Source organism: Rhizobium sp. J15 (assembly GCF_002531825.1).
Classification (GTDB): Bacteria; Pseudomonadota; Alphaproteobacteria; order Rhizobiales; family Rhizobiaceae; genus Rhizobium.
This window is the reverse complement of the sequence record NZ_NWSX01000005.1, coordinates 57672-115342: the sequence shown is the minus strand read 5'-3', so window position 1 is coordinate 115342 and position 57671 is coordinate 57672. Positions and strand designations below refer to the sequence as shown.

The window sequence follows — 57671 nt, the reverse complement described above, 5'->3', positions numbered from 1 at the left end:
CTCTTGCCGACCTCAGATTTGCGCTTCGCCAGTTCATGGACTTCAGTGCGTCAGCCGCCCAATCGGAAGGCCTGCCTCCGCAGCAGCATCAGGCTCTGTTGGCGATCAAGGGACAACGCGGCGGCGAGGCGATGACGATCGGCATGCTGGCCGAGCGGCTGATCATCGCGCCCCATACGGCGACCGAGCTTGTCGGACGGCTGTCGGATGCCGGGCTGGTCGAACGCCATGCCGATCCGGTCGACAGGCGCCGCCAGACGATCCTCCTGACCGAGAAGGCGGACGAGCTTCTGACGAGGCTGAGCGCCGTCCATCTCTCGGAAATCAGGGTGATGGCGCCGAAGCTGATCGAGCTTCTTCTCGAGCTCCAGAAGACGGCGCTCAAGGACGAATGAAGACGCCGTCGCGGCGGAGGACTACAAACTCTCGGCGACCAGCGGCTGAATGACGGGCTGGCCACGCCGGTCGCGCAGCACCTCGACATCCACGCCGTAAGTCTGCGCGATGAGGCCCGGCGTGACGATCGATTGCGGATGGCCGCTCGCCTTCATCGTGCCGTTTGCGATCACCAGCAGATTATCGGCATATTGGCAGGCCAGATTGAGATCATGAAGCACGACCATGGTGATCCAGCCATTGGCGCGCGTTTCCCGGCGCACCAGATCGAGCAGGGCAAGCTGATGCTTCAAATCAAGCGCGCTGACCGGCTCGTCCAGCAGCATGACTTTCGGCTCGCGCATCAGCACCTGGGCAAACAGCGCCATCTGCCTTTGTCCGCCGCTCAGCGAAGCGATGTCGCGGCCGGCGAGATGAGCGAGACCGGTCTGTGAAAGCCGTGTCATCGCCATGTCGAGCGTCTCGTCGTCGATATGCAGCGAGAGGCGGCCAAGCCGGCCGAGAACCACGACTTCGAGAACGGTGAGCGCAATATCCGTAGCGGTGTCCTGCGGCATATAGGCGAAGCTCTCGCGCCACGATTTCAGCGCCCGCGCGCCTGTGCGTCCGGCGGCTAGGCTGTCCCCGCCGAGCGTCAACCTGCCTTCGGCGAGCGGCAGGTCGCCGAAGAGGGCGCGCAGAAGCGTGGTCTTGCCCGTGCCGTTGGGGCCGATGACGGCATGGATCTTTCCGGCTTCCAGGACAGTGTCGACGCCGGAAACAATTCTCTGCCCGCCGCGCTCGATGGCGATGTTTTCGAGGCGGATCATGCGCCGTTCCTTTTCGGCGCGAAGATCAACCACAGCAGGAACGGCACGCCGACAATGGCGGTGACGATGCCGACGGGAAACAGCGCGCCGGGGATGATCGACTTCGACACGACGGAGGCGGCCGACAGCATCAGCGCACCGCTGACGACGGACATCGGCAGGAAGAAGCGCTGATCCTCGCCCACCGTCATCCGGGCGATGTGCGGGGCGACGAGGCCGATGAAGCCGATCACGCCGACGAAACTCGTGGCGGTCGCCGTCATGACCGCGACGATGACAAGGACTTTCATGCGCAAGAGCCGAACATTGACGCCGAGGCTTGCTGCCCGCATCTCGCCCATGCGCAGGGCCGCCAGTTTCCAGGAACCCGCCATTAGCATGGCGCAACAGACGAGGGTGACAGCCGCGGTGAGGGCCAGCGTCGGCCATGTCGCTTTCGTCAGGCTGCCGAACAGCCAGAACAATATCTGCTGCGACAACTCAGGCGAGGAGAGGAACTGGATGAGCGACAGCAGCGACTGGAACAGGAAGAGAAGGGCGATGCCGCCGAGAATGATGGTTTCCGCCGTCATGCGGCGCATCGAAGCCAGCGTGAAGAGAAAGAGCGCCGCCAGCATGGAAAAGACGAAAGCGCCGAGCGGCACGGCCACCATCGCGTCGAGGCCAAGGCCGCCGAGCGCCAGAACCAGTGCCGCCCCGAACCCGGCGGCAGCCGCCATGCCGAGCGTATAGGGGCTCGCCATCGGATTGTTGAGAAGCGTCTGCATCTGCGCGCCGCCGGCCCCGAGCGCTGCACCGACGGCAAGCGCCATCAGCGCCATAGGCAGGCGCAGGCCCCGGACGATGGCGTCAGTCATCGCCGCCCGCTCGCCGAGACCCGTGAGCGAACGTACCACTTCCGCCGGCGACAGCAGCGACGGGCCTGTCGCGATATCGAGAACGAGACAGATCGCCGTCAGGGCCACGAAAATCAGAAGGCTGCGCCAGCGCCTGCGTTCACGCAGCCTGTGCGCGCCGATCGCTTCGGCATTGCGGGCGGTCACTGTCATCCAAAAACCCATTTCAACGGAAAACGAGCGCCATGAACCATGGCGCTCGCAGAGCTAGGTCCGTCAGGATCAACCCTTGACGGCGATGGCGAACGTGCCTTCGGGAACCACCGGCAGATACTTCTTGTAATAGCCGAGGTAGTTGGCAACGGGATCGACGTCCTTGAACTGCTCGGGATAGAGCTGCTTGGCGATATACTGCACCATTGCAAAATCCGAGAGCGTGCGGGAGGCGCCCTGATAGACGCCGAAGAGGTGGGCGTCCTTGACGGCAGGCAGTTCGCTCCAGCCTTGGCGGGTTTCGAAAGCCTTCAGCTTCTCGCGGGCTTCGTCGGCCTTCACACCCTGGCCCATCGGCAAGGCGGTCTCGCTCTTGTTGTTCTCGCGGCCGGAAATGAAGATGGCATCGGGCTTGGACGCCAGGACCTGCTCCGGATTGATCGGACCCCACCATTCGACGAAGGGCGCTGCGATATTGTCGCCGCCGGCGGCCGTCGACATGGCGCCCCACATGTTCTTGCCGTAGGTGAAGGAATATTCGGCCGGTCCCTTGTTGCCGAATTCGACATAGACCTTCGGCTTCGGCTTGCCCGATGCGGCAACGCGATCGGCAATGTCCTTCAGCGCGCCGGCGTAGAAATCGGCGATCTCCTTGCCGCGGGCGTCCTCACCGGTCAGTTCCCCGAACAGCACGGTCGAGGCGACATGGCGCTCGACGGTCTGGGCATTGTAGTCGACGACGACGACAGGAATTCCCTGTTCTTCGAGCCGATGGGCGTCCTGGCCGAGCGCCTGGTACTGCCAGTCAGCAAGAATGACCAGGTCAGGATTGAGGCTCAGCACCTTCTCGATGGAAAAGGTCTGCGCTTCCACTTCGCCGACATCGGCGATGTCGCCGAGCGAGGGGCGGTGGGCAAGGTGCATCTTCCAGTTCGCGGGAACCCAGCCTTCCCATGCCTCGCGGGAAATGCCGACGACGGAATCATAGGCCTTCTCGCCGCCGACGGCCATGTAGTCTTCGAAATAGAAGCCAAGCACTACGCGCTTGGCCGGAAGATCGACCTTCACCTGGCGGCCGATCACATCGGTGATCGTCTTTTGCTCTGCCATGGCGGACGGGGCGAGGAAAATAGCGGAAACAGAAATAAGCGAGCCAGCCAGCCAGCTGGCCACGGATCTAGAATTCATGACGACCTTCCATGCGTTAAATACAGCGCCGGGTTATAAAAGATGACGAAATAAATCAAGTTATTTATTAGCTGTCTCTCTCACCGGGAAAACATCGTTTTCTCCAGCGCTTCAGCCTGAAAGCGTATTCCTGAGGCGATGGATATGGGCAGCGCCGATGCCGCAGCAGCCGCCGATGATCGTCGCACCCGCTTCGGCCCAGGAGCAGGCAAAGCGGGAATAGACATCGCCGTTCAGATCGTCGCGGGTTTCGTGCAGACCTTCATTGGCCGCCGATGCGCCCTGTTCCCCTTCGAAGGCATTGGCATAGACGCCGATTTCGATCTGAGCGTCCGCCTTGCGGAACACGCGCGCTGCCGTCTCCACGGCGCCCCGCATGACCTCGGGCTTGCTGCAATTGAACAGGAAGGCTTCCGCACCTGACGAAACCGCCCAGGACGCCGCGTCCTCGACACTTTCGCCGGAGCGAAGCCTCAGCTCGCCGCTTTTTATGTCGGCCTCGTCATCCGCCAGGGTGAACGAGATCCAGAACGGCTTGCCGGATGCCGCCACCGCCTTGCGCACGGCTTCACCCTCGGCGATCAGGCTCAAGGTCTCGCCGAGCCATATGTCGACGAAGGGCGCAAGGTTTTCGACCAGCACCTTGAGATAATCCTGCACCCGCGCAGGCTGGAAGTTCTGCGGTTCGTAGGAGCCGAAGATCGGCGGCAGCGAACCGGCAACCAGCACCTTGCGGTCCGTGACGGCATCGGCCGCCTCGCGCGCCAAGCGGCCGGCGAGACGGATCAGCGCAGCTCCCTCCTGCCGAAAACGGTCTTCGCCGATATGGAAGGGCACGAGCGCGTAGCTGTTCGTCGTGATGACCTCCGAGCCGGCGGCGATGAATTCCTTATGCACCTCGCGCACGATGTCAGGCGAATTCATCAGCGCCAGCGCCGACCATTCCGGCTGCTTCAATTCGGCGCCCAGCCGCAGCAGCTCGCGGCTCATGCCGCCATCGAGAATTCGCGTTGTGCTCATGAGGTAATCTCCATTCATGCTGCCGCGCCGTGACCGGCGGCGGGCTTTAAAAACAAAGTGGGAAGCTTCCGTCCGCCTAGCGGCGAACCGGCACCTGCGCTTCAAGACCTCGAAAGACGCGGGCGATCACCGCGGTCAGGGCGAGATAAAAGAAAGTGACGACGAGCAGGGGTTCGTAGACGAGCAGCGTGTCCTGGCGAACCTTGTTCGCCACGGCATAGAGATCCATCACGGTCACCGTGAAGGCGAGCGGCGTCGCCTTCAGCTGCATGACGATCTCTCCGGCAATGGTCGGCAGGGCGATGCGGATGGCGCGCGGCAGCCAGATGCGGCGGGTCAGCTTCCAGGGCGACAGGCCGAAGGCCCGGCCGGCTTCGAGCTCGCCCTTGGGAACGGCGAGCAGCGCGCCGCGCAGCACTTCCGCCTCATAGGCCGCATAGTTCAGCGTGAAGCTGACGGCGGCGAAGAAGAAGCCCTCGCGCAGGATCGGCCAGAACAGGCTCTGGCGAATGCCGGGAACCATGGGCAGCAGCGAGCCGACGCCGTAATAGAGAAGCCACAGCTGGATCAGCAGCGGCGTGCCGCGAAAGAAGGTGCAATAGCTCCGCGCAAGAAGCCGCGTCAGCCTGCCGCCGCTGACCTGCGCGAAGGCGAGGCCGATGGCGATCATGAAGCCGAACACCACTGAGATGACCAGCAGCGAAACGGTCTGCCAGGCGCCGGTCAGAAGAAGCGGCCAGTAGGAAGAAATCCAGGTGAAGCTCATGGGGCGCTTTCTTCAGGCAAGACGCGGCTGCCCCCGCCGCACCCGTCCTTCGATCAGCTTGAAGACGACGTTGGAAGCGAGCGTGATCGCGAGATAGAGAAGGGCCGAAGCGAGGAAAAAGACGAAATAATGTTTGGTGCTTGCGCCGGCTAGGCGGGTGGCGAGCGCCAGTTCCTGATAGCCGACGACCGCGACCAGCGCGCTGTCCTTGGTGACCGACATCCACAGATTGGCAAGCCCGGGCAGCGCGTTCGGCAACAGCGCCGGCAGCAGGACGCGGCGGAACCTCAGCACCGGCCCCATGCCGAAAGCCTTGGCCGCCTCGATCTGGCCCGAGGGAATGGCGAGGATCGCGCCGCGGAGCACTTCCGTCATATAGGCGCCCTGCACGAAGCCCAGCACGGCGACGGCCGCGACGAAGCCGTTCACTTCGACCGGCGGCAGCTCCATCGCAGCCAAGAGCCGGTTGAGGCCATCGGTGCCGGCATAATAGAGCCCCACGATCAGGATCAGCTCGGGAACAGCGCGGATCACAGTGGTATAGAGATCGAGCAGCAGGCGGAGCACGCGATTGCCCGAAAGCTTCCCGAGCGCGCCGCCGGTGCCGAGCAAAATTCCGACCGCGAAAGCGCAGGCCGAGATGGCGACCGTGGAGACCGCACCTGCCAAAAGAACACCGCCCCATCCCGGAGGATAGGGGGCTAGCAGGTCGAGAATGCCTTGTTGCGCGGTCGCCATCGCCGGGATTGCTTACTTCGCGCCGTAGATGTCGAAGTCGAAGTATTTCTTGGTGATGGCGTCATACTGGCCGTTGGCGCGAACTGCAGCGATTGCCGCATTCAGCTTGGCTTTCAGCTCCGTATCTTCCTTGCGCAGGCCGCCAGAAACGCCGGCGCCGAGAATCTCCTTGTCGTCGGCGACATCGCCCATCTTGGCGCAGCAATCCTTGCCGCCGTCGCTTTTCAGGAAAGCGTCGAGCGCCAGCGAATCGCCGAACACGTAGTCGATGCGGCCGGAGGCCAGATCCTGGAAAGCCTCGTCGAGCGTCTGATAGGTCTTTTCGTCAGCAGCCTCGGCGAAGTATTTCTTGTAATATTCGGACTGGATCGTCGACACCTGGATGCCGATGGTCTTGCCCTTCACATCTTCGGCGGTGGCGCCCGGCTTCTGGTCCTTGGGGCCGATCAGGGTGCTCGGCGTGTTGTAATACTTGTCGGTGAAATCGATGACTTTCGAGCGTTCCGCCGTGTTCGACATCGACGACCAGATCACGTCGAACTTCTTGCTCTGGAGAGCCGGAATGAGACCGTCCCAGGAAATGTCGACGATCGAGCACTTTTCCTTCATCTCTGCGCAGACGGCGTTCATCAGGTCGATTTCCCAGCCGTGCCACTCGCCCGAGGCATCCTTGGCGAAGAAGGGCGGATAGGATTCGTTCATGACGCCGAAGCGGACCTCGGCCTGAGCCGTGACGGCGGAAAGCGCAAGGGCGGCGCCGGCAAAAAGCATGGGGAGCAGTTTCATTCGCAGGATTCTCCTGGTTCGTGTGTATCGATGATATTCATCAGTGGGCGCTGAGACCGGTGAACTCCCGGCAGCGGGCGCTGAGCGGCGCCCCGAAGACTTGCTCGGGCGGGCCTTCCTCCTCGATCCGGCCCTGATGCAGGAAGAGGACGCGGCTGGAGACATCCCGGGCGAAGCGCATTTCATGCGTGACGATCAGCATAGTCCGGCCCTCCTCCGCGAGATCGCGGATGACTTTGAGGACCTCGCCGACCAGCTCCGGATCGAGCGCCGATGTCGGCTCGTCGAACAGCATGACGGCAGGATCGATGCAGAGCGCCCGTGCGATCGCCGCGCGCTGCTGCTGGCCGCCGGAGAGGAAGGCTGGATAGGCATCGCGCTTGTCGAAGAGCCCGACCTTGTGGAGCAGGGCTTCCGCCTTTTCGATCGCCTCGCGGCGAGGAACGCCCATGACATGCACCGGCGCCTCGATGACGTTTTCCAGCACGGTCCGATGAGCCCAGAGATTGAAGCTCTGAAAAACCATCCCAAGCCCCGTCCGCAGCCGCTCGATCTGCCGCCAGCTCTGCGGCTGCAGCCGCCCGCCGCGGCCGGGCTTCAGCGCGACCTCCTCGCCATTGACGGCAATACGTCCGCGATCGGGCGTTTCCAAAAAATTGATGCATCTGAGGAAGGTGCTCTTGCCAGAACCCGACGAGCCGATAATGGAGATGACATCGGACTTGTGAGCCTCGGTCGAGATGCCCTTGAGAACCTGTTGCGAGCCGAAGCTTTTATGGAGATCTTCGACGCGAAGAGCAGGAAAGGGTTGATCCGACATGCGTGGTTCCGGCTGGACTTGAGCTGCGAAGGATAATGATAAATTGCGCGGTTTTTTCGCGCAATTTCCATCTCTTTTGCATTTTCTATGCAAAATAATCTTTCTCACGCGGCGAATACGGCAGAATACAGCCGCGCGGGAGAACTCGAAATGGACAGGGCAATGGAACAACTGGATCGTTTTGACCGCGACATTCTCGATATCGTTCAGCGCGACTGCCAGCTGAAGGCCGAAGCGATTGCCGAGCGGATCGGCCTGTCGGTCTCGGCCGTGCAGCGACGGTTGAAGCGGCTGCGCGAGGAGGGGATCATCAAGGCCGAGGTCGCCGTCGTCGATCGGAAGGCGACGGGAACATCGATGGTGTTCATCGTCGGCATGGAGATCGAGCGGGACAATTACGACGCGCTGGCGAAGTTTCGCATCTGGGCGGAGAAACAGGATCATATCCAGCAGGTCTATTACGTGACCGGCGCGGTCGATCTGATCGCGATCGTCACCGCCCGCGACGTCGAGCATTATGACGACATCGCCGCCCTGATTATGGCGGAAAATCCGCAGATCCGCCGCATGCACACGAATGTCGTGCTGCGCGACGTCAAGCTCGGCCTGTTCGTGCCGCTGGAATAGCGCCGGCCGGCCGGCACCGACAAGCCGCTGGACTCGCATTCGGCAAAGCGCATAATTCCGGCACGCATCCCGGGGAGGACCGATCGTTGACGCTACGACACCAGATCATCGCATTGGCGATCGTCCCGCTCGTCATCTCGATCCTCGCGATCACCACCTTCATCACCTGGCAATCGGCAAACCTCGCCAAGAACAGCATCGATACGTTCGAGCAGAACATGCTGAAGACGAGGGAAGCCGAAATCCTCAACCTGACCAATCTTGCGCTCTCGGCCATCCAGACGATCTATGACAAGGCCGGTCCCAACGACGAAGCCGCCAAGCGGCAGGTGGCTGACATTCTGACCTCGCTCGACTACGGCAAGGACGGCTATTTCTTCGTCTACGATTATGACGGCAACAATATCGTCCATCCCCGCCAGAGCTTCCGGCATGGGCAGAATTGGCTCGACCTTACGGATCCCGACGGCGACAAGGTGATTGCCGAGCTGATCGCCACGGCAAAGGCGGGCGGCGGCCTGCACCAGTACAAATGGCAGAAGCCTTCAACCGGACAGATCGCCGACAAGCTCTCCTTCGTCGTCAGCCTCGACAAATGGCACTGGGTGGTGGGAACAGGCGTCTATCTGGACGACGTCTTTGCCCAGAGTGCCGCCGCCAATGCGGTGATGCGCGCCAACATCAGACGGACCTTCGTCATCGTCGCGCTGATCGCCGTGCCCGCGGTGCTCGTCGTTTTCACGACCTGCATGCTGCTGACCTTCCATGAACGCCGCATGGCCGACAGCCGGCTCAAGGAGCTGACGCAGCGGGTGATCGACACCCAGGAAGAGGAGCGCACGCGGCTGGCGCGCGAGCTGCATGACGGCATCTCCCAGACCCTTCTCGGCGTGCGTTATGCGATGGACCTCGCCGGCCGCAAGGTCAGGACCAATGCCGACGAAGCGGCGCTGACCATCGAGCGCGGCGTCGAAGCGCTGAACGGCGCCATCAAGGAAATAAGACTGCTCTCGCACGATCTGCGACCCCGCGTGCTCGACGATCTCGGCCTGACGGCTGCACTGGAGGCGCTCTGCCATCACTTTGCCGAACGGACGGGGATCGAGACGAAGATCGACGCCTCGGGCTTTACGGGCATGCTGAAGGCGGAAGCCAGCACTGCCCTTTATCGCGTCGCCCAGGAGGCCTTCAACAATGTCGAGCGGCACGCTGGCGCCTCGAAGCTCTCGGTAAAGCTCTGGAGCGACGGCGGCCGCGCCCGCATGACCATCTCCGACAACGGCACCGGCTTCGACGGCGCCGGGGCTGGCGCATCCGGCAGCTCGGGTCTCGGCCTGCGCAACATGCAGGAGCGGATGGCGCACTTCCGGGGCCTGCTGCTCATCGACAGCAGCGAGGCCGGCACGACGCTGACGGCGATGATGCCGAGATCGGCCAATCTGCCCGCCGGCAAGCAGGCGGAAGCCGCATGAACGAACGCGCCAAAATCAGCGTCCTCCTGATCGACAACCATCCGCTGGTCTTGGACGGACTGAAGGCCGTGCTCGAAACATTCGATCATATCGAGGTCGCGGGCACCGCCGGGCTTGCGCAAACCGGCCTCGACATCGCACGGCAGATCCGGCCGCAGGTGGTGCTGATGGACATCAACATGCCGAAGCTCAGCGGCATCGATGCGATCGAGCTGTTCCGCAACGAACTTCCGCAAACCCGCGTCGTGATGCTCTCCATGCATGACAGCCGCGAGTATATTTCCTCCTCGGTCATGCATGGCGCCGCCGGCTACGTCCTCAAGGACGTCTCGACGGATGAAATCGTCTGCGCCATCGAAACCGTCGCGAACGGAGGCACCTATTTCTCCTCCGGCGTCTTCGACGCGCTGATGGGCGACCGCGCGGGGGAGGGGAGCGATCCGCTGACGCCGCGCGAACGCGATATCCTCGGGCAGATCGTTGCCGGCAGGAGCAACCGCGAGATCGGCGAGGCGCTCGGCATAAGCTCCGCCACGGCGGAAACCCATCGCAAGAACCTCAAGAAGAAGCTCGGCATCGCGACGACGGCGGGCCTCATCCGCTATGCGCTCGATCACGGCGTCGTCTCGAAAGTCGGCTAATTCAAGCCTACCCACTTCTGGGTAGGCCCCGGCATTTCCGCCCCGCGCCCATCTTGTGAGGGCAAAACCGACGCCCTAGGACTCCGCTTACGGCTGGCCGAACGCCAAGCCGTTGGGAGGAATTCACATGCGTTACATCAGCTTCCGACCGGTCGGAAAACCTCGAGTGACACGAACCGGCCTGCCGCGCCCGCGGGCTGACAGACCTGCCTTCCACGCCGACAACTGGAACATGGCGACCGCCGCCCGCGGCGCCTGAAAGGTATCCGACATGGAAAAACCACGTAGCAAGGCAGCGCTTTGGCTGCTGATCATTCCCTACATCGGTCTGCTCTGGCCGCCATTCTACAATCTTCGCGAGCCGGCGCTTTTCGGCTTTCCCTTCTTCTACTGGTATCAGCTTCTCTGGGTGCCGATCACGGCGACGCTGACCTGGATCGCCTATCGGAGCGTTCGCCATGACGACTGACATCAACGGAACGGCGCTTGCCGTCTTCATCTTCTTCTTCGTCCTCGTCACCGTCATGGGCTTCGTCGCCAGCCGCTGGCGCAAGCCCGAGACGCTCGCCCATATCGATGAATGGGGCCTCGGCGGACGCAACTTCGGCACCTGGATCACCTGGTTCCTCGTCGGCGGTGATTTCTATACCGCCTATACCGTCATCGCCGTGCCGGCGCTGGTCTATACGGTCGGCGCCTACGGCTTCTTCGCGCTGCCCTATACGATCGTCGTCTATCCCTTCGTCTTCATGGTCATGCCGGTCCTGTGGAAACGCGCCAAGGATTTCGGCTATGTGACGGCCGCCGACGTCGTCCACGGCCAATATGGATCGCGCGGTCTCGAGCTCGCCGTCGCGGCGACGGGCGTCATCGCCACCATGCCTTACATCGCCCTCCAGCTCGTCGGCATGACGGCGGTCCTGAAGGCACTCGGGCTGCATGGCGAACTGCCGCTGGCAATCGCCTTCATCGTGCTGGCGCTCTATACCTATTCGGCGGGCCTGCGCGCGCCGGCGCTGATCGCCTTCGTCAAGGACATCATGATCTATATCGTGGTGATCGCGGCCGTTGCGCTCATCCCGTCGAAGCTCGGCGGCTACGCCAATGTCTTCGCCTCGGCCGATGCGGCCTTCCAGGCCAAGGGCTCCGGCAACCTGCTGCTCGGCGGCAATCAATATGTCGCCTATGCCACGCTCGCCTTCGGTTCGGCGCTCGCCGCCTTCATGTATCCGCACACGCTGACGGGCATCTTCGCCTCCAACAGCGGCAAGACGATCCGCAAGAATGCGATCATGCTGCCCGCCTATACGCTGCTGCTAGGCCTTCTGGCGCTGCTCGGCTATATGGGCCATGCCGCCAACCTGAAGCTCGACAGCGCCAATGACGTCGTTCCGACCCTGTTCAAGACGCTGTTTTCGGGTTGGTTCTCCGGCTTCGCCTTCGCGGCGATCGCCATCGGCGCGCTGGTGCCGGCGGCGGTGATGAGCATCGGTGCGGCCAATCTCTTCACCCGCAATTTCTGGAAGGCCTACGTCGATCCCAAGGTCAGCGATGCGGGCGAGGCGAAGGTCGCGAAGGTGACGTCGCTGGTGGTGAAGATCGGCGCGCTTCTCGTCATCCTTTTCCTGCCGACGCAGTTCGCACTCGACCTGCAGCTGCTCGGCGGCATCTGGATCCTGCAGACGCTTCCGGCTCTGGTTTTCGGCCTCTACACCGGCTGGTTCCGTGCACCCGCTCTGCTTGCCGGCTGGTTCGTCGGCTTCTGCGGCGGCACCTACCTCGTCTGGGATGCCGGCTGGAAGCCGCTGCATCTGATCAGCCTCGGCGGCGAGCCTTTCACCGTCTATACCGGCCTGCTGGCGCTGGCGGCAAACATCGCCGTTGCGGTCGTCGTCAACGCCCTGCTTCCGGCCAGGGCTCCGGTTCGGGCGTAACCAAAAATGCGAAGGGCAGCAAACGCTGCCCTTCGTCATTTCAAATTATGGCAGGGGCGCTGGAGCGCTTCGGCGATCAGAATTCTTCCCAATCACCGGCCAATGCCGTGTTCCCCTGGACCGCCGCGCCGCCCTGGAACGACTTGCCGATCTTCGCGATCATCTGGCGAGCGGGCGAGGCGACGGGTTGAGCGTGCTGCGCCGCTGCGGCCGGCTGCGTCATGCGCCTCGATGCCACCGCTCCGCCGATGTTGAACTGGCTGAGCAACTGGAACAGCGCATCTGCTTCCTTGGCGAGGTTATGGGCGGCGGCTGTCGCTTCTTCCACCATGGCGGCGTTCTGCTGCGTGCCCTGATCCATCTTGTTGACGGCGGCATTGATCTCTTTCAGCCCGGTCGCCTGCTCCTGCGAAGCGCCGACGATGGCGCCGACATTGCCGTCGACCTGCTGGACCTGCGTCGCAATCTCCTGCAGGGCTTTTCCGGTTTCGCCAACCAAGGCGACGCCGCTTTTCACGTGGCCGTTCGAAGCGTTGATCAGTTCCTTGATTTCCTTTGCCGCCTTGGCGGAACGCTGCGCCAATTCGCGCACTTCCTGGGCAACGACGGCAAAGCCCTTGCCGGCTTCACCGGCGCGGGCGGCTTCGACACCGGCATTCAGCGCCAGCAGGTTGGTCTGGAAGGCGATCTCGTCGATGACGCCGATGATGCTGCCGATCTCGGTGGCGGAGGATTCGATCTTGCCCATGGCATCGACCGCGTCGCGGACGACGCTGCCCGAGCGTTCCGCATTGTCCTTGGTCTTGCGGACGAGCTGGCCTGCTTCCTGAGCCCTGTGGCTGGAATCGGCGACGGTGGTGGTGATCTCCTCCAGGGCAGCGGCGGTTTCCTCGACGGAAGCGGCCTGCTGCTCGGTCCGCTTGGCAAGATCGTCCGAGGCCGACCGGATCTCCTGTGCGCCGGCCGCGATGGCGCTGGCGTTCTGAGAAACCTTCTGCATGGCGGCACGAAGCTTTTCGACAGCGGCGTTGAAATCGGCACGGAGCTTTTCCAGGGACGGAATGAAGGGCGTGTCGATCTGCTGCGTCAGGTCGCCGTCCGCCAGCGCCTGCAAGGCATCGCCGAGCCGGCCGACAGCCTGGTCCGTTTGCTCGGCAAGGGTGCGGCGTTCGTCGGCATCCTGTTCGAGGCGGTGCCGCTCCGCGACAGCCCGCTTGCTTTCCGCATCGGCTTCCCGTTCCGCCTTTGCCGAAATCGCGTCGCGCAAGCCGGCCACGGCGCGCGCAAGCTTGCCGATCTCGTCGCCGCGCGCTTCGAGGCGACGATCGCCGTCGAGATTGCCTTCCGCCATCGCCTTCAGCGAAAGCTGGAGTTTTGCCAGCGGGCCGACGATCGTGCGGGATGTAATGGCGGCAGCGATGACGGAAAGAAGAGCTGCGATGCCGAGCGCGGTCAGCGCTATCGGCTTGAAGCCGCTCGCCGTGCTGCGAACTTCGCCGCCGATCGATTTGTTCAGCGCTTCCTGATAGTCGATGAATTTGTTGATGGCGCCGAGCCACTCCACGAAGGCCGGCCGGGCCTGTTCGAGCAGGATCTTGCGGGCCGCTTCGCCGTCGCCCTTCTCCTCCAGCGCGATGATCTCCGCGACCAGAGGATTGGTTTTCGCCTGAATGCCGGCAATCTCGTTCAGAATGGTTTTTTCCTGATCCGTCGCACCCGCCGGAGATGCAACCATGTCGGCCATGCGCTTTTCATTCTCGGCATAAGTGGCCGCCAGCTTTTCGATCAGCGCCACGGCCGCCTTGCGTTCGTCCGCCGAGGTCACCAGGGTCACGTCGCGAATGGCGATCGCCCGATCGTGCACGCTGCCGCGATAGTTGATGGCAAACCGCTGCTTGACGCTGTTGACGTCGTTGATCGTTTCGAGATTGCTGTTGATCTGCGCAACCTCCACCGCCGAATAGATGGTCAGGCCGGCCATCAGCAGAACCAGGAAGCTGAAGCCGAGGGTGAGACGCACCGCGATCCCGAAACTCTTAATGCTGTTCATTGGCACTCTCCATCGTTGGCGAGGTTTGTCAAAAGTGGCTGGGACGCCAGGATCGCTCGTCACATCTCATTCAAGCGTGCGGCCTCGATCCGTACTCCCGAATGCGTCCGGCCGCGGCTCTTCGCGCCGGACATGCCACTTCGCATGCACACTGCGCATTTATCCGGGAGCGGCCAAAGCCGATGCCTCGAGACGCGGAAGCGCGCGTGAAAGTAACACCGTCAATCTCATGCAAGATTTCGGATGCCTGGCCCGCCATCATGGCGTAGGTGACGATCCTGAGAACGTCGTTCCGATATCCTAAAAAATTTAAGGGAATATATTTTAGAGAGTGTAAACGGAGGCTGCCGAGCGCCAATATGCTGCGCTTTTCGTATATTTTATGCGCATTTTTTGGGCGGACGCCATGCGGAAAGAGTATGCCAAGTTGTTTCGCAGAAACGGTCGATATCTGCTGTTGTAGATCCGAAGCTCAACTCTTTCGGTGCCTTGTACCCGGGCAATGATCTGACGCACGACGAACGGAAATTGCGAATCACTTGGGATGCACTGCAGCGGCGCGGACGATGCTTGGCGCCGACGCTGTGTCACCAAGAATTCCGGCCGCAAACAATGTGCTGAACGACCCGACCTCCTGTGCTGATAGCATTGCCCGTGCTGATAGCATTGCCCGCCTGCGGCGTCAGCCAAAGGCGCGCGATGGTGCTCTCAATCCGGATCGGCAATCGCATAAAAAAGCGCCCGAGACAGATGTCCAAGGCGCTAAAGGTCTTGGTTCAGCCGGTTGAGCCGGCGGGATCGGCCACATCAGGCAATTTGCGGCGGGTATTCGCTGGCCGAGAAGACGTGATGGTGCACCTTGCCCGTGAAGAGCTTCAGCAGTTCCCCTGTCACCTCGCGGCTCTCGGAGCGCACATTGGAGCGCAACGCAGTGTCCACCGCCTTCATGTCGGGATAACGAATGGCGAGCGCCATGGCATAGACCGGGGCGCCTTCGTCGCGCTCCATTCCATCAAGCACCCGGACTTCTTCGGCGCCCGGAAATTGAGTCCATAGCGGGACGAGCCGCTGCCTCACGAAATCGCGGAACTCCTCTTCCCGGCCGGGATGGATTTCGCCTTCAAACAAAGCGTAACGAATGATCATAGGTTCTCTTTTCCAAAACTCGCGGAGCTGGATCGATGGTGGTGCGGGGAGGGAGGGCGTATCGGCTGATACGCCCTTGGGAGGGGCTTATTTGCCCCAGATTTTCTTGTATTGGTCGCGATAGCCGTTGTCGGGATCGAAGCTGTTCTTCGGCCCGCCGTCGAATTCGACATTCGCACTGGTCACGACATGGAGCGGCGACACATAGCCGGACCACGGAGCGCCGGCGAATGCGCGGTTCAATTCGTCGACGAGCTGCCAGCCCTGGAGATTGAGCGGCTCGGCGACGGTAACGGCCTGGTACTGCTTGGCGCGGATGCGCTGATAGGCGCTTTCCGAACCATCGCCGGCCGCGACGTTTACCGGCTTTCCGTCACCGGCAATGCCGGCCGAGGCAAGCGACGGTCCCATGAAGTCATAGTAAAGGTCGTTGATCGCGAGAGAATGCGTCCACTTGGCGCCATACTTCTGCAGCAGCGAGGTGGTGAGCTGCGGCATGCGCTGGGAGGTTTCGGCGATCGGCGTATCGACATATTCGAGCACCGTGCCGCCGAGATCCTCGATCTCCTTCTTCATGCGGTCGGCCTTGGCAATGGCGATCGCATAGGTGGAGTCGGTGAAGATGATGACGCCGGGCTTGCCGCCGGCGTCGGCGAAGGCCCAATCCGCGGCAGACTTCGAGACTTCCATCGCGTCGGTGGTGACATTGGCGAACACGCCGACATCGGCAACCGGACCGACGGCCGAGGCCGCGTGCCAGGAAACCATCGGAATGCCGGCCGCCTTGGCCGCTTCCATCGCCGGCTTCTGCTCGACGGCGTCAAAACCGTTGATGATGATGCCGTCAGGCTTCAGCGCCATGGCCTGGCCGAATGCCGCCGTCCGCCCGCCGATCGAGCCGGCGCCGTCGAGAACCTTAACCGTCCAGCCGAGTGCGCCAGCAGCTTCCTGAACGCCATTGGCCACGCCGAGGATGCCGCCGTTCTTCATATCGCCGGCAAGGACGACGATGTTCTTGCCTTCAGCGCCCTTGGGGCCGCTCGTCGGGCCGTCCCAGGTGCTTACTTTGGAAGCATATTTGTCGACCACTGCCTTGGCGTCGGCCATGGAATCGGCCAGTGCCGGCGTGCCGAGCATAAGGACGGCGACGGTTGCGACCGTTGCCTGCAATAAATTCCTGCGCTTCATGTTCACTCCTCTTGTTTATTGTTTTGAAATGCCGGCGAGCCGGCATCCTCATTTGGACGCGGGCGTGATCCTCCTCACGGCCCCACGCTTGCGCTGGGCGTAGCCTGCTATGCCGATGGCGATCAGCAGGGTTACGCCATTGAACAGCGGTTCGACGAAGAACGACCCGCCGAATTGCTGAATTCCCGATATCCCGACCGCCAGGATGATGACGCCGATCAGGGTGCCCCAGACATTTACCCGGCCTGGCTTGATCGTCGTCGATCCGAGGAATGCGCCGACGAGTGCGGGAAGGAGATATTCGAGGCCGACGCTTGCCTGGCCGATGCGCAGCTTCGAGGCGAGAAGGACGCCCGTCAGGGCGGCGAGCAGGCCCGAGGTGATGAATGCGCCCATCACGAATTTGCGGACCGGGATGCCATTGAGGGCGGCAGCCTTGGGATTGGCGCCGATGGCGTAGAGATAACGGCCGATCGGCAGATATTCGAGCACGATCCACATGCAGATCGCGATCAGTAGCACGTAGAAGCCGGTGATGGGCAGGCCGAACAGCATGGTGCCGTTCAGCGCGTAGAAACCCTCAGGCAGCACGCCGACCACCTGCCGGCCGCCGGTGTGCCAAAGGGCAAGCGCGTAGAGAACCGTTCCGGTGCCGAGCGTGGCGATGAAGCTGTCGATCTTGGCAACCTCGACCAGCAGGCCGTTGATGAAGCCGGTGAGAACGCCGAGTGCCAGCACGATGACGACGGCGACCGGCCAGGGCAGGCCATAGACCGTCTGCAGGCTGATGGCGAGAATGTGCCAGAGCACGATGCCGTAGCCCACGGTCAGGTCGATGCGGCCCGATGCCATCGGGATCATCGCGGCGAGCGACAGAAGCGCGATGATCGCCTTGTCGGAGACAATCGAGCGAACGTTCAAAACGGTCGGAAACGTGTCCGGCAGCATGATCGAGAAGAGCAGGATCAGGCCGAGGGTCAGGATCACCAGCCCGTAAACCGGGATCAGGCGTCCGATCTTCTGGCCGGTGGAAAGGCCGGCCATTTCGCTCTTGGTCGGCTCCAGCGCGGTGGATTCAATGGATTGCATGGCTGTTCTCCCGATGGCTCAAGCGGCTTCCGATGCCGAGGCGGCGGTGATGACCGCCTCCGTCGTCAGAGCGCTTCCAGTCAGTTCGCTGACGATTTTGCCGCGCGAGAAAACCAGCGCGCGGTGGCAGATGTGGGCGATTTCCTCGAAATCCGTCGAGACCACGACGACTGCGAGACCTGCTTCCAGCGCCTGCGTGATCAGGCGGTAGATTTCCGCTCGGGCGCCGATATCGACGCCGGCGGTCGGATCTTCCGCGATCAGCAGCTTGCGGCCGGTCGCCAGCCAGCGGCCGACGACCACTTTCTGCTGGTTGCCGCCGGACAGGGCCTCCACCGGCAGATCCGGATCGTTCGGCCTGAGGCCGACGGATTGGCCGATCGCATGGGCAAGATCGGCCTCGCCGCGCGGAGACAGGAAGGAAAACAGACCGCGTCCGACGGCGCCGGGATTGATGTATGTGTTTTCCCGGATGGAAAGCGAGAGCGCCACCGACTCTTCCGTCCGGTCGCGGGCGATCAGTCCGATGCCTGAAGCCATTGCCCGCAGCGGGCTCGAAAGATCAGGGGCTCGGTCATGCAGCAGAACCGTGCCGCCGAAGGGCTCGCAGCCGAACAAGGCCCGGCCGATCCGCTCCTGCCCGGCGCCGCGCAATCCGGCAAGGCCGAGAAGCTCGCCCTCGCGGATATCGAAGGATATCGGGCTCGTGCCGGCACAGACGAGATCGCGCACCTTGACGATCGCCTTGCCGGGCTTGATCTCGGTCTTGGAAAAGAGACTGTCGCCGCTGCGGCCGATGATCATCGACACCAGTTCGTCGGGGGTCGTCTCGCTGACGGGCTTCTGCCCCACCATGCGCCCGTCGCGCAGGACAGCGACCCGATCGGCGATGCGGAAAATTTCGTCGAGCCGGTGGGAGACATAGATCATGCCAACACCGCGCTCCTTCAGAGGGCGGATCGCATCGAACAGCCGGTCGACTTCGTCGGCAGGCAGGCTCGCCGTCGGCTCGTCGAGGACGAGAACGTCGGCTTCGACGGCTAGCGCGCGGGCGATGGCGACGAGCGATTTCTCCGTGCGCGACAGCGCCGACACCCGAGTCGTGGGATCGAAATCGCAGCCGACGAGCTTCAAGGCTTCCTTGGCGCGGGCCTGCGTCTTCCTCCAGTCGATCAGGCCGCCGCGCATCGAGAAGCCCTGCGACAGGCCCATGTTCTCGCCGACCGTCATCCACTCGATCAGACCGAGATCCTGATGGATGAAGGCGACCGGTTGCCGCTCGTTCGGCTTCGGCGGACGATGGTGGTAGCTGTGGCCGCGAAAGAGAATGTCGCCGGCATCCGGCTTATAGATGCCGGCAAGGGTCTTGATCAGCGTCGATTTCCCGGCGCCGTTTTCGCCGAGCAGCGCAAGGATCTCTCCCTCGCGCAGATCGATCGATACGTCACGCAGTGCCTGCGTGCCGCCGAAGCTCTTGGTGATCGATTGGAACTCCAGCAGTCTCTTGGCTTCCACTGTGGCTCCTCCCAAAGCTGCAGCTGTCGTCGTAGAATGATGTTATCGATAACATTCCCGAGTAGTCAAGCGGAAAGTGACAATCTCGAACATCTGATGATGGCGTCAGCCGGCGCGAAATCCATCGAGAAGGCGCATCATCTCGGCGGAGTCTTTCGGCCCAAGGCCGGCGGCGCAGAGCAGGCGATGGATTTCGACCACCGCGCCCGTCATCGGCAGCGGCGTCTTCGTCTTCAGCGAGAAGGCCTGAAGCGAATCCAGATCCTTCAGCATATTGTCGATCCTGCCGGTGGGCGAGAAATCGCGGGCGGCGAATTTCGCCATGAATTCCTGCAAAATCCGGCTGTCCGCCCTGCCGCCGGCAAGGGCGGCCGGAATTGCCGAGGGATCGACGCCGCCGGCTTCGGCGAGCTTGACCGCTTCCGCGACCGCCTGAAACAGCACGGCGCAAAACAGCTGATTGATCAGCTTCGTGGTTTGCCCGGCGCCGGATGCGCCCATCAGCGTGTAATTGGCGGCAAGATGCCGCATCACCACGCGCGCCCGTTCGAAATCCTCCGCGCTGCCGCCGGCCATGATGGTCAGCTTTCCGCCGAGCGCGCCGGGCACGCCGCCGGAAAGCGGGCAATCCACCCACGCCATCCCCGTTTCCTTCCGCAGGCGCGTTGCCATGTCGGCCGTCTCGGCGGGATCGATGGAGGACATGTCGATCAGCAGCTTGTCGGCATTTGCCGCCGCCGCGACACCCTTCTCGCCGAAAACCACGGCGCGGACGATGCTGGCGTGATTGAGACTAAGCACGCAGAATTGCGAGGCCGAGACCGCCGCCTCCACGGAAGCAGCCGCGCGAGCCCCCTTGGCTTCCAGCGCCGCGACCTTTTCGGCATCGAGATCGAAGACGGTAACTTTGTGCCTGGTCTCGATCAGGCGCGTGATAATCGCCGTGCCCATGATGCCCGCACCGATGACGGCGACATCTGCTCTGTAATCATCCTGCATGAAATCCTCCCTTGACGGCGACGCCTCTCAGCTCCTCACAAGCCAGCGCCACCATATCATCCAAAGCCATATCGATCGTCACCGTCACGACACCGGGTTCACCGGTCGGCGGCTCCAGCGTCTGCAGCTGGCTGTCGAGCAGCGAGGCCGGCATGAAGTGGCCCTGACGGGCCTGCATCCTCGACAGCAGCAGATCGCGCGTTCCCTCGAGGAAAACGAAGGCCAGGCTCCCGCCTGCCGCCTGCCTCAGCCTGTCGCGATAGCTTCGCTTCAGCGCCGAGCACGAAATTACCAATCCCTGCGACGCCTTTTGCGCGGTCTTTATCTCCTCGCCGATCCGGTCGAGCCAGGGCAGGCGGTCGCCGTCGGTGAGCGGTATGCCCTCAGCCATCTTCGCGACATTGCGAGCGGGATGAAGCTGGTCGCCTTCCAGAAACGGCAGCCCGTATTGCCCGGCGATACGCTCTCCGACCGAGGATTTGCCACAGCCGCTCACGCCCATGACGATAATGGCCAGAGGCGGCGCCTTTCTTTCAAGGTCCATCGTCTCACCTCCCCTAGAGGCAGGTCGTGATGCCGCCGTCAACATAGAGCGTGTGGCCGTTGATGAAGGACGAGCCACGCCCCGACAGGAAGACGGCAGCGCCGACCAGCTCCTCGACATTGCCCCAGCGCCCGGCCGGCGTGCGCTTTTCGAGCCAGGAAGAGAATTCGGGATTGTCGACGAGCGCCTGATTGAGCGGCGTCTTGAAATAACCCGGCGCAATCGCGTTGATCTGCAGGCCGTGCTTGGCCCAGTCAGCGCACATGCCGCGCGTCAGATTGCGCACCGCGCCCTTGGTCGCCGTATAGGGGGCGATGCCGGGACGGGCGAGCTCGCTTTGAACGGAGGCGATGTTGATGATCTTGCCCTGACCGCGGGCGATCATGACCTTGGCCGCCGCCTGGCCAACGTAAAAGACGCTCGAAATATTGGTGGTGAGCAGCAGTTCCCATTTGTCCGCCGGGAAATCCTCCAGCGGCGTGCGAAACTGCATGCCGGCATTGTTGATCAAGATGTCGAGCGGCCCGATATCGGCTTCGATCGCGGCGATCCCCTGTGCGGCGGCGTCCTTGCTGGTCACGTCGAAGATGGCTGCATGAGCCGACAGGCCCTGAGCCTTGAGGCTTTCGACGGCGCGCTGCACGGTTTCGGGCGTGCGGCCGTTGATGACGACCTCGGCGCCATGCTGCGCCAGACCCTCGGCCAGCGCATAACCGATCCCCTGGCTCGAGCCGGTGATCAGGGCAAGCCGCCCGGTCAGATCAAACAGGTTCTTCATGCAGATAACTCCTCCAGTCTCGCTGCGGACGGCGGCTTATGCTGCCGCGCCCGGGTGAAACTTACTTGACATCCCTTTCTCGAATTATATGTTATCGATAACATAATCAACTGCCAAAATGCGGGATGGAGACGGAATGCCTGAGGTAGAAATCTTGATGGCCGGAGCCTATCCGGAATGGGACATGGTGGATCTGGAGGCGAAGTATCGCATCCATCGCCTGTGGGAAGCGGCCGATCGCCAGGAACTGATCGCAAGGGTCGGCGGCAATATCCGCGCTATCGCGACGCGTGGCGAACTCGGCGCGTCCGCCGAGCTGATGAAGCAGCTGCCGAAGCTGGAGATCGTCTCCTGCTACGGCGTCGGCACCGACGCCATAGACCTCTCCTATGCCCGCGCCAACGGCATTCGCGTCACCAATACCCCTGACGTACTGACCGAAGACGTCGCCGATATCGCCATCGGCCTGCTGCTTGCCACGGCGCGGCAGATTCCGCAGGCCGATGCCTTCGTGCGCACCGGCCAGTGGGGCAATGTTCCGATGCCGCTGGTGACGCGCGTCGCCGGCAAGAAGGTCGGGCTCGTCGGCATGGGGCGGATCGGCAAGGCGATCGCCAAACGGGCGGCCGCTTTCGGCTGCGATATCGCCTATTTCACCCGCAACGAACACAAGGACGTCGCCTACGCCTATCAGCCCGATTTGATCGCGCTTGCCGACTGGGCGGACTTCCTGATCGTCATCGTCCCCGGAGGGGAGGCGACCCTGAAGATCATCAACGCGCCCGTGCTGAAGGCACTCGGCCCTAACGGCATGCTGATCAATGTTTCGCGCGGGACGACAGTGGACGAAGAGGCGCTGATCACGGCGCTTCAAAACCGCACCATTCAGGCTGCGGGTCTTGACGTCTTCCTGAACGAGCCCAAGATCGATGCACGTTTCCTGACGCTGCCGAATGTCGTGCTGCAGCCCCACCACGGCTCCGGCACCATCGAGACCCGCAAGGCCATGGGCAAACTGGTCAGAGACAATCTCGCCGCGCATTTTGCCGGTCGTGCGCTTCCGACTCCCGTCGTGTGAGGATCCCGATATGAAAGCCATCGTCATTCACGCCGCCAAGGATCTCAGGGTCGAAGAGCGCGAGCCGGAGGTCGCGGGCGCTGGGCAGGTGGAGATATCAATCGAAGCCGGCGGCATCTGCGGTTCCGACCTGCATTATTACAATCATGGCGGCTTCGGCACCGTTCGCCTGCGCGAACCGATGATCCTCGGCCACGAGATCGCCGGCACGGTTAAGGCGCTGGGCGCCGGTGTGAGCGACCTTGCGGTCGGAGACCGCGTGGCGGTTTCCCCGAGCCGACCGTGCAACCAATGCCAATATTGCCTGAAGGGCCAGCAGAACCATTGCCTCAACATGCGCTTTTACGGCAGCGCCATGCCGATGCCGCATATTCAGGGTGGCTTTCGCCAGCGGCTGGTGGCGGAGCGGTGGCAATGCCACAAGGTCACTGAGGGCATCTCCATTCATGAGGCCGCTTTCGCCGAACCCTTCGCGGTGACGCTGCATGCGGCAAGCCGCGCCGGATCGCTGCTGGGCAAGCGGGTGCTCGTCACCGGCTGCGGCCCGATCGGCATGCTGGCGATCGTTGCGGCGCGCGTTCTCGGCGCCCGCGAGATCGTCGCGACCGACGTGACCGACAGCGTTCTCGCCCTCGCCCGCACCAGCGGCGCCGATCGCACGATCAACGTCGCCACAAATGCCGCCGACCTTGCCGCCTACGGCGCCGACAAGGGATATTTCGACGTCATGTTCGAGGCATCGGGCAACGAAAGGGCGGTGCGCGCCGGACTGGAGGTGCTGAGGCCCCGCGCCGTTCTCGTGCAGCTCGGCCTTGGCGGCGATGTCTCCATTCCGCAGAACATGATCGTCGCCAAGGAAATCGAGATGCGCGGGACATTTCGTTTCCACGAGGAGTTCGCGCTTGCCGTCGAACTGATCAATGCGCGCCGTGTCGATCTGAAGCCGCTGCTGACAGGTGTCTTCGGGATCGACGAGGCCGTCGCCGCCTTCGAACTGGCAAGCGATCGCAGCAAGTCGATGAAGGTGCTGATTGCCTTCTGACGTCGCCGCCGGCTATGCGCCGCCGCGGTTCGTGCTTTCGCGCAGCACGACCCTGTAACCGGTCAAGGTGATCTCGTCGCCCGTCGAGCCACCGCCATGCACTGCATCCAGCAGGCGCACGGCGGCCTGGCGGCCGATGCCATAACAGTCGACATTGATGGTGGTGATGCTGGGATGACAGATCGACGAGATCTCGTAGTCGCCGAAGCCTGCTATGGCGATATCGCCCGGTACGTTCATCCCCCTGCGCTTGCATTCCATGATCGCGCCGAAGGCGGAAAGGTCGGAGACGCAGAGAACGACTTCCGTGTCCGGCCAGCGCTCCAGGAGGCTGACGACCGCCTGGCCGCCCTGTTCCATGGTGATCGGCGGCACGCCGAAGGAAATCACCCGGCCAGGCCCCAGACCCAGTTCCTCGACGGTCTTCAGGAACCCACTTCGCCGCTGGCTGCCGCGCGTATCGCGCGCCGTCGTTCCGCCGATATAGCCGAACCTGCGATAGCCCTGGTTCGCCAGCGCCCGCACCAGCAGGGACATCGCCTCGCTGTTGGAAAAGCCGACGACGTGGTTGATCGGCTCTTCCGGAATCTCCCAGGTTTCGACCACCGGAATGCCGGCCTTATCGAGCATGCGCCGGGCGCGGTCGGTGTGCGAACCGCCGGTGAGGATGATGCCTTCGGGGCGCCGGCGCAGCATCGCCTCGATCAGTCTTTCCTCTTTCTCCGCCGAATAATCGGTATAGCCGAGCAGAAGCTGAAGGCCGGTATTCTCCAGCGCATCGGTAATCCCCCGCGCGGTATCGGAGAAATTCGAATTGTTGATGGAGGGCACGAGGGCGGCGATGAAGCCGCTGCGCCTCGAGGAAAGACTGCCGGCGGAGAGGTCGAGCACGTAACCCAGCGCATCGACCGCTTCCATGATGCGTTTCCGCGTCTCTTCGGAAACGCTCGCATCCTGCCGGAAGGCGCGCGAGACGGTCATGGCCGATACGCCGACATATTTGGCGACCTCAGCCATCGTCAGCTTCTGGGCGTCGGCTGCCTTGACACGTTTGTCTTTAGGCTCATCCTCGTTTTTCACTGGGCTCCGCTTTCAAAACAGCTTCCGAGTTGGGCAACTCAGGACACGATAAAGTTATCGCTATCATCCCACAATCGATATTATTGCAGGAACGCAGCCTTCCACAGTTGGTCGGCCCCTGTACGATGGCTGCAAAACAGGACAGAATGGTATCGATAACAATTTGGAAAAGGGAGCATCATGTTCGGAGAAATCGACGGTACGGGGTTCGAGGTTCTCGATCCGCGCTTTGAAAGCTGCTTCGTCGGCCATGCGCGTGTCGAGCGGCTGTGGACCGGCGGCCGCTGGCTGGAGGGACCGGCCTGGTTTGCTGCGGGGCGTTATCTGGTTTTCTCGGATATCCCGAACAACCGGATGATGCGCTACGACGATACCAGCGGACATACATCGGTCTTCCGCTCGCCCAGCAACAATTGCAACGGCAACACGGTGGACAATCAGGGCCGGCTCGTCACCTGCGAGCATCTGACACGCCGCGTCACCCGAACGGAATTCAATGGCAAGGTCAGCGTATTGGCCGACAGGGTTGCCGGCAAACGGCTCAATTCGCCAAACGACGTCACCGTCAAATCCGATGGCACCATCTGGTTCACCGATCCGAGCTACGGCATTCTCCACGACTATGAGGGCGATTACAGCGACGAGGAAATCGGCGGATGCCATGTCTACCGGCACGATCCGGCGACAGGCGCGACCGATCGGATGACCGCCGATTTCGTGAAACCGAACGGCCTGGCTTTCTCGCCTGACGAAACGATGCTCTATGTTGCCGACACCGGAGGAACGCATCTGCCCGGCGGTCCGCGTCATATACGAAAGCTCGCCGTGTCCGACGATGGAAATCTCACCGATCTCGGCGTTTTCGCCGAATGCACCGCGGGCTTTTTCGACGGTTTTCGAGTGGATCGAAAAGGCAGGATATGGACGAGCGCCGGCGATGGCGTGCACTGCTATGATCCGGATGGCACCCTGCTCGGCAAGATCCACATTCCCGAGATCGTCTCCAACCTCGCCTTCGGCGGAGAGAAATTAAACCGCCTCTTCATCACCGCAACCACGTCGCTCTACGCCGTCTATCTCACGGCCAACGGCTCGAGCGCCGGGTAACGCCGAGCAGCAGGGGCCGCCGTTACAGGCGGCCCCTGCTTGCGATACGTCTCAGCTCATCGCTGGCTGAGGCCGTCGGCCAGCCTGACGAGGCCGAGGAAGTCCGATCTGTAACCGAAGGGATCGGCCCCCCGCGACGCTGCGGCAAGATCGGCCACCGCCTGATAGGAATAGGCATCGAGAGCGGGAACGCGGCTCAATTTCTGGCCGAAGGCGGCGACGGCGACCGAGAAGCGGACGTCCTGCGGCGCGGCATCGACGCTGGCGACCGTGTTGGCGTCGCCGACGGGCGTGGTGATGAGGGCGCTCTCGTCTTCGCCCGGCCGCTTGTAGCGCATCTTGACGAAGGCAAGCTCGCCCTGCTGCGCGCTATCGGACGTCTCGGCCGGCGCCTTGCTGGCCGCACCGTAACGCAGGTCGTCGTTCATGACCGCGGGACTTCCCTTTGGCGTGATCTCATAAATTGCCGTGACGCTGTGGCCGGAACCGATATCGCCGGCATCGACACGGTCATTGTTGAAATCCTCACGCTTGAGGGCGCGCGTCTCATAGCCGATCAGCCGGTATTCGGCGATTCGCTGCGGGTTGAATTCGACCTGGAACTTGACGTCCTTCGCGATCGGAAAGAGCGTCGATCCGGCCTCTTCGACCAGTGTCTTCTGCGCCTCCGCCAGGGTGTCGATATAGGCAGCGCTGCCATTGCCGTTCTGCGCCAGCGTCTGCATCAGGGAATCGTTGAGATTGCCGCGGCCGAAGCCGAGAACGGTCAGGAAGATGCCGTCCCTGCGCTTTTCTTCGATGATGCGCTTCAGATCCTCGTCGCTCGACGGGCCGACATTGAAGTCGCCGTCCGTCGCCAGCATCACGCGGTTGACGCCGTCCTTGACGAAGGCCTGTCTCGCGAGATCGTAGGCCGCCTCGATGCCTTCGGCGCCGCCGGTCGAGCCGCCGGCCTCCAGCCTGTCGATCGCCGACAGGATCTTCGATTTCTCCGCCACGCGTGTCGGTTCCAACACCGTGCCGGCATTGCCGGCATAGGTGACGATCGAGACGGTATCGTCGGGCTTCAGCCTGTTGACCAGCAGGCGGAAGGCGCTCTTCAGCAACGGCAGCTTGTCCGGCTCGTCCATCGAGCCCGACACGTCGATCAGAAAGACCAGATTGGCATGCGGGGCAAGCGCCGGCGCGATGTCATAGCCCTTGATCGCCACATGCATCAGTTCCGTGTCGTGATTCCACGGCGTCGGCATCACCGTCACCGTCGCCTTGAAGGGCTGGTCGGCATTCTCGGGACGCGGCCAGTCGTAAGGGAAATAATTGATCATTTCCTCGACGCGCACCGATTGCAGATCGGGCATCGCCCCGCCGGTCAGCGACCGGCGGACGAAGGAGTAGGAGGCGCTGTCGAAATCGGCGGAGAAGGTCGAGACCGGATCGGTCGTGACACTCTTGATCGGATTTGCCGCAGCATTGGCAAAACGCTCGCGGCTGGGATCGAGCTGGATCTGGACACGTCCGCCCGCCGGCGGGACAGGCGAGGGGGCAACGGCCATCGGTTCGGCCAATTGCGGCTGAGGGGCGCCAGGAGCAGCCGGCACGGCGGAACTTTTCGACCTGTTCGTCAGACCGGCAATCTCGCCGGCATCGAATTCAGCACGCAGCTCCGCAGCCGACTTTGCAGCCTGCGGCTGCTTGTCCTGCAAGACTTGAGCGCTATCAGCCGCCGACGATTGCGCCGGACGATTCTCTTCGGTCGGCGCTTCGGAAAGCTTCGGCGCGGGCGCGACGGGTTCGGCCGGCCGGCCAGTCGGTTTCGGCACTTCATTTTTCGAAAGAGTACCGGCGACCCTTTCCTGGTCGACGATCGGTTGGTTGCGGGTCAGCTCGAAGGTGAGATAACCGGCGGCGGGAATGACGAGCAGCGTCGCAAGGGCTGAACCGGCGAGGAATTTCTTGTTCACGGCAGGGCTCCATATCCAGTTGATGATGGAGCTTTGACGCCAGCCCTTCGCATTTCCTTGGGCTGTGGCTGCATTATTTTCGGCTTCGTCGAAGGCCTGCATCGCCGCGGCAAGGGCGCGCGCGCGCGCTTCCGGATCGGCGGCCGGCGGTGTCAGGTGAGAGAGCTTTTCGAGTTCCTTGTCCAAGATCATACCTCTTCCTTGCCGAGCATGGCCTTCAGCCTCTTGCGCGCCTCGTGCACCTGCCAGGAGACGGTCGTTTCCGAGCAGCCCATGACGTCGGCGGCGGCGGAGTGGCTGAGGCCCTCGCCATAGACGAGCAGCACGGCGTCGCATTGCCTTTCCGGCAGAGCGCGCACGGCCGCCCATAATTCGCTCGACATCTCGTCGTCATTTCCGCTTGGCGAATCCTGCTGCGGTTCGGCGGCATAGGCGCGGAATGTCTGCTCCTCCCGTGCAAGCTTGCGCCTGTGGTCGCGGGCGGCATTGAGCGTCAGCGTGTAGAGCCATGTCCTGAAGCGGCTGGCGCCGCGAAAGCCGCGGATCGCCGCGCCAAGCTTGACGCAGACTTCCTGGGCGATGTCATCCGCATCGGTGGAACTGCCCGACCATCGCCACGCCGTCGCATGGACGAAATCATAATGGCGCGAGACCAGTTGCCCGAAGGCCTCCCGATCACCGCGCTGCGCCCGTTCTATGAGCTCCGCATCCAATGCGCACCTACCCCCAAGCTATCCAGCAAGATGCTATTTCGGGATTGAGACGTTTCTCCGATGGCGTTCCTTGGGTCGACAGCAAAAAAATTTTTTTCGAACACCGGCAATATCTCCGGCGCGGCTTAAAAATAATGAAGCATCACGACATCCACGAGTCGCGGCCAGACAGATTGCCTCCGTCTCGAAGGCGCATGATGCGGGCAGAGTCGGCCAAGGGCATGGATCTGCATGTCCCAAATCGAAAGGACCTTCCATGTCCGCTCCATCGCCTGCCCCTACCGAAAAAGGCATCCTGCAGTTTCTCGAAATTTGCGATAGCTTTTATCCCACTGATGCCGTCGAAGCCTCCGTCGAGCAGCAGCGAAACTGGTACGACGCCCTCTGCGCACGCTTCGATCGCCCGCTGCCTCCCGACATGATCTTTGCCGATGGCATGGTCCAGCGCATCCCGATCCGGCGCTACCGTCCGCGGAAAATCAGCACGCGCACCATTCTTCTCTATCTTCATGGCGGCGGCTTCGTCGTCGGTTCGCTGGAAAGCCACCATGCCATCTGCGCCGAGATCGCCGATGCTGCCGGCGCGGAGCTCGTTTCGGTCGACTACCGGCTGGCCCCGGAATATCGCTGGCCGGCGCAGACTGATGACGGTTTCGCCGTGCTGAAACATCTGCTTGCCGCCGACAACAAGGTCGTGCTGATCGGCGACAGCGCCGGCGGCAATCTTGCGGCGGGTCTTGTCCTGCGGGCACACGACGAGGAACTGTCGGGCATCGTCGGCCAGGTCCTGATCTATCCGGTGCTCGGTGGGGATCTCGATGCCGGCTCCTATGTCGAAATGGCCGAAGCCCCCGGCCTGACGACGGCTGATGTCGCCTATTACCGCAAGATCCTGCAAGCGCCGGCAGGCAATCCGATCGCGGAGCCGCTCAATGCCTCATCGCTTACCGGGCTCCCGCCAGCCTTCATCACAGTCGCGCATTTCGATCCGCTCCGCGACGACGGCCGGCATTATGCCGCCCGGCTCGCGGAAGCAGGCGTCGAAGTAGGGTTCCGGGAGGAGCCGCAAATGGTGCATGCCTGGCTGCGCGCCCGCCATATGAGCGATGGCGCACGTGATGGCTTTCGCGCCGTCTGCGGGGCGGTCAGGCGTTTCGCGGCCTGACGGTCACATCAGGTCGCGCGGGATCCGCTTTTCCGAAAAGACCTTTTCGAAAATCTGCACGTCATCCTCGAAAGCCGTGACGACGGCGCCGATGATCCAGTCGGTCGCCGTGCAGGCAATCCGTGCGGTGGCGACGGTGCGGACGAACCAGCCGGGTCGGCGCATGTCGCAGGTCCAGGTCGACATGCCGGTCATCGACAGCGGATCATCCGGTGAAATCGACCAGACCTCCTCGCGCAATTGCCGGGTCGAAAGGCCGGTTGCAGGGTGTTCGTGGAGCCCGGTATCCTCGTGGATGCGATATTCCGTCCGGTTGACAGAGAGGTCGCGGACGACCTGCCGTTTCGTCGTGGCAGCGGCGTGCTCGATGTACTTTGGCAGCGGATCGGGATTGGCCGGCTCCGCGATTTCGATCCTTTCGTGTTCGCCGAGCATCGGCAGACCCAGGCCGAGCGAGGCGATATCGATCTCCATCCCATCGTCTTCAGGCGGCGGCAGGATCATCGGCCAATAGGCGGTGGATAGCGAAAGGCGGATGCGGTGGCCCTTGCGGAAACGGTAGCCGCAGGTGTCGAGCACGAGACGGATCGACACTGTCTCGCCTGGCACCAGCGGCTCGGGATCGGCATTGCCGTCGCGGTGGGTGAGGTTGACGACGCCGAAGGCGACCCGCATTGCCGTACCGTCGGGATGGACGTCGATCAGCCGGGCGCAGAGATTGCCGCCTGTTGTCCGGGAGCGCAGCGCAAGTGTCAGCACGGGCCGGCCGAGATAGTCTTGGTCCCCGGCAAGCGGCATCGTATCGAAGATCAGCGAGCCGGCGTCGTCGCCGCGCTGATCGATCGCCATTTCGGCGTCGGGCTTCAAAGTGAAATATTCACCCGAAGCCGTGCCGGTATCGAGGGGAGACCTGACATAGACGGAGTGCTCCGGCGCATGCGGGATCGGCATGCCTTCCGTCAGCTTGCCGAACTGCTCGACGTAAAAGCACTGTATCCGCGGCGGCGACCAGACGTTTCTGGCGACCCAGAAACCCGGATCGCTGTCGCGCCGCGGGGCGGGGCGGACGGCATCGAGAATATAGGCCCGGGTCTGCGGCAGTCTGTCGATGCCATTGTCCTCGCCCCGCAGCCATTTGTTCCACCAGGCGATCGCCTCGCCATGGAAATCGACGCGCGGTTTCGGCCAGGCGAAGTGCGGATATTTGTGCACCCAGGGACCGATCAGCGCCTTCGCCTTTTCCCCCAGGCCCTCGACCGCCATCAGCGGCGTGTTGCGGTAACCGTCGGCCCAGCCGGCAATGACGAGTGCGGGAATCTCGACGCTGGAAAAATCCTCCGAGATCGAGCCGTGACGCCAGAACTCGTCGCGCCGCTGGTGCGCCAGCCATTCCTCCATGAAGAAAGGTTCGCCTGCCAGGCGTTCCAGCCACATCTCCTTCCAATCCTCGCCGGCAAGCGCCGGATCGGGCGGCCGCGACTGGTAGCCGAGCATGGTCGCGGCCCATGAGAGCTGGGCGGAGAGATGGCAGCCGTTCTTGTAGTGGATATCGTCATTGTAGCGGTCGACGGTCGAGGCGATCGAGATGACCGCCTTCAGCGCCGGCGGACGCAATGCGGCGACCTGCAGGCTGTTGAAACCACCCCAGGAGATGCCCATCATCCCGACCGCGCCGTTCGACCAGGGCTGCGCGGCGATCCAGGCAATCAGCTCGCAGGCGTCGGCAAGCTCACGCTCGGTATATTCGCCGTCGATGACACCGTCCGATTCTCCGGAGCCGCGAATATCGACACGCACGCCGGCAATGCCGGCTTCGGCGAAGACCGGATAGGTCGACTCGTCCCGGAGGCTGGTTCCGTCCCGCTTGCGATAGGGCAGAAATTCGAAGACGGCGGGAACGGGATCTTCCGCCGCTCCATCCGGCATCCAGATGCGGGCGGCAAGCCTTGTCCCATCCTTCAGCGTGATCCATTCGTTCTCGATGGTGATGAAGCCGCGCGAAGCCATGTTCATTCCTTTCAGTGACCGGCGCTTTCCATGCGTCGCGTCGCAAGCACCCGTTCCAGCCAGCCGATTTCCATCTCCGGCACGGATTTCAAAAGCAGATCCGTGTAATCGTCGAAGGGCGGCGACAGCGCCTTCGATTTCGGGCCGAAGCGCACCAGCCTGCCGCGATGCATCACCGCCACGCTGTCGGCAATCGCCCGGACGATCGCGATGTCATGGGTGATGAAGATATAGGAAAGCTGCTCTTCCTCCTGCAGGCGCAGGAGCAATTTCAAGATTCCTTCCGCCACCAGCGGATCGAGCGCCGAAGTCGGCTCGTCGCAGAGGATGAGTTCGGGCTTGGCGGCAAGGGCTCTGGCGATCGCCACGCGCTGCTTCTGGCCGCCGGACAGTTCCGCCGGGTAGCGATCGATGAAGCCGTTGCCCATCTCGATCTGGTCGAGCAGCTCCTTCACCCTGGCCGTCTTCTCGGCACCCCTCAGCCCATAATAGAAGGTCAACGGACGGCCGATGATGTCGCGCACCGTCTGCCGCGGGTTCATCGCCGTGTCGGCCATCTGGTAGATCAGCTGGATGCGCCTGAGATCGTCGTTCGGCCGGTTCTTCAGATCGGGCACCAGCGGCTTGCCGTCGAAGACGATGCGTCCGCTGCGGGGTGGCAAGAGGCCGGTAATGGCGCGCGCCAGGCTCGATTTTCCGGAACCGGATTCACCGACCACTGCAAGCGTCTGCCCCTTCGGCACATGCAGCGAGACATCGTGCAGCACCTTGAAGCCGTTGGAATATTCGGCGCTGACATTCTCCACCTTGAGAAGGGCCGCCGACTGGTCGACGGCTTCGTCACGATAGGCCTGCCTGACATTGACCAGCGCCCGGGTGTAATCCTCGCGCGGTGCCTCGATGATTTGCTGGACGCTGCCATACTCCACCTGCCTGCCATGGCGCAGGACCATGATGTCGTCCGAGATCTGGGCGACGACGGCGAGATCGTGGGTGATGTAGAGCGCGGCGGTGTGCGTCTCCTCAATCGCATGTTTGATCGCCGCCAGCACGTCGATCTGCGTGGTGACGTCGAGCGCCGTGGTCGGTTCGTCGAAGACGATGAGTTCGGGGTTGGAGCAGAGCGCCATCGCCGTCATCGCACGCTGCAGCTGGCCGCCGGAAACCTGATGGGCGAAGCGTTCACCGAAGGTTTCCGGATTGGGCAGGCCGAGGACGCGGAACAAATAGAGCGCCCGTTTGCGCGCCTCGTCCTTGCTCATCAATCCATGCTTGACCGATGCCTCGATCACCTGATCGCCGAGCCGGTGTGCCGGATTGAAGGCGGCTGCGGCCGACTGCGCGACGTAGCAGACGCGGGCGCCACGGATTTTCCGGATGCCGTTCTTGCCGAGCGTCAGGATATCGGCGCCGTCGAGCCGCACTTCGCCGCCGGTGATTTCGGCGCCGCCCCGGCCATAGGCCAGCGCCGAAAGGCCGATCGTCGATTTGCCGGCGCCCGATTCTCCGATCAGCCCGAGGACCTTGCCCTTCTGGAGGTCGAAGGAGACGCCATCGACGATGGTCACGCGTTTCGGCGGCTCGCCTGGCGGATAGCTGGTCGCCTCGATCTTCAGATTGCGGACGGAAAGAAGCTCAGGCATCGCCGCGCCCTCCCTTGAGGCTGGATGTGCGTTTCAGGAGCCAGTCGACGACGAGGTTGACGCAGATGGCAAGGGTCGCGATCGCCGTACCCGGCACCAGGGCTGCGGAGATGCCGAAGATGATCCCGTCCTTGTTGTCCTTGACCATGCCGCCCCAATCGGCGGCCGGCGGCTGGATGCCGAGGCCGAGGAAGGAAAGGGTGGAGAGGAACAGGATGGAGAAGGCGAAGCGCAAGCCGAATTCGGCCAGCAGCGGCGACAGCGTGTTCGGCAGGATCTCGCGGAAGATGATCCAGAGCTTGCCTTCGCCGCGCAGCTTCGCCGCCTCGACGAATTCCATCACCGCCACATCGAGCGCCACGGCGCGGCCGAGACGATAGACGCGGGTGGAATCCAGGATCGCCATGACGAGGATCAGGACAACCATATTCTGCGGCAGGACCGCGAGCACCACGAGCGCGAAAATCAGTGTCGGGATCGACATCATCAGATCGTTGAAGCGCGAAAAGACCGTGTCGACGATGCCGCGCGAGACGGCCGCCGTGAAGCTGAGGATGACACCGAGCGAGAAGGAAATGATGGTGGCGGCGGAGGCGACGAGCAGCGTCGTGCGCGCGCCGAAAATCAGGCGCGAGAGGATGTCGCGGCCGAGATTATCGAGGCCGAAGATATATTTATCGTCAGGCAGTTGCCAGACGTCGCCGACGACCTGGGTCTCGCCGTAAGGCGCGATCCAGGGTGCGAAGATCGCGAAGATGAAGGCGATGGCGATGCCTGTGATGCCGATCCAGGCGGTGATGGGGATGTCTCTTGCTCTCATCTGGGATGCCTCAGCCGGGGATTGGCGACGATCGCGAGGATATCGGCCATCATGTTGAGGAAGATGTATACGGCCGCAAAGATCAGGCCGCAGGCCTGCACGACGGGCATGTCGCGCACGGTGACCGCATCGACCATATATTGCCCCATGCCGGGGTAGACGAAGACGACTTCGACGACCACGACGCCGACAACGAGATAGGCGAGGTTCAGGGCGACGACGTTGATGATCGGCGCGAGCGCATTCGGAGCGGCATGCTTGACGATCGAACGGAAGGCGCTGAGGCCCTTCAGCTCCGCCGTCTCCATATAGGCCGAGGACATGACGGAAAGGATCGCGGCGCGCGTCATGCGCATCATGTGCGCGAGCACGACGAGCACCAGGGTCGCCGTCGGCAGCGCGATCGCGTTCAATCGCTCGACGAAGCCCATGCTGTCATAGACTGTCGCCGGAAAGGTGGCCATGCCGAACTTCACCGCGAAAAACAGGATCAGCAGGTAGCCGATGAAGAATTCCGGCAAGGAGATTGCCGCCAGCGAAATCACGTTGATGATCTTGTCAGGCATGCGGTTGCGGAAGTGCACCGAGACCATGCCGAGACCGATGGCGAGCGGCACTGAAATCAACGCCGCGAAACCCGCCAGGAACAGCGAATTGCCGAGACGTTTGCCGATCTGCTCGCTGACCGAATTCTTACTGGCCCAGGATGTGCCGAAATCCCCCTGGACGGCGTTGCCGAGCCACTCGATGTAGCGTGTCGTCACCGGGCGATCGAGCCCGAGATCCTGGCGAATATTGGCGACGGCCTGCGGCGTCGCCGATTGGCCGAGATAGGTGGTGGCGAAATCGCCGGGCAGGGCTTCCAGCCCGCCGAAGATCAGGATGGAAACGGCGAAAAGCAAAACGATACTGAGCACGAAGCGCTCGATGATGAGGGCAAGCAGCGGGAAACGCTGCCGGAACCGGAGGCCGGGCAGAATATTGCTTGGGGCAGGATTGGTCATGGCGAAGGCCTAGCGCTGAAACGTCGGGAGGACCGCGGGTTTCGCCCACGGTCCCGGCTTCGTTGGAGGTCGGAAGGGCGTGCGCCCTTTGCCGCTAGGCGTCCAGCCAGACGCGGGTTGCGACGTAGCCGTTCGACATGTCGTTGCCGATGTCGTGAACATAGCCCTTCACCTGCTTGGTGGAAGCGTTCACGAAGTCGTTGAACATCGGCAAGATCAGCCCGCCCTCGTCGCGCACCATCATCGCCATGGAGCGATACATATCCTTGCGCTTGGCTTCATCAAGCTCGGAGCGGGCCTCCAGCAGGAGCTTGTCGAAGTCGGGGCGCTTGAAGCGGGTGTCGTTCCAATCCGCCGTCGAGAGATAGGCGGTGGAATACATCTGGTCCTGCGTCGGCCGGCCGCCCCAATAGGAGGTCGAGAAGGGCTGGACGTTCCAGACATTGGTCCAGTAGCCGTCGCCCGGCTCGCGCTTGACCTCGATCTCGATCCCGGCCTTCTTGCAGCTTTCCTGATAGAGGACGGCCGCATCGACGCCGCCGGGGAAGGCGACTTCCGAGGTGCGCAGAAGAACCGAGCCACTATGGCCCGACTTCTTGTAGTGGAAGGCCGCCTTGTCGGGATCGTAGACGCGCTGCTCGATGCCCTCGGGGAAGAGCGCATAGGTGGCGTTGATCGGAAAGTCGTTGCCGACCTTGCCGTAGCCGCCGAGGATCTTCTGCACCATGGTCTCGCGGTCCATGGCGTATTTTAGCGCCAGGCGCAGGTCGTTATTGTCGAACGGCGCGGTATCGCAGTGCATGATGAAGACGTAGTGGCCGCGGCCGGCGGTCGAGAGGATCTCGACATTGGGGGCGCGTTTCAAGAGGTTGACCGTCTTCGGGTCGACGCGGTTGATATAGTGCACCTGGCCGGACGACAGCGCCGCGATACGGGCGGTCGCATCGTTCATGCCGATGATCTCGATCGAATCGACATAGCCGCGGTCCGTGCGCCAGTCTTCCTTGTTTTTCTCGAAAGTGGCGCGAACGCCCGGTTCGAAGCTCGTCAGCTTGTAAGGGCCGGTGCCGATCGAGGCCAGCGGATCGTCGACGCCGCCATTCGGCTGGATGACCAGATGGTAGTCCGACAGCAGCAGCGGCATGTCGGCATTGCCTTCGCTGAGCGTCAGCACGAGGTTGCCGCCGTCGGCCTTGATCTCCTTGATCGAGCCGAGAACGCCGAGCGCGCCGGATCCGGACTTCGCATCCGTATGGCGCTTCAGCGTCGCCACGACGTCGTCGATCGTCAGTTCCTTGCCGTCATGGAACTTGACGCCCTTGCGGATCTTGAAGGTCCAGGTCACCGCGTCCTTCGAGGGCTCCCAGGATTCGGCGAGCGCCGGCACGGCGGCACCCGTCAGCGGATCGGATTCGACCAGCATGTCGCCCCAGCAGCGGCCGACGCAGAACATGAATTGCGACAGGAATTTCGCCGGGTCCTTGGAATCGGTGGCAGCACCGCCTTCAAGGCCGAGCTTCAAGTGGCCGCCGCGCTTCGGTTCGGCGGCTTCGGCACTTTCGGTAAAGAGCTTGTCGGCGACGGCAAGCGTGATGCCGGCCGCCATGGCGCGTCCCATGAATTCGCGGCGGCTGAGCCCGCCCGCGGTGACGCGGCTTGCCAGATATTTCGTATAGTCGTTCATTCCCCAGTTCCTTCTTTGTGGTGCGTTGACAGAACTTCCGGGCAGGATCGCAGACGGTTTCCTCTCCGCCTCCGGTGCCCGCATCATGCGGGAAAATGCTGCGGTTGCCGCCGCCTCGTTACTTTCCTTTCCAAATGGGGTTTCGCTTTTCGGCGAAGGCGCGGGCGCCTTCCAATTGGTCTTCGCTCGAATAGAGCCTGTCGACCGTCGCAAACTGCCGCTTGGTGATCTTGTTCATGGCAGTCTGGAACGTCGAACCCTCCGCTTCGCGCACGATTTCCTTGATGGCCGCATAGACGAGCGGCGGCCCGCTTTCGAGCAGGCGGGCAAGCTCCCAGGCTCTCTCCATCAGCCGCTCAGCCGGCAACACCTCATTGACGAAGCCCCAGCGATGCGCCTCGTGCACGTCGAGCCAGCGTCCGGTCAAAAGCATGTCCATGGCGATGTGATAGGGAATGCGCTTCGGCAGCTTGATCGAAGCCGCATCGGCGACCGTGCCCGAGCGGATTTCCGGCAGGGCGAAAGTCGCATGTTCGGCAGCGAGGATCAGGTCGGCCGAAAGCGCGATCTCCAGCCCGCCGCCGCAACAGATGCCGTTGACGGCACATATGACCGGCTTGTTGAGGTCGCGCAGTTCCTGCAATCCGCCAAAGCCGCCCACGCCGTAATCGCCGTCGACCGCATCGCCTGATGCAGCCGCCTTCAGGTCCCATCCGGCACAGAAGAACTTTTCGCCCCCACCCGTCACGATGGCGACGCGCAGCTCGGGATCGTCGCGAAAATCCCGGAAGATCAATCCCATGGCACGGCTGGTCGCAAGGTCGATGGCGTTCGCCTTCGGCCGGTCGATGACGACTTCCAGCACGCCGCCGTCACGTCGTGTGCGAATAGGATCGCTCAAACCTATGCTACCTCCTTCGCCGTATGAGAGCATCAACCGCGGCCACACCGCGCCCTTCGGGAAGAACCATCAAGGGATTAAGGTCCAGTTCCTCCAGGCGCACCGCATTCTCTACGACATATTCTGCCGTAGCTGCGACAGCGTCGACGGCAGCTTCGAGATCGCCCCTCGGCCGCCCGCGATAACCATTGATCAATTTCGCAATCTTGAGACGCGACATCGCCGCGTGAATCTCGGCCTTCGTCGCCGGCAGCGGCAGGATAACCGAATCCTCGAGCAGTTCGACGAAGATACCGCCCGCTCCCAGTGTGAGCGACAATCCGAAGACGGGATCGCGGGTGGCGCCGATGATGAGTTCCGCGACCGGCGGATCGACCATCTTCTCGACGAGATAACCGGCATCGCAGGCCATGGCCGCCGCCGCAGCCGATACGGCCTCTGCATTCCTGAGATTGAGCACCACAGCCCCGGCCTCGGTCTTGTGCGCAATGCCGAGGCCCTTCAGAACGACGGGGAAGCCGAGCCGTTCGGCCTGCTCGGCGGCTTCGCGGGAAGAAAAGGCCTGCAGCCCTCGGGGAACGGGAAGGCCGCAGGCAGAAAGCTCCATCTTTGCATCGGCTTCGGTCAGCGTTTCGATCTCGCCATCCATGCGCGGCACATCGAGCAGCGGCGCGGGCGGCGGGCGATCCCAGGCCCGGCCGATGGCGGCGGCGACTTCTGCGGCGGTGATGGCTTCATCGATGCCGGAGAAGGCGACGATGCCGTTTGCCAAAAGGTGACCGGCAACAGGCTCCGGCATATTCTCGGGAAGGGTCGCAAGAACGCCGGCCAATGCGCCGGTCGCGGTAGCCGCGGCGATCACCGCGTCCACCGTCGTCGTCCACTCGGATGCATCGCATCGGTCGCCGCGAGGGAAGTCCAGCACCACCAGATTGAGCGCGCAGCCGCCCTCGAACATGGCGCTGAAGGCTTCCGTCTGGCGCGCGGCATCGCCCCAGACGAAGGTGTGGTAGTCGAGCGGATTGGACAACGCCACCATCTCGCCCAGCACCTCTCGCAGACGCGGCAATTGCTGCGGCTGCAGTGCCGGAAACTCCACATTGCGGCCGATCGCGGCATCAGCCATCAGCGACGCCTCGCCGCCGGAGCAGCTCATGGACGAGATCGAATGGCTGGCGAGCGGGCCGGCGACATGCAGGAGCTTCAGCGTTTCGAGCAGCGCCGGCAGGCTCTGGACACGGCCGAGGCCGAGGCGGGCGAGCACGGCATCCGCCACCGCATCGCTGCCGGCGAGCGAAGCGGTGTGCGAGACGGCCGCATGTCTTGCCTGCTCGGACCTGCCGACCTTCAGCACGACAACGGGCTTCCGTAAACGCCGAGCAATGGCGGCAAGACGTTCGAGCGCTGCAAGATCGCCAAACCCTTCGACGTGGAGGCCGACCGCCGTCACACGCGGATCCTCCATGAGCGCGCAGGCGACATCGGCAAGCGATATCTGCGCCTGATTGCCTGCCGTGACCATATAGGCGATCGGCAGGCCGCGGGTCTGCATGGTCAGGTTGATGGCGATATTGGAGGATTGCGTGAGGATCGCGACACCCCGTTCGATCCGCTGCATGCCGTGCTGGTCGGGCCATAACAGAGCGCCATCGAGGCCGTTGATCAGCCCGTAGCAGTTCGGCCCGAGGATCGGCATGCCACCGGCCGCTTCTACCAGAGCCTGCTGCAGTGCGGCGCCATCGGCCAGTTCCGCCGTCGCCTCGCTGAATCCCGATGCATAACAGACCGCCCCGCCGGCGCCGGCGCGCGAAAGGCCGCGCACGATGTCGACGGTAAGTGTTCGGTTGACGCCAACGAAGGCAGCGTCCGGTGCGGCGGGCAGATCGGTGAGCGAGCGGTAGCAGGGCCGCCCGAGCACTTCATCGAGTTTGGGATGGACTGGCCAGATCTCGCCCGAAAAGCCCATCCGGTCGCATTGATCGATCACCCGGCGCGCCTCACGGCCGCCGAAGACGGCGATCGTTCGCGGTCTGAGCAGGCGGTCGAGCGGGCTGGATGTCATCGGCTCATGCTCCCAAAGGCCGAAGCAGGTCGCGGCTGATGATATGCCGCTGGATTTCCGAGGTGCCGTCCCAGATGCGCTCGACGCGCGCATCGCGCCAGAAGCGGGCAAGCGGCAGGTCGTCCATCAGGCCCATACCGCCGTAGATCTGGATCGCCTCATCCGTCACCCGGGCCAGCATTTCGGAGGCATAGAGCTTGGCGGACGCAATCTGCCGGTCGGCCGAGAGACCGGCATCGAGCCGCCAGGCGGCTGCAAGCGTCAGCCACTCGGCGGCATCGATCTCGGTGATCATATCGGCAAGTTTGAACGACACGCCCTGATTGGCGCCGATCGGCCTGCCGAACTGCCTGCGCTCGGCGGCATAGGGCAGGGCCATCTCGAAGACGCGCCGCGCCCGGCCGACGCAGGTGGCGGCGACCGTCAGCCGGGTGCCGTAGAGCCATTGATTGGCGATATCGAAGCCGCGATGCACTTCACCCAGCACCTGGGCGTCGGGGATACGGCAATCGGTGAAGCTCAGGGTGCAGTTATGGTAGCCGCGATGCGAAACGGAATCATAGCCTTTCAGGATCTCGAATCCCGGCGTGCCGCGATCAACGAGGAAGGCAGTGATCTTCTTCTTGATGCCCTTCGGCGTTTCCTCCTCGCCCGTTGCGGCAAAGACGATGACGAAATCGGCGACATCGGCATGTGAGATGAAATGCTTCGTGCCGTTCAGCACGAAGTCGCCGCCGTCGCGGCGGGCAGCACACTTCATGCCGCGCATGTCGGAACCGGCATCCGGCTCGGTAATGGCAAGCGCATCGATCTTCTCGCCGCGCACCGCCGGCAGGAGATAGCGCTCGCGCTGCTCGCCCTCGCACGCCATCAGAATGCCGGAGGGCCGGCCGAAGAAGACCGTCAGGCCCAGCGAGCCGCGCCCGAGCTCCCGCTCGACCAGCGTGAAGGTGACGTGATCGAGGCCGGCGCCGCCGACTTCCTCCGGGAAATTGCAAGCGTAGAAGCCGAGATCGATACATTTGCGCTGGATCTCGCGCCCGAGTTCCGGCGGAACGATGCCGGTCCGCTCGACCTCGTTCTCATGCGGATAGATTTCGGTTTCGACAAAGGCGCGAACCGTCTCGACGATCATTTCCTGTTCTTCGCTGAGACCAAAATCCATGCCGATCCTCCTCACCGCCTCTGGCCGACGTGACGGCCGGCGCCCTCGGGCAGCGCCAGTTCCGCATGGGCCGCGGCAATCGCCTTCACCCTGCCCAGTACCGCGGCCGGCGCCGGGACCACCTTGCCCGCCTTGCTGTCGACATGCAGCAGCATGTGCTCGGCGGTTGCGATGACCTCGGCCGTCGCCGTGTCGTGCAGGGTGTGGAAGACATGCAGCCGCTTCTCGTCGGCGCTCAGGATCTGGCAGGCCGAATGGATCGCCTGCCCGAGCTTCGCCTCGCCGAGATGTCTTATATGGCTTTCCACCGTGTAATAGCTGTGCCCCGCCTCGACATAGGCAAGGTCGACGCCGACGAGGCGCAGCAGCGCGTCGGACGTATCGCCGAAGACCTGCAGATAGCGGTGCTCGGTCATATGGCCGTTATAGTCGACCCAGGCCGGGCTCACCTTGGTTTCGACAAGCCGCAGCGGCTGCGACGGATCGGCGGGCATGGTCTCGCCGCCGCCGTTCGCCCAGAGCGATTGCTCGAAATCCTTGAGCAGCTTGCCGGCGCCCCAGCCCTTGCCGCCGTCGCCGCCCTTCAGCGCCTGGAGGATGCCGACGAGATTTTCGTCGCGGATGCGCTCAAGCTGGCGGATCGAAAGGCCGGACGCCTGCTCGTCGGACTGCCGGCCGATCTTTTCGATCAGCGCATCGTCGAGGTCGACGACGTCGGTGAGCTTGGTCCAGGGCCAGGCCAGGCAGGGACCGAACTGGGCGAGGAAGTGGCGCATCCCGGCCTCGCCGCCGGCGATACGGTAGGTCTGGAACAGGCCCATCTGCGCCCAGCGCAGGCCGAAGGAATAGCGGATGACGTCGTCGAGCGTCTCGACGGTGCATATGTCGTCGTGGATGAGCCAGAGAGCCTCGCGCCAGAGCGCTTCGAGCAGCCGGTCGCCGACGAAGGCCTCGATCTCCTTGGCGATTTGAACGCCCTTCATGCCGATCGGCGCCAGTCTTTCCATCGCCGCCCGGATGGTCGCCGCCGAGGTCTTCTCACCGCCGACGATCTCGACGAGCGGCAGCAGATAGACCGGGTTATAGGGATGGGCGACGAAGAGCCGTTCGGGATGCTTCATGTCGCGCTGCAGATCGGTCGGCAGCAGGCCCGAGGTGGAAGAGCCGATCAGCGCGTCCGGGCGCGCAGCCGCATCGATCTCGGTCAGGACGCCGCGCTTGAGATCGAGCCTTTCCGGCACGCTTTCCTGGATCCAGTCCGCGTCCGTGACGGCTTCCGCCAGCGTCGGGCAGAAGCGGAGCCTGCCGGGCGGCGGCAGCGGTGCGCCGGTCAGCATGGCATAGGCTCTTTCGGCATTGGCGATCACCTCGCCGACGATGCGGCCTGCTTCCGGATGCGGATCGAACACATCGACGTCGATGCCGGCGAGCAGGAAACGGGCGATCCATCCGCCGCCGATGACGCCGCCGCCGATACAGGCCGCCTTGCTGATCTTGGTCATGATATCCTCAGCGTTTCGTCAGCTTCAGCTTCTTGCGCACATCTTCCGGTCCGATGATGCGCGCCCCCATGCCTTCCACCACCTGCACCGCCTTTTCGACGAGCTGCGCATTGGTGGCGAGCTGGCCCTTGCCGACGAAGAGGTTGTCCTCAAGGCCGACGCGCACGTTGCCGCCGGCCAGAATCGCGGCTGCCGGATAGGCCATGGCGTTGCGGCCGATCGAAAAGGCCGAGAAGGTCCAGCTGTCAGGCACGTTGTTGACCATCGCCATGAAGGTGTTGAGATCGTCGGGTGCGCCCCATGGAATGCCCATGCAGAGCTGGATCAGCACCGGATCTTCGATCAGTCCCTCTTCGGCAAGCTGCTTGGCGAACCAGAGATGGCCGGTGTCGAAGGCCTCGATCTCCGGCCGCACGCCGAGATCGGTCATCTTCTTCGCCATCGCCCGCAGCATGGCCGGCGTGTTGGTCATGACATAGTCGCCGAGATTGAAGTTCATCGTGCCGCAGTCGAGCGTGCAGATCTCGGGCAGGCATTCGGCGACATGGCTCACGCGCTCGCTGGCGCCCGCCATATCAGTGCCTTTCGCATTGAGGGGGAGGGGGCTTTCGACGTCCCCGAAGATCAGATCCCCGCCCATGCCGGCCGTCAGATTGAGGACGACATCGATGTCAGCCGAGCGGATACGGTCGGTGACCTCCCTGTAGAGATCGTTGCGGCGGCTGGCGGCCCCCGTTTCCGGATCGCGGACATGGCAGTGAACAACGGCCGCCCCAGCCTTGGCGGCGTCGATCGCGGAATCCGCGATCTGCTTGGGAGTGATGGGAACGTGGCTGGATTTGGAGACCGTATCGCCGGCGCCGGTGACGGCGCAGGTGATGAAGACATCGCGGTTCATCGCTAGAGGCATGTTTTTGTTCTCCCCGTCTTGTCGGGCATTACGCGACAGGACGGGCAGCAATGCTTTGCATTTTCGGAAGCTATCGATACATTATCGGAAACCTTGGGAGGTGGCCTTGCTGCAGCGATCGACGGAACGGCTCGATATCGACCTTCTCGTCCTGCCGGATACGAACCTGATCCTGATCGCATCGGTCATCGAGCCGCTGCGCGGCGCCAACCGCATCGCCGGCAGCGAGCTCTATCGCTGGCGGCTGCTGACGCCGGACGGCGCGCCGGTGCCGACCACCAGTCACATCGCCATCCCGGCCGAGGGCATCTTCCAGGCGACAACCGAGGACAAGCCGCTCTTCGTGCTGGCGAGTTACAACTGGCACCGCAGCGCGACGCCGGCACTCAAGATGCAGCTTTCCCAGGCCGCCCGCTACCGCAGGATCGTTGCCGGCATCGAGTCCGGCACGTGGCTGCTCGCCGAAGCAAGCCTGCTCGACGGGCTGCGGGCGACCGTCCATTGGGAGGATTACGAGGATTTCGCGCTCGCCTATCCCGATGTGAGGGCCGTCAAGGACCGTTTCGTGATCGACGGCAAGCGGCTGACGACATCGGGTTCGCTCCCGACCGTGGACCTGATGCTGGAGGTGATCCGGCATCGGCAGGGTTATTCGCTGGCGCTCGAAGTCAGCCGGCTGTTCCGTTATGAGCAGCCTTCCTTCCACGCCGACGAAACGCTTTCGGCCGCTTCGGCGGGGCTGCGCGCGCATGATCCGCGCGTGACGCAGGCGGTGCATCTGATGGAGGAGCATATCGAGCAGCCCCTGATCCTCGCGAGGCTCGCCCGCAGAGTCGGTGTCAGCGCCCGGCATCTGCAGGATCTCTTCCAGCAAAGCATCGGCGCGCCGCCGCATGTGCATTATCTCGCGCTGCGTCTGAACACGGCGCGCCGCAAGGTGATCGAGACGACGGCCTCCTTCGCCGACATCGCGGCGGCGACCGGCTTCAATTCGGCCTCGGCCTTTGCGAGAAGCTACCGGGCGAGTTTTTCAGAGAGCCCGTCGGAGACACGGCGCCGCTTGCGCCGCCGCGTCATACCATCGGCGCCGACATAGGCTGGAATGCGTCCCGCAGCATCTCGGCGAGTTCCCGCACCGCCTCGCTGGAGCGGAAACTATTGCGGCGCAGAACGACCTTGGAGGAATCGACCGGCGGAAAGCCATCCTCGGCCGTCAGTTCCCGGCAGCCGGGCGGAATGCTGCTGCGGGAAAGCGTGGTGACGGCAAGACCCGCGGTCACGGCATTTTTCAGCCCCGAACCGGTATCGGCGATGAAGGCGATCCGGTAGCTGCGGCCGATCTGCTCCAGCGACCGGAGCGCAAAGTCGCGTGACCAGGTGGAGTTGCGATAGGTCGCAACCGGCAGGGGATCGATGTCGTGCAGCCGATGCACCATCGACGTGACCCAGACGGTGGGATCGACGCAGAGGACCTCGCCCTTGTTCTGATCGCTCCAGTCGAAAACGACGGCCAGATCGAGCTCGTCCCGCTCCAGGGCGGCGAGGTTGCGGACGGTGTAGTCGCAGGACACGGTGACTTCGACCGCCGGATGGCGAACCGCGAAAGCCGCAAGGGCGGCCGGCAGCACCGTCTGGCTGTATTCCTCGGGAATTCCGATGCGCACCGGCCCGTCAAGCGGCTTGCTGCGGATCATCGCGGCCGCCTCGTTCAGGAGATCGATGACCCTGCGGGCATAGGGTACGAGCTGAATGCCCTGACGCGTAAGCAGCACGCCGCGAGCGCCGCGCTCGAAAAGGTTTTCGCCGATCGCCGCCTCGAGCCTCTTGATCTGGGTGCTGACGGCAGATTGCGTCCGCCCGATACGCTGGGCGGCCGCCGAAAAGTTCGATGTCTCGGCGACAACAAGGAAGGTTCTGAGAAGGTCGCTTTCGATCGGTTCTTGCATGGAAAGCCATAGAAAAAATCGATGATAGCCATCACTACTATTCGTTTGTCTAATGTCAATTGCTGGCGCAGAAATGAGCGGCGTTCGACTTCCTTCTTTGAGACTATCTGCGTGACCATTGAAAATCCGGCCAGACACCTCGCAGGCAGCGAGCACGAGAAGGGTGTGCTTCTCATCGTTGCTGCGACACTAGCCTGGAGCGCGAGTGGCGTTTACTCGCGGCTCCTCACCACCGACGTATGGACGGCGATCGCCTGGCGGTCGCTGTTCGGAGGCCTGTTCCTGCTGATCCCCTGCCTTTTCCTCGAAGGGGGCATCTCGCGGCGGCAATGGCGTTCCGTCTTCCATCCGTCCGGTCTTGCGATGATCGCATGCCAGACTTTCAGTCAGGGATGCTTCATCGGGGCGCTCTACATGACCACCGTCGCCAATGTGACGATGATCTATGCGACGACGCCCTTCATAGCGGCTCTGTTCGGCTGGCTCATCCTCGGAGAGAGGGTCGCCAGGCGGACGATGATTGCCGGCGCCGTGTCCCTCTTCGGCGTCGGCGTCATCGTCGCCTCGTCGATCGGCGGCGGCACCGGCTGGGGCGATCTGCTGGCCCTCGGCATGACCGCGTCCTTCGCGCTCGTCATCATCATTCCGCGTATCAGCCCCGGCGTGCCGAGCCTGCCACCGACCGTCGTCAGCGCCTTTCTGACCTTGGTCATCTTCGCGCCGTTCGGTTCGGTCGGTTCGCTCGACCTGCACAACTGGATCGTGCTTGCCGCCTTCGGCGCCACCAACTTCTCGCTCGCACTGGTGCTCTTCCTCGCCGGCGCGAAGCGGATGCCGCCGGCGGAAGCCGCGCTGATCGGCACGATGGAAATCGTGCTGACGCCCTTCTGGGTCTGGCTGCTGTTTTCCGAAGCGCCGCCCATCGCTACCTATTTCGGCGGAGCCATCATCCTCGCGGCCGTGTTCTGGCATACGGCGGTCGACTTCAACCGAGGCCGGCGATCTTCCGACGGCTAGTATTTGCCCACTGGCGCAACCGCGTTAAGCTGAGCGGCCGCCGTTTCACGGCGAGCGCCAGCCTTACAGCATCATGGGACCCTCAGCCTCGGTCAGGCAAAGAACGCACGAAGCTGAGCGAAAAACCCGCTTGGTTTGGGATCCACGATCTTTCGCACCCGGCGAGCGACTGCCGCAGCGCTGACGCTTTCGCCGAAGTGACAGAAGCAGACAAGCTCGTGCAACTGTTCGTCGCTGAGTTCGAAGAACCGTTTGGCTTCTCCATAGCTGTCATTTTCCATTCCTGCCGCCCGCAGAATGGGATCAGCGAATGCGACGGAGATCGGCGTGTCGTCATCCCGTAGGGCCATCCGATCCGCGATCGGCTGATATTCCGTTTCGTGAAGCGTCTTGAGAAACGGCCTGGGGCTGCGTTCGAGACTTTCGGCCCACCGTTCGATGCGTTCGCGCCGTGTCAGTTCAAGGCGCTTAAAGGTCGTGCTGACCTTAGCAACTGTTTTCAGCTGCTCCAGTGCGTACTGTTCCATTCCGGCCTCCTATCTTCAAGAAAAATAGATGGTCCGCTCCCAAAAACAGCGTGGCTCAGGTCGCAGCCGATGTCCAATCACGATTGAAAACGGTGTCCGCTTCGATCAAATCTTCTGAGATCATCCGGAAAACCGCCCTATTCCAGAGGCCTACTCGTTCTCTTGAGCGGCACGCTGCTGCGACTTGCCGACTGTCGTCTTTGAATTGCACCCATGTCGTTTTTTCGGGCGCTGTTTTCCGCCGGAAGTGGTTTCCTTGTGGTGTTCAAGGCGCCGCTTCGCAAGCTGGCGACATGAGCCATTGGGAGGCCGGTCCGATGCCGGCGCTGCCCGCAGCGGTTAGAACAACTGAGTCCTCAAGCAGATCGCCGGATGAGATATTCGGAAAGATGTCGAGACGGATCGAAAGGAGGTTCTGGAGCCCGAAACCAGCTCTCTGCGCAGCAGATCGACGATCGCGGCGGCGATGACGAGCGGACGACAGGCACGGCCTCCTGTTCACTCTCTCCCTCCATCCGATCGGTCAATCGTGAAATTCGAATATCGCCCGATGCGGCGATATCCAGCGCGTGAATACCGAGCCGCAAAGGAGGCGGCCCGGAAGAAAGGTTGCCGCCGGCTATCGGCTGCAGCTCGAGGCATCAAACACATGGGAGGAATCCATGAGCAAGAATAGAGGCGTCGTCTATCTCAGGCCGGGCAAGGTCGAGGTTCGCGACATCGACGATCCGAAGCTGGAAGCGCCGGACGGCCGCCGCATCGAACACGGCGTTATCCTGAAGGTGATATCGACCAATATCTGCGGTTCCGACCAGCACATGGTCCGCGGCCGCACGACGGCGATGCCGGGCCTGATCCTCGGCCACGAAATCACCGGCGAGGTCATCGAGAAGGGCGTCGACGTCGAGATGCTCGACATCGGCGATATCGTCTCGGTGCCCTTCAATGTCGCCTGCGGCCGTTGCCGCTGCTGCAAATCCCAGGATACCGGCGTCTGCCTGACGGTGAACCCGTCCCGCGCCGGCGGCGCCTACGGTTATGTCGACATGGGCGGCTGGATCGGCGGACAGGCACTTTACGTCACCATTCCCTATGCAGACTTCAACCTGCTGAAAATCCCGGATCGGGACAAGGCGATGGCGAAGATCCGCGATCTCACCATGCTGTCCGACATCCTGCCGACCGGTTTCCATGGCGCGGTGCGCGCCGGCGTCGGAGTCGGCTCGACCGTCTATGTCGCCGGCGCCGGCCCTGTCGGTCTTGCAGCGGCAGCTTCGGCCCGCATCCTCGGCGCTGCGGTCGTCATGATCGGCGACTTCAACAAGGATCGTCTCGCCCATGCGGCCAAGGTCGGTTTCGAACCCATCGATCTCTCCAAGAGCGATCGCCTCGGCGACATGATCGCTGAAGTCGTCGGCAGCAACGAGGTGGACAGCGCCATCGACGCCGTCGGCTTCGAGGCGAGGGGCCATTCGGGCGGCGAACAGCCGGCGATCGTGCTCAACCAGATGATGGAGATCACCCGCGCCGCCGGTTCGATCGGCATTCCCGGCCTCTATGTGACCGAGGATCCCGGCGCCGTCGACAATGCCGCCAAGCACGGCAATCTCTCGCTTCGCTTCGGCCTCGGCTGGGCAAAGGCCCAGTCCTTCCACACCGGCCAGACGCCGGTGCTCAAATACAATCGCCAGCTCATGCAGGCGATCCTCCATGACCGGCTGCCGATCGCCGATATCGTCAATGCCAAGGTCATCCCGCTCGACGATGCCGTCCAGGGCTATGAGAGCTTCGACCATGGAGCGGCGACGAAATTCGTCCTCGATCCGCATGGCGACGTCGCCAAGGCCGCATAACGATCGGACCGAAACGGAGATGGCCGGACGAACCGGCCATCTCGCTGCAATCGCATGAAAATTCGGTTGGCGGCTATTGGATGCTGAACGGGAAATACTTCGCGTTGATCATGTCATAGGTCCCGTCTTCCTTGATCGCCTTCAAGGCTGCGTTCAGGCGCGCAAGGCGGTCGCCGTCATCCAGACGCACCGCAATTCCGGCGCCCTCGCCGAAATAGGTGACGTCGGCCAGATCCGGGCCCTTGAACTCGCAGCAGCTTCCCGCCTTGGTGTTGGCGATCCAGTCGTAGATGGCGAGCTTGTCCTCCAGGATGATATCGACGCTGCCATCCGCCAGCCCCTTGTACAGTTCCGGCGAAGACCGGAAAACCGTCTTCTTCATGCCGGGATAAAGATGATTGGCGTAGGATTCCTGCGCCGTCGACGAGGTCACGCCGAGATTTTTGTCGTGCAGGGCGGCCGGGCTGACATCGCTGATCGCAGAATCCTTGCGGACGATGAACACGGACGGGCTGGTGTAGTATTTTTCGGTAAAAGCAACCTTCTGGCGGCGCTCGAGGCTCATCGACATGGATGAGATGATCGCATCGTATTTCTTGCCGACGAGATCGGGGATCATGTCGTCCCACTTCTCGATGATGAACTTGCATTCGAATTTGCCGGTTTCGCACAGCGCATTGGCGATATCGATGTCGAAGCCCTGAAGCTTATTGTTGGCGTCGAGGTAATTGAAGGGCGGAAACGCGCCTTCGACGGCAATGCGCATCGGCATGGAATCCTGCGCGGCGGCCTCAAGCGGCAAGGTCGCGGCCAAGACGGCGCCGACGCTCGCCATCAGTGTTGCGCGCAATACGGTCTGGATGGATCTGCGCATCATTGTCCGGGCTCCCTGGGGACATAGTCGATCTTTCCCAATAGTGAGCATTAGCCTTTAATTCTACGTGAACGCTTCTTTGTTAGCGTCGGCGACAGCGTTAATTTTGTTTTGGTGATTGCGCCCTGGTCTAGCGGTGTTTTGGGGTCTGCGCTTGCACATCGTCCTTCCCTCCAGCTCCAATACGTTTCAGCAATCCTGGATCGCCTCGGGAAGAATTCTCTTTCTGATCGCCATCAGCGGGCTGGGAGCGATCGGGCTCGTCGTTCTCTCGGCGCTCTGGGCGGGCAAGGAGAGCGATGCTGCGGCACTTGATCGCCAGCGCCAGCTCGTGAATGCGCGCCTGCGCGAGCAGGTCGATCAGGTCGCCCACGTCATCGGCCAGTTCGGCAACGGCTACCTCGCCCGCGTCTATCCCGCCTCCCAGGCAGCGGGCGTTTCCTCCAGCCTCGATGCGGTTCTGTCGGCAGCGGCCGGCAGCGCGATCAGCCAAACGGCGATGTCCGCCTTTGGCTACGACCAGGCCTTCGTCGTCGATGAGAAGGCTCAGCTGGTCATGCTGACCGACGCCGCGACAGAAAAACGCTACCGCTGGATGAGACCTCTCTTCCTGCCTCTCCTGAAAGACGCCCGCCTGACGGCGGGCCAAGGCGTTGTTTTCAGCGAACGGACACCATCCTCGCTGGAAAGCCGGCGGGCGAGCATGATCAATCTCAACCATGCCCTCGCCAATCTGATGCGGCTGGAGGGCCGTCCGACCATCGTCGGTATCGTCGGCATCAACGACGCTCCTCAGGGGCAGCGGCAGCCGGCGCGGCAATTCCTGATCGTCGTGCGGTTCCTCGACGGGGCGGCACTGGACGAATTGAGCCGGCAGCAGGGCCTCAACGGCGCCCGCTTCGCGCGCACGGCCGATCCCGACGAAGACGAAGTGGCGTTTCAGATCGACGCGACGGCAAACGGCGAACCGATCGGCTTCATCGTGTGGCGGCCCGACCTTCCCGGTTCCAGAGTGATCGGCCGATTGATGCCGGCGCTTTCGATTGCCGCCCTGGTGATCGCAGTTCTGCTCTCAGTCCTGCTCGTTCGCCTGCGAAACAGTCTCGGCGAGCTGAAGAAAAGCGAGCTCCATGCGAGGCAGCTTGCGCTGCATGATGTACTGACCGGCCTTCCCAATCGCGCCTTGTTCGCGATGCGGTTCGAGGAGTGCCTGGCGCAAATGCGCACTTCCTCCGAGCGCTCGGCGGTTGCGCTTCTCGATCTCGACCGGTTCAAAGCCGTCAACGATACCTTCGGCCATGCCGCCGGCGATGAACTCATCAGGGTGGCGGCGGACCGGATCCGCTCCGTGCTTCGTCCCGGCGATACGCTTGCCCGGCTTGGCGGAGACGAATTCGCCGTGCTTCTGCGCAACATCCGGGACCATGAAAAAATTCTGCCGGCAATCTGCCAGGCGATCGTGGCCGAACTCGGCAAACCTTTCCCGCTGCTGAATGGCGAAGCTGTCGCACGTGTCGGCGGCTCGATCGGCGTCACCATCGTGCCGGACGCAGGACGCAATGCCGACGATATCATGCGTTATGCCGACGTCGCGCTCTACGAGGCCAAGATGGGCGGGAGAGGTCAATGGCGCATCTACTCGTCGTCGATGGACGGCGGCAGAAATGCGCGCGACATTCTCAAGAACGAATTGCGGGAGGTCCTGGCCATCGGCACGGCCTCCTCCGCCAGCCGGTCCCTGCCCGATCTGAACAGGCCGGACTTCGGATCGCTCGAAGTCTACTATCAGGCGGTCCACCGCGCCGAGACGGGATTCAAGGCGTCCGGGGCTGAAGCCCTCGTGCGCTGGCGTCACAGCCAGCGCGGACTGTTGACGCCTGCCAGCTTCATTCCTGCGGCGGAAGAGGGCGGCCTTATCGACGCGCTTGGCTTCTGGGTGCTGCGCGAAGCCTGCAAAGCCGCCCGCAGCTGGCCCGAAGATACGTTCGTTGCGGTCAACGTCTCTCCTTCTCAGCTGAGGCGGCCGAATTTCGCCGAGGAAGTATTCGCCGTGCTCGAGGAGATCGGGCTGTCGCCCTCGCGGCTCGAACTCGAGCTCACCGAGTCCTCGCTCATCGAGGACAATTCGGAAATTTACACCGTGCTGAAGTCGCTGCGCAGCCGGGGCGTCCAGATCTCGCTCGACGATTTCGGGACCGGCTATTCCTGCCTCAGCCATCTGATGCGCTTCGATATCGACCGGATCAAGATCGATCGTTCCTTCGTCTCGATGCTCGGCACGAAAGCCAATGGAGCTGCCATCATCGGCGCCATCGTTGCGCTCAGCCGCAACCTCGCCATCTCGACGACGGCCGAAGGGGTCGAAACCGAATATCAGCGCGATTTCCTCACCGCCCTCGGCTGCACCGACCTGCAGGGCTATTTCTTCTCCAAGCCGGTTCCCCTTCACGAACTGGATTGTTTCCGGCCCGCCAGCGCGGGATCACCTGCCATCGCTCCGGAAGCCATTGCGTGAGGGGCTTTTGACTTCCTTCCGATCGGGAACTTTCACTCCGGACGACGGTTAGCGCCGAAGGTCAATGGAGGATGACATGGGCGAGATCGGGGAGTGGCGCCACCTCTGCGTCGACATGCAGCGGATGTTTTCCGAAGACACTCCGTGGCACGTTCCCTGGATGGCGCGGATCTCTCCCCAGATCGAAGAGCTTGCCGGCCGGCACCCCTCCCGGACGATCTTCACCCGCTTCGTGCCGCCCGAGCACGCGGACGCGATGCCGGGGAAATGGCGGGATTATTACCGGAAATGGTGGATGATGACCGGCGAGCATCTGCCGCGCGGCCTCGTCGATCTGGCGTCTTCGCTGGCCTTGCTCGTTCCGCCGGCAAGACACTTCGACAAGCGCACCTATTCTCCGTGGATCGACGGCCGTCTTCATGCGGTCCTTCAGGCGGAGCGGGTCGATACCCTTGTCATCACCGGCGGTGAAACAGATGTCTGCGTGCTCGCCACGACGCTTGGCGCGATCGACCTCGGCTATCGCGTCATCGTGCTGAAGGATGCGGTCTGCAGCAGCGCCGACGACACCTATGATGCATCGCTGGAACTTCTGCACGATCGGTTTTCCGTGCAGCTCGAACTCGTGGAAACGGAAGAATTTCTACGCGGCCTCGGCTGAGGCCGGCCTAAAACGGCCAGTCAGCGCACTCCCAGTTCACGATGCGATCTACGCAATTTTGCCGGCGTGACGTGATAGGCGCGCTTGAACCAGTTCACCAGATGGGCGCAATCGGTGAAACCACACTCATAGGCGATCTGGGCGATGGAGCGGTCACTGTTGAGCACCATCCACTTCGCCGCCTTGAGGCGCATCTGGCGCCAATATTCGCCGGGAGCGGCCTGCAGATGCTTCCGGAAAAGCCGGGAAAGCTCTCGTTCCGATGTACCGACGCTCGCCGCGATCTCCGCGACCGAACAAAGCTCATACATCTTCTGCCGCATCAGTCCGATCGCATTGGCGACGCGACGGTCCGCGCACTTCATGCCGAGATCCGGTTCCTCGACGGCTTCTTCCCTATCGAAGCCGTGATCGCCGAGAAGGTAGTGAAACGCCTTGTGCGCACGGGACTCCCCACAGGCGTTGGAGACCAGATACATTGCGAGCTTTATCGAGGCCAGTCCGCCCGGACAGGTGATGATGTTTCCATCGACCACGACAGGCCGGTCGGTGATGGGCGTGATGTCGGGAAAGGTCTGCCGCAACAGCCCGGCCAGGGTGAAATGGACCGCGCATCTCTTTCCGGCGAGCAGGCCCGCCTCTGCCAGCACGAAGCTTCCTGAGCAGTTGCCGGCCACCGGCACGCCTTGACGCGCCGCCGCCATGACGAAGTCGTATAGTTCCGGCGGAACCTTATGATCGGCGTGGAGTATGCCGCCGTGCACGACGATGAAGTCGTAGTCACGCGGGTCCCCATATGTCCGGCCCGGCGTCAGTTCCAGGCCGCAACTCGACCGCACCGGATGGAGATTGTGTGACAACAGCTCCCAGTCACAATAGATCCGCCGGCTGAAATCGCCTTCGTCACCTGCCAGCCGAAGAAAGTCCGTGAAGCAGGCAAGCGGCATCAGCGTGAAATTCGGCGTCGCCACGATCCCCACCCTGAGCGGTGAGGTTACATCGGGCGGCGGCTTGCTTGGCCCCGATTGAGAGTAGTCGCGCTGCAAACGAAGGTCCTCCGGGCCATCGAATTTGTCCTAAACGTACAATACCGCGGCGGCCAAGACAAATACCATGGGCGTGCATGGGGAGGCGAGGTGCCGAAGTGAGGAAACCGGCGTTCCGCCCGCCCAGCAGACAGGCCAAATGCACGAAAAGGGGAACGCAATGAGAAATCTTCTCGCAATTTCGACGGTCGCGCTGATCGCCGGCATCGTCTCCAACCCCCGCGCCGACTGCGGTTCCGTTACCGTTGCCAATATGAACTGGCAAAGCGGCGAACTTCTCGCCCATGTCGACAAGTTCATCCTCGAGCACGGCTTCGGCTGTCAGGTGGAGTTCGTGCCCGGCGATACGGTGCCGACGATCACCTCGATGGTGGAAAAGGGACAGCCGGATATTGCCGGCGAGGCCTGGGTCGACCTTGTCCCGGAGATCGTGAGACGCGGCGTCGACGAGCGCAGAATTGTAAATATCGGACCGGCCTTGTCCGACGGCGGCATCCAGGGCTGGTACATACCGAAATTCATCATCGACGCCCATCCCGAGATCAAGACGGTGGATGATGCCTTCGCCCATCCGGAGCTTTTCCCGGCACCCGAAAAGGCCGCGAAAGGCGCTGTCTTCAACGGCCCGGCGGGATCCGGCGGCTCGGTCGTCAGCGCCCAGCTTTTCAAGGCCTATGACGGCGATGCCAAAGGGTTCGAACTCGTCGATCCCGGCACCCAGGCTGGTCTCGACGGAGCCATGGCGCGCGCCTATGAGCGCAAGGAGGGATGGATGGGCTACTATTGGTCTCCGACCGCCCTTCTCGGGAAATATTCGATGGTTCGCCTGGACGCCGGCGTCCCGCACGACGGGGCGGAGTGGAAGCGCTGCAACACGGTTTCCGATTGTACCGATCCCAGGAAGAACGAGTGGCCGATGGACCACGTCGTGACGCTCGTCTCGCAACGGCTCGCGGAGAGCGGCAACACCGGGGTGGTCGATTACCTCAGCAAGAGGTCATGGAACAATCAGACCGTCAGCTCGGTCATGGCATGGATGACCGATACCCAGGCGGGCGGCGAAGATGGCGCGTTGCACTTTTTCAAGGAGCACCCCGAGATCTGGAAATCGTGGCTGAGCGCAGAAGTGGCGAAGAAAATTACGGCCGCCCTCTGAATTCCCAGTGCGCGGGCTTCATAGGCCCGCGCATTCGCACGACAGGCCAAGCCGTGGACCCCCACAGGATTCAACATGACAAGCTCCTTTCCTAAGACCTTTTCCCCAATCACGCTGGCAGGCCATAGGCTGCGCAACAGGATCGTATTCGGCGCCCACACGGCAAACATGTCCGTCAATGGACTGCCCGGTGATCAGACGATCGCCTATTATGTCGAGCGGGCGATCGGCGGCGCGTCCATGATCGTCGTCGAGCCGATGCCCGTGCATCCGGCCACCGTGCTGACGCGCGGCAATTTCCGGACATCAGACGACTCCGTCATTCCGGCCTTCCGGCGGCTGACCGATAGCGTGAAGCAGCATGGGGCAGTTATCCTCCAGCAGCTCTATCATGTCGGAAGCCATGGAGATTCCGACCTTTCGTTTCATGCGCACTGGTCGCCTTCGGGAGGGCCGAGCTACCACGATAGCGACGGTTCGCATGCGATGACGGAGGACGAGATCGAGGAAACCATCGACGCCTTCGTCAAGGCGGCGCTGCGCTGTCAGGCGGCGGGCTTCGACGGCGTCGAGGTCTGGGCTGCCTATGGCGGTCTGCTCGACCAGTTCTGGACGCCCTTCTACAATCGCCGCGACGATCGCTGGGGCGGGAGTCTCGAGAACCGGACGAGATTCTCTAGGGAAGTCCTCAGCCGCATCCGGCATGCTTGCGGCCCCGGCTTCATCATCGGGCTGACCGTCAGCGACGAGCCCGGCTGTCCGACCGCCTTGAACCGCGACCAGTTGACGGAGATCGTCGCCGGCCTCGATGGCGAGAGACTGATCGACTACGTGACCTGCGGCTCGGGCGGATATTTCGACTATGGCAGCCTGATGCCGACCTTTCTCTATCCGGAGCGGCTGGGTGCCGAGCTGTCGGCACGCCTGAAGAAGGTCGTGACGCATGCGCTGGTCACGGCGGAAAGCCATATCCGGACACCTGAAAACGCGGAGATCACGCTCGGGGAGGGGGCGGCGGACCTGGTTTCCATCGTCCGCGGCCAGATCGCCGACCCGCATCTCGCCAACAAGGCGCGCCTGGGAACGCCCGAGGATATCAGGGGCTGTCTTTCCTGCAACCAGATGTGCTGGGGCCGCCGCTCGCGCGACTATTGGATCAGCTGTCTGATCAATCCTTCCGTCGGGCGCGAAGCGGAATGGGGAGGCGACCGGTTCGAGCCTGTGGAAAATCCGCAGTTCGTATTGGTCGTCGGGGGAGGGCCGGCCGGCTTGGAAGCTGCTCGCGTGGCGGCTGAAAGAGGCCATCGCGTCGTCCTGGCGGAAGCCTCGGACCGGCTGGGCGGCGCTTTCCGCCTCGCCGGCGAGCAGCCGCGGCGAGCGCAGATACTGGACCTCATTCGCTGGTACGAGATCCGCTTCGAAAAACTCGGCGTCGAGGTCCGCTTCAATAGCTATATCGAGGGAAGCGACGTCGCTGCCATCGGCGCCGACGCGGTGATCCTGGCGACCGGATCGCTGCCGCAGGATTCCGGATTTCAGAAAGCCATGCCCGATCGCCCGGCACTCGAAGGGATCGAGCGCGGAAACGTCTTTTCCGCCGAAAGCGTCATGGCGCGCCAGGCAAGGCTCGGCAAACGTGTCATCCTCTTGGACGAAACCGGCGGCTGGAAGGGCTGCGGCACTTCCTGGAAACTCGCCGAGCAGGGGCACGAGGTCGTCCTCGTGACGCCCGATGCGCTTATCGGAAAGGAACTCCAGCGCACCTCCGCCGACGTTCCGCTGCGGCGGACCCTCAGCATGCTCGGCGTCGAATTCCGGACGGAGGCCAGTATAGAGAGCTGGCAGGGAAATTCCGCGACCCTCGTCTCCCACCTGACGGGAAAGCGTGAGACGATCGACGCCGACAGCCTCGTCTTCTCCACGACCAATGTCGCCGCCAACTGGCTCGCCCTGGAACTGGCGGAACTCGGCATCCCCTTCGTCGAAATCGGCGACGGCGTGGCGCCAAGACAGGCTCCCTTTGCTTTTTACGAGGGCCGGCGGGCCGGAATGGCGATCGGCGTCGAGAAAGAGATGCGGAGCGGGCAGGCGCTGGAAATTTCCGTGGCATAACCATAGCTGAGGACGACCTCCGGCGCGCGGCCGTCTTGTGCAGAACGGCGCAACTCAATAGGAAGGCGAGATCCGGTCCCGAAGCGGGACCGGGCCTGATACTATTGATTTTGAAGGAGAATATATTGCGCCGGGCCATTCAATTGCTGCTGACCGTCGTCATTGCATTCACCGTGCTCATCGGCTTCCGCTGGTACCGCTATGTCACCAATGTGGAAAGCCCGTATGATGAAGTCGGCATCGAGCTGAACAGCCGGATGCCCGGCCCGATCAACGCATGGGGATGCGCCACCCTTCATGCCACATTTGCCGGCGCCCTGCCGCCCTATGGCTGCCAGGATAGTGCCGATGCGGGCAAGTGGCGGTAAGCCGGAGACCCCTTAAATCCCTAAGGCCGCGCGGTGAATTCCGGATTGGCCGCGCGGCATATGACATCATGCAAACTCTGATCAGACCCTCGGCCTGACCAGAACCGATCCTCCTGGGACGAATGGAGGACCGGATATCTTCCGGCGTTTCCGGCATGTCCATTTCTTCGTCCAGCCGTGACGTCCAACCGTCCATC

At 62.8% G+C, this 57671-nt stretch carries 52 protein-coding genes and 1 riboswitch (1 of these 53 only partly in view); of the genes, 19 read left to right on the top strand and 33 right to left on the bottom strand.

Translation table 11 applies throughout. The features are described 5' to 3' along the window. A protein-coding gene (locus CO670_RS06150) for a MarR family transcriptional regulator (RefSeq protein WP_097589446.1) crosses the window boundary here: on the top strand, window positions 1-395 show its 3' portion. The gene continues 43 nt to the left of window position 1, outside the view; the window shows 395 of its 438 coding nt (coding positions 44-438); its start codon lies beyond the left edge, outside the window; the stop codon is at window positions 393-395. A 21-nt stretch (window positions 396-416) separates the two neighbouring features. Here the strand turns inward: CO670_RS06150 and CO670_RS06145 are convergent, their stop codons facing one another. From CO670_RS06145 to CO670_RS06110, 8 genes are all read right to left on the bottom strand, one after another. Further along, window positions 417-1205 (bottom strand): ABC transporter ATP-binding protein, encoded by a 789-nt coding sequence (locus tag CO670_RS06145; protein WP_097589445.1) that lies wholly within the window; start codon window positions 1203-1205, stop codon window positions 417-419. Next, on the bottom strand, window positions 1202-2254 hold the full coding sequence (locus CO670_RS06140; protein ID WP_097589444.1) for an iron ABC transporter permease: 1053 nt from the start codon (window positions 2252-2254) through the stop codon (window positions 1202-1204). Before CO670_RS06140 ends, CO670_RS06145 begins: the two co-directional genes overlap by 4 nt. A gap of 69 nt (window positions 2255-2323) precedes the next feature. After that, window positions 2324-3442 (bottom strand): ABC transporter substrate-binding protein, encoded by a 1119-nt coding sequence (locus CO670_RS06135; RefSeq protein WP_097589443.1) that lies wholly within the window; start codon window positions 3440-3442, stop codon window positions 2324-2326. A gap of 111 nt (window positions 3443-3553) precedes the next feature. Further along, a complete protein-coding gene (locus tag CO670_RS06130) occupies window positions 3554-4462 on the bottom strand; it encodes a homocysteine S-methyltransferase family protein (protein ID WP_088673924.1) in 909 nt (302 codons plus the stop codon). A gap of 76 nt (window positions 4463-4538) precedes the next feature. After that, window positions 4539-5228 (bottom strand): ABC transporter permease, encoded by a 690-nt coding sequence (locus CO670_RS06125; protein WP_088673923.1) that lies wholly within the window; start codon window positions 5226-5228, stop codon window positions 4539-4541. A 12-nt stretch (window positions 5229-5240) separates the two neighbouring features. Further along, window positions 5241-5966 (bottom strand): ABC transporter permease subunit, encoded by a 726-nt coding sequence (locus CO670_RS06120; RefSeq protein ID WP_097589442.1) that lies wholly within the window; start codon window positions 5964-5966, stop codon window positions 5241-5243. Window positions 5967-5978: 12 nt separating this feature from the next. Further along, window positions 5979-6752, bottom strand: coding sequence for a transporter substrate-binding domain-containing protein (locus CO670_RS06115; RefSeq protein ID WP_088690379.1), 774 nt, complete (start codon window positions 6750-6752; stop codon window positions 5979-5981). Between the two features lie 40 nt (window positions 6753-6792). Further along, window positions 6793-7572 (bottom strand): ATP-binding cassette domain-containing protein, encoded by a 780-nt coding sequence (locus CO670_RS06110; RefSeq protein ID WP_097589441.1) that lies wholly within the window; start codon window positions 7570-7572, stop codon window positions 6793-6795. Between the two features lie 162 nt (window positions 7573-7734). On the opposite strand from CO670_RS06110, the gene CO670_RS06105 reads away from it, so the two are divergent. The 6 genes from CO670_RS06105 to mctP all read left to right on the top strand — a co-directional run bounded on the left by CO670_RS06105 (window position 7735) and on the right by mctP (window position 12246). Continuing rightward, window positions 7735-8199 carry an Lrp/AsnC family transcriptional regulator gene (locus CO670_RS06105; protein WP_097589440.1) on the top strand — a complete coding sequence of 155 codons (465 nt, stop codon included), beginning with the start codon at window positions 7735-7737 and terminating at the stop codon, window positions 8197-8199. Between the two features lie 86 nt (window positions 8200-8285). Continuing rightward, window positions 8286-9671: a cache domain-containing protein gene (locus CO670_RS06100; RefSeq protein WP_097589439.1), complete on the top strand. Its 1386-nt coding sequence runs from the start codon at window positions 8286-8288 to the stop codon at window positions 9669-9671. Next, window positions 9668-10312, top strand: coding sequence for a response regulator transcription factor (locus CO670_RS06095; RefSeq protein WP_097589438.1), 645 nt, complete (start codon window positions 9668-9670; stop codon window positions 10310-10312). The genes CO670_RS06100 and CO670_RS06095 overlap by 4 nt, the downstream gene beginning before the upstream one ends. Before the next feature lie 127 nt (window positions 10313-10439). After that, entirely contained in the window at window positions 10440-10571 is a 132-nt protein-coding gene (locus CO670_RS33630; RefSeq protein WP_280951329.1) for a hypothetical protein, read from the top strand. A gap of 12 nt (window positions 10572-10583) precedes the next feature. Next, window positions 10584-10781: a DUF3311 domain-containing protein gene (locus CO670_RS06090; RefSeq protein ID WP_097589437.1), complete on the top strand. Its 198-nt coding sequence runs from the start codon at window positions 10584-10586 to the stop codon at window positions 10779-10781. Then, window positions 10771-12246, top strand: coding sequence for a sodium:solute symporter family monocarboxylate transporter (gene mctP / locus CO670_RS06085; RefSeq protein WP_097589436.1), 1476 nt, complete (start codon window positions 10771-10773; stop codon window positions 12244-12246). Before CO670_RS06090 ends, mctP begins: the two co-directional genes overlap by 11 nt. A gap of 76 nt (window positions 12247-12322) precedes the next feature. Here mctP and CO670_RS06080 read toward each other — a convergent pair whose 3' ends face one another. From CO670_RS06080 to CO670_RS06045, 8 genes are all read right to left on the bottom strand, one after another. After that, on the bottom strand, window positions 12323-14296 hold the full coding sequence (locus CO670_RS06080; RefSeq protein ID WP_097589435.1) for a methyl-accepting chemotaxis protein: 1974 nt from the start codon (window positions 14294-14296) through the stop codon (window positions 12323-12325). Between the two features lie 807 nt (window positions 14297-15103). Then, on the bottom strand, window positions 15104-15442 hold the full coding sequence (locus CO670_RS06075; protein ID WP_097589434.1) for a hypothetical protein: 339 nt from the start codon (window positions 15440-15442) through the stop codon (window positions 15104-15106). An 87-nt stretch (window positions 15443-15529) separates the two neighbouring features. Next, window positions 15530-16630, bottom strand: coding sequence for a substrate-binding domain-containing protein (locus tag CO670_RS06070; RefSeq protein ID WP_097589433.1), 1101 nt, complete (start codon window positions 16628-16630; stop codon window positions 15530-15532). A gap of 48 nt (window positions 16631-16678) precedes the next feature. Continuing rightward, window positions 16679-17719 carry an ABC transporter permease gene (locus tag CO670_RS06065; RefSeq protein WP_097589432.1) on the bottom strand — a complete coding sequence of 347 codons (1041 nt, stop codon included), beginning with the start codon at window positions 17717-17719 and terminating at the stop codon, window positions 16679-16681. Between the two features lie 18 nt (window positions 17720-17737). After that, window positions 17738-19234, bottom strand: a complete 1497-nt coding sequence (locus CO670_RS06060; protein ID WP_097589431.1) for a sugar ABC transporter ATP-binding protein — start codon at window positions 19232-19234, stop codon at window positions 17738-17740. A gap of 105 nt (window positions 19235-19339) precedes the next feature. Next, window positions 19340-20233 carry an NAD(P)-dependent oxidoreductase gene (locus tag CO670_RS06055; protein WP_097589430.1) on the bottom strand — a complete coding sequence of 298 codons (894 nt, stop codon included), beginning with the start codon at window positions 20231-20233 and terminating at the stop codon, window positions 19340-19342. After that, window positions 20223-20777: a gluconokinase gene (locus CO670_RS06050; RefSeq protein ID WP_097589429.1), complete on the bottom strand. Its 555-nt coding sequence runs from the start codon at window positions 20775-20777 to the stop codon at window positions 20223-20225. Before CO670_RS06050 ends, CO670_RS06055 begins: the two co-directional genes overlap by 11 nt. Window positions 20778-20790: 13 nt before the next feature. Then, a complete protein-coding gene (locus tag CO670_RS06045; RefSeq protein WP_097589428.1) occupies window positions 20791-21555 on the bottom strand; it encodes an SDR family oxidoreductase in 765 nt (254 codons plus the stop codon). A gap of 136 nt (window positions 21556-21691) precedes the next feature. Here CO670_RS06045 and CO670_RS06040 point away from each other — a divergent pair, with 136 nt between their 5' ends. Together CO670_RS06040 and CO670_RS06035 are read left to right on the top strand one after the other, a co-directional pair. After that, window positions 21692-22633: a 2-hydroxyacid dehydrogenase gene (locus CO670_RS06040; protein ID WP_097589427.1), complete on the top strand. Its 942-nt coding sequence runs from the start codon at window positions 21692-21694 to the stop codon at window positions 22631-22633. A 10-nt stretch (window positions 22634-22643) separates the two neighbouring features. Beyond that, complete coding sequence (locus CO670_RS06035) at window positions 22644-23675, top strand: L-idonate 5-dehydrogenase (RefSeq protein ID WP_097589426.1); 1032 nt, start codon at window positions 22644-22646, stop codon at window positions 23673-23675. 12 nt (window positions 23676-23687) lie between these two features. Here CO670_RS06035 and CO670_RS06030 read toward each other — a convergent pair whose 3' ends face one another. Beyond that, the gene (locus CO670_RS06030; protein WP_097589425.1) at window positions 23688-24755 is read right to left on the bottom strand and encodes a LacI family DNA-binding transcriptional regulator; all 1068 of its coding nucleotides are present in this window, start codon (window positions 24753-24755) and stop codon (window positions 23688-23690) included. Window positions 24756-24935: 180 nt separating this feature from the next. Between CO670_RS06030 and CO670_RS06025 the strand changes: the two genes are divergently transcribed. After that, entirely contained in the window at window positions 24936-25862 is a 927-nt protein-coding gene (locus tag CO670_RS06025; RefSeq protein ID WP_097589424.1) for an SMP-30/gluconolactonase/LRE family protein, read from the top strand. Between the two features lie 56 nt (window positions 25863-25918). Here the strand turns inward: CO670_RS06025 and CO670_RS06020 are convergent, their stop codons facing one another. Together CO670_RS06020 and CO670_RS06015 are read right to left on the bottom strand one after the other, a co-directional pair. Next, window positions 25919-28015: a VWA domain-containing protein gene (locus CO670_RS06020; protein WP_097589423.1), complete on the bottom strand. Its 2097-nt coding sequence runs from the start codon at window positions 28013-28015 to the stop codon at window positions 25919-25921. Beyond that, entirely contained in the window at window positions 28012-28536 is a 525-nt protein-coding gene (locus tag CO670_RS06015; RefSeq protein ID WP_097589422.1) for an RNA polymerase sigma factor, read from the bottom strand. Before CO670_RS06015 ends, CO670_RS06020 begins: the two co-directional genes overlap by 4 nt. 256 nt (window positions 28537-28792) lie before the next feature. On the opposite strand from CO670_RS06015, the gene CO670_RS06010 reads away from it, so the two are divergent. After that, on the top strand, window positions 28793-29701 hold the full coding sequence (locus CO670_RS06010; protein ID WP_097589421.1) for an alpha/beta hydrolase: 909 nt from the start codon (window positions 28793-28795) through the stop codon (window positions 29699-29701). A 3-nt stretch (window positions 29702-29704) separates the two neighbouring features. On the opposite strand, the gene CO670_RS06005 is transcribed toward CO670_RS06010, so the two are convergent. The 10 genes from CO670_RS06005 to CO670_RS05960 all read right to left on the bottom strand — a co-directional run bounded on the left by CO670_RS06005 (window position 29705) and on the right by CO670_RS05960 (window position 43399). Next, complete coding sequence (locus CO670_RS06005; protein ID WP_097589503.1) at window positions 29705-31708, bottom strand: CocE/NonD family hydrolase; 2004 nt, start codon at window positions 31706-31708, stop codon at window positions 29705-29707. 11 nt (window positions 31709-31719) lie between these two features. Continuing rightward, window positions 31720-33351, bottom strand: coding sequence for an ABC transporter ATP-binding protein (locus tag CO670_RS06000; protein ID WP_097589420.1), 1632 nt, complete (start codon window positions 33349-33351; stop codon window positions 31720-31722). Continuing rightward, a complete protein-coding gene (locus CO670_RS05995) occupies window positions 33344-34171 on the bottom strand; it encodes an ABC transporter permease (protein ID WP_097589419.1) in 828 nt (275 codons plus the stop codon). The genes CO670_RS06000 and CO670_RS05995 overlap by 8 nt, the downstream gene beginning before the upstream one ends. After that, entirely contained in the window at window positions 34168-35175 is a 1008-nt protein-coding gene (locus tag CO670_RS05990) for an ABC transporter permease (RefSeq protein WP_097589418.1), read from the bottom strand. Before CO670_RS05990 ends, CO670_RS05995 begins: the two co-directional genes overlap by 4 nt. A gap of 94 nt (window positions 35176-35269) precedes the next feature. Continuing rightward, window positions 35270-36859, bottom strand: a complete 1590-nt coding sequence (locus CO670_RS05985) for an ABC transporter substrate-binding protein (protein WP_097589417.1) — start codon at window positions 36857-36859, stop codon at window positions 35270-35272. A 118-nt stretch (window positions 36860-36977) separates the two neighbouring features. Further along, a complete protein-coding gene (locus CO670_RS05980; RefSeq protein ID WP_097589416.1) occupies window positions 36978-37760 on the bottom strand; it encodes a carnitinyl-CoA dehydratase in 783 nt (260 codons plus the stop codon). Between the two features lie 7 nt (window positions 37761-37767). Continuing rightward, a complete protein-coding gene (locus tag CO670_RS05975; protein ID WP_097589415.1) occupies window positions 37768-39822 on the bottom strand; it encodes an acetate--CoA ligase family protein in 2055 nt (684 codons plus the stop codon). A gap of 4 nt (window positions 39823-39826) precedes the next feature. After that, the gene (locus CO670_RS05970; RefSeq protein WP_097589414.1) at window positions 39827-40987 is read right to left on the bottom strand and encodes an acyl-CoA dehydrogenase family protein; all 1161 of its coding nucleotides are present in this window, start codon (window positions 40985-40987) and stop codon (window positions 39827-39829) included. Window positions 40988-40998: 11 nt separating this feature from the next. After that, window positions 40999-42489: a carnitine 3-dehydrogenase gene (locus tag CO670_RS05965; protein ID WP_097589413.1), complete on the bottom strand. Its 1491-nt coding sequence runs from the start codon at window positions 42487-42489 to the stop codon at window positions 40999-41001. A gap of 7 nt (window positions 42490-42496) precedes the next feature. Next, complete coding sequence (locus tag CO670_RS05960; protein WP_097589412.1) at window positions 42497-43399, bottom strand: 3-keto-5-aminohexanoate cleavage protein; 903 nt, start codon at window positions 43397-43399, stop codon at window positions 42497-42499. A gap of 106 nt (window positions 43400-43505) precedes the next feature. On the opposite strand from CO670_RS05960, the gene CO670_RS05955 reads away from it, so the two are divergent. Further along, complete coding sequence (locus tag CO670_RS05955; RefSeq protein ID WP_097589502.1) at window positions 43506-44495, top strand: GlxA family transcriptional regulator; 990 nt, start codon at window positions 43506-43508, stop codon at window positions 44493-44495. Here CO670_RS05955 and CO670_RS05950 read toward each other — a convergent pair. Continuing rightward, window positions 44473-45345, bottom strand: a complete 873-nt coding sequence (locus tag CO670_RS05950; protein WP_097589411.1) for a LysR substrate-binding domain-containing protein — start codon at window positions 45343-45345, stop codon at window positions 44473-44475. The two genes, CO670_RS05955 and CO670_RS05950, sit on opposite strands and share 23 nt — an antisense overlap. Window positions 45346-45456: 111 nt before the next feature. Here CO670_RS05950 and CO670_RS05945 point away from each other — a divergent pair, with 111 nt between their 5' ends. Next, on the top strand, window positions 45457-46362 hold the full coding sequence (locus tag CO670_RS05945; RefSeq protein ID WP_097589410.1) for a DMT family transporter: 906 nt from the start codon (window positions 45457-45459) through the stop codon (window positions 46360-46362). Window positions 46363-46454: 92 nt separating this feature from the next. On the opposite strand, the gene CO670_RS05940 is transcribed toward CO670_RS05945, so the two are convergent. Continuing rightward, window positions 46455-46889, bottom strand: a complete 435-nt coding sequence (locus CO670_RS05940) for a hypothetical protein (protein WP_097589409.1) — start codon at window positions 46887-46889, stop codon at window positions 46455-46457. A 265-nt stretch (window positions 46890-47154) separates the two neighbouring features. Next, window positions 47155-47341, top strand: a riboswitch (cobalamin riboswitch). A gap of 210 nt (window positions 47342-47551) precedes the next feature. Between CO670_RS05940 and fdhA the strand changes: the two genes are divergently transcribed. Next, window positions 47552-48742, top strand: a complete 1191-nt coding sequence (gene fdhA / locus CO670_RS05935) for a formaldehyde dehydrogenase, glutathione-independent (RefSeq protein WP_097589408.1) — start codon at window positions 47552-47554, stop codon at window positions 48740-48742. A gap of 73 nt (window positions 48743-48815) precedes the next feature. Here fdhA and CO670_RS05930 read toward each other — a convergent pair whose 3' ends face one another. Beyond that, window positions 48816-49619: a transporter substrate-binding domain-containing protein gene (locus CO670_RS05930; RefSeq protein WP_097589407.1), complete on the bottom strand. Its 804-nt coding sequence runs from the start codon at window positions 49617-49619 to the stop codon at window positions 48816-48818. Window positions 49620-49770: 151 nt separating this feature from the next. On the opposite strand from CO670_RS05930, the gene CO670_RS05925 reads away from it, so the two are divergent. Together CO670_RS05925 and CO670_RS05920 are read left to right on the top strand one after the other, a co-directional pair. Continuing rightward, complete coding sequence (locus CO670_RS05925; protein WP_097589406.1) at window positions 49771-52131, top strand: EAL domain-containing protein; 2361 nt, start codon at window positions 49771-49773, stop codon at window positions 52129-52131. Window positions 52132-52207: 76 nt separating this feature from the next. Continuing rightward, the gene (locus tag CO670_RS05920; protein WP_097589405.1) at window positions 52208-52792 is read left to right on the top strand and encodes a cysteine hydrolase; all 585 of its coding nucleotides are present in this window, start codon (window positions 52208-52210) and stop codon (window positions 52790-52792) included. 20 nt (window positions 52793-52812) lie between these two features. On the opposite strand, the gene CO670_RS05915 is transcribed toward CO670_RS05920, so the two are convergent. Continuing rightward, the gene (locus tag CO670_RS05915; RefSeq protein ID WP_245425753.1) at window positions 52813-53763 is read right to left on the bottom strand and encodes a helix-turn-helix domain-containing protein; all 951 of its coding nucleotides are present in this window, start codon (window positions 53761-53763) and stop codon (window positions 52813-52815) included. Between the two features lie 235 nt (window positions 53764-53998). Between CO670_RS05915 and CO670_RS05910 the strand changes: the two genes are divergently transcribed. The 3 genes from CO670_RS05910 to CO670_RS05895 all read left to right on the top strand — a co-directional run bounded on the left by CO670_RS05910 (window position 53999) and on the right by CO670_RS05895 (window position 57474). Further along, window positions 53999-54994 carry an ABC transporter substrate-binding protein gene (locus CO670_RS05910; protein WP_097589403.1) on the top strand — a complete coding sequence of 332 codons (996 nt, stop codon included), beginning with the start codon at window positions 53999-54001 and terminating at the stop codon, window positions 54992-54994. A gap of 75 nt (window positions 54995-55069) precedes the next feature. After that, a complete protein-coding gene (locus CO670_RS32465) occupies window positions 55070-57106 on the top strand; it encodes an FAD-dependent oxidoreductase (protein ID WP_141502236.1) in 2037 nt (678 codons plus the stop codon). A 125-nt stretch (window positions 57107-57231) separates the two neighbouring features. Further along, window positions 57232-57474: a hypothetical protein gene (locus CO670_RS05895; RefSeq protein ID WP_097589401.1), complete on the top strand. Its 243-nt coding sequence runs from the start codon at window positions 57232-57234 to the stop codon at window positions 57472-57474. Window positions 57475-57671 lie beyond the last annotated feature (197 nt).

Coding starts and splice junctions, on each gene's coding strand:
- CO670_RS06095 (WP_097589438.1), top strand. CDS start 9,668: ATGAACGAACGCGCCAAAATCAGCGTCCTCCTGATCGACAACCATCCG.
- CO670_RS06140 (WP_097589444.1), bottom strand. CDS start 2,254: ATGACAGTGACCGCCCGCAATGCCGAAGCGATCGGCGCGCACAGGCTG.
- CO670_RS06065 (WP_097589432.1), bottom strand. CDS start 17,719: ATGCAATCCATTGAATCCACCGCGCTGGAGCCGACCAAGAGCGAAATG.
- CO670_RS06055 (WP_097589430.1), bottom strand. CDS start 20,233: ATGCAGGATGATTACAGAGCAGATGTCGCCGTCATCGGTGCGGGCATC.
- CO670_RS05990 (WP_097589418.1), bottom strand. CDS start 35,175: ATGACCAATCCTGCCCCAAGCAATATTCTGCCCGGCCTCCGGTTCCGG.
- CO670_RS33630 (WP_280951329.1), top strand. CDS start 10,440: ATGCGTTACATCAGCTTCCGACCGGTCGGAAAACCTCGAGTGACACGA.
- CO670_RS06070 (WP_097589433.1), bottom strand. CDS start 16,630: ATGAAGCGCAGGAATTTATTGCAGGCAACGGTCGCAACCGTCGCCGTC.
- CO670_RS06025 (WP_097589424.1), top strand. CDS start 24,936: ATGTTCGGAGAAATCGACGGTACGGGGTTCGAGGTTCTCGATCCGCGC.
- fdhA (WP_097589408.1), top strand. CDS start 47,552: ATGAGCAAGAATAGAGGCGTCGTCTATCTCAGGCCGGGCAAGGTCGAG.
- CO670_RS06020 (WP_097589423.1), bottom strand. CDS start 28,015: ATGATCTTGGACAAGGAACTCGAAAAGCTCTCTCACCTGACACCGCCG.
- CO670_RS05975 (WP_097589415.1), bottom strand. CDS start 39,822: ATGACATCCAGCCCGCTCGACCGCCTGCTCAGACCGCGAACGATCGCC.
- CO670_RS05970 (WP_097589414.1), bottom strand. CDS start 40,987: ATGGATTTTGGTCTCAGCGAAGAACAGGAAATGATCGTCGAGACGGTT.
- CO670_RS06045 (WP_097589428.1), bottom strand. CDS start 21,555: ATGAAGAACCTGTTTGATCTGACCGGGCGGCTTGCCCTGATCACCGGC.
- CO670_RS06080 (WP_097589435.1), bottom strand. CDS start 14,296: ATGAACAGCATTAAGAGTTTCGGGATCGCGGTGCGTCTCACCCTCGGC.
- CO670_RS06135 (WP_097589443.1), bottom strand. CDS start 3,442: ATGAATTCTAGATCCGTGGCCAGCTGGCTGGCTGGCTCGCTTATTTCT.
- CO670_RS05950 (WP_097589411.1), bottom strand. CDS start 45,345: ATGCAAGAACCGATCGAAAGCGACCTTCTCAGAACCTTCCTTGTTGTC.
- CO670_RS06010 (WP_097589421.1), top strand. CDS start 28,793: ATGTCCGCTCCATCGCCTGCCCCTACCGAAAAAGGCATCCTGCAGTTT.
- CO670_RS06125 (WP_088673923.1), bottom strand. CDS start 5,228: ATGAGCTTCACCTGGATTTCTTCCTACTGGCCGCTTCTTCTGACCGGC.
- CO670_RS06130 (WP_088673924.1), bottom strand. CDS start 4,462: ATGAGCACAACGCGAATTCTCGATGGCGGCATGAGCCGCGAGCTGCTG.
- CO670_RS06000 (WP_097589420.1), bottom strand. CDS start 33,351: ATGCCTGAGCTTCTTTCCGTCCGCAATCTGAAGATCGAGGCGACCAGC.
- CO670_RS06120 (WP_097589442.1), bottom strand. CDS start 5,966: ATGGCGACCGCGCAACAAGGCATTCTCGACCTGCTAGCCCCCTATCCT.
- CO670_RS06145 (WP_097589445.1), bottom strand. CDS start 1,205: ATGATCCGCCTCGAAAACATCGCCATCGAGCGCGGCGGGCAGAGAATT.
- CO670_RS05930 (WP_097589407.1), bottom strand. CDS start 49,619: ATGATGCGCAGATCCATCCAGACCGTATTGCGCGCAACACTGATGGCG.
- CO670_RS06075 (WP_097589434.1), bottom strand. CDS start 15,442: ATGATCATTCGTTACGCTTTGTTTGAAGGCGAAATCCATCCCGGCCGG.
- CO670_RS06035 (WP_097589426.1), top strand. CDS start 22,644: ATGAAAGCCATCGTCATTCACGCCGCCAAGGATCTCAGGGTCGAAGAG.
- CO670_RS05985 (WP_097589417.1), bottom strand. CDS start 36,859: ATGAACGACTATACGAAATATCTGGCAAGCCGCGTCACCGCGGGCGGG.
- CO670_RS05995 (WP_097589419.1), bottom strand. CDS start 34,171: ATGAGAGCAAGAGACATCCCCATCACCGCCTGGATCGGCATCACAGGC.
- CO670_RS06115 (WP_088690379.1), bottom strand. CDS start 6,752: ATGAAACTGCTCCCCATGCTTTTTGCCGGCGCCGCCCTTGCGCTTTCC.
- CO670_RS06040 (WP_097589427.1), top strand. CDS start 21,692: ATGCCTGAGGTAGAAATCTTGATGGCCGGAGCCTATCCGGAATGGGAC.
- CO670_RS05965 (WP_097589413.1), bottom strand. CDS start 42,489: ATGACCAAGATCAGCAAGGCGGCCTGTATCGGCGGCGGCGTCATCGGC.
- CO670_RS06105 (WP_097589440.1), top strand. CDS start 7,735: ATGGAACAACTGGATCGTTTTGACCGCGACATTCTCGATATCGTTCAG.
- mctP (WP_097589436.1), top strand. CDS start 10,771: ATGACGACTGACATCAACGGAACGGCGCTTGCCGTCTTCATCTTCTTC.
- CO670_RS32465 (WP_141502236.1), top strand. CDS start 55,070: ATGACAAGCTCCTTTCCTAAGACCTTTTCCCCAATCACGCTGGCAGGC.
- CO670_RS06050 (WP_097589429.1), bottom strand. CDS start 20,777: ATGGACCTTGAAAGAAAGGCGCCGCCTCTGGCCATTATCGTCATGGGC.
- CO670_RS05960 (WP_097589412.1), bottom strand. CDS start 43,399: ATGCCTCTAGCGATGAACCGCGATGTCTTCATCACCTGCGCCGTCACC.
- CO670_RS05940 (WP_097589409.1), bottom strand. CDS start 46,889: ATGGAACAGTACGCACTGGAGCAGCTGAAAACAGTTGCTAAGGTCAGC.
- CO670_RS05920 (WP_097589405.1), top strand. CDS start 52,208: ATGGGCGAGATCGGGGAGTGGCGCCACCTCTGCGTCGACATGCAGCGG.
- CO670_RS06005 (WP_097589503.1), bottom strand. CDS start 31,708: ATGGCTTCGCGCGGCTTCATCACCATCGAGAACGAATGGATCACGCTG.
- CO670_RS06110 (WP_097589441.1), bottom strand. CDS start 7,572: ATGTCGGATCAACCCTTTCCTGCTCTTCGCGTCGAAGATCTCCATAAA.
- CO670_RS06090 (WP_097589437.1), top strand. CDS start 10,584: ATGGAAAAACCACGTAGCAAGGCAGCGCTTTGGCTGCTGATCATTCCC.
- CO670_RS05910 (WP_097589403.1), top strand. CDS start 53,999: ATGAGAAATCTTCTCGCAATTTCGACGGTCGCGCTGATCGCCGGCATC.